Source organism: Cognatiluteimonas profundi (genome assembly GCF_009792795.1).
Classification (GTDB): Bacteria; Pseudomonadota; Gammaproteobacteria; order Xanthomonadales; family Xanthomonadaceae; genus Cognatiluteimonas; species Cognatiluteimonas profundi.
In genome coordinates this window covers 112446-170116 of sequence record NZ_VKHQ01000005.1, presented here as the reverse complement: position 1 = coordinate 170116, position 57671 = coordinate 112446, and the positions used below count along the sequence as shown (strand labels likewise).

48 protein-coding genes and 1 tRNA gene (2 of these 49 cut by a window edge) are annotated in these 57671 nt (G+C 65.6%); 38 read left to right on the top strand and 11 right to left on the bottom strand.

Annotated features, from left to right (window positions below):
- The 12 genes from ruvB to GST15_RS10620 all read left to right on the top strand — a co-directional run.
- Positions 1–788: the 3' portion of a Holliday junction branch migration DNA helicase RuvB gene (gene ruvB / locus GST15_RS10675; RefSeq protein WP_159017274.1), read on the top strand. Its footprint begins 265 nt before the window's first position; 788 of the gene's 1053 nt are visible here — the last part of the coding sequence; its start codon lies off the left edge, out of view; it ends in the stop codon at positions 786–788.
- 37 nt (positions 789–825) lie between these two features.
- Entirely contained in the window at positions 826–1278 is a 453-nt protein-coding gene (ybgC, locus tag GST15_RS10670) for a tol-pal system-associated acyl-CoA thioesterase (protein WP_233263159.1), read from the top strand.
- Positions 1275–2072, top strand: a complete 798-nt coding sequence (gene tolQ / locus GST15_RS10665; protein WP_159017272.1) for a protein TolQ — start codon at positions 1275–1277, stop codon at positions 2070–2072. Before ybgC ends, tolQ begins: the two co-directional genes overlap by 4 nt.
- 102 nt (positions 2073–2174) lie before the next feature.
- Complete coding sequence (locus GST15_RS10660) at positions 2175–2624, top strand: ExbD/TolR family protein (RefSeq protein WP_159017271.1); 450 nt, start codon at positions 2175–2177, stop codon at positions 2622–2624.
- 77 nt (positions 2625–2701) lie between these two features.
- Positions 2702–3547, top strand: a complete 846-nt coding sequence (locus GST15_RS10655; protein WP_159017525.1) for a TonB C-terminal domain-containing protein — start codon at positions 2702–2704, stop codon at positions 3545–3547.
- 92 nt (positions 3548–3639) lie between these two features.
- Positions 3640–4977, top strand: a complete 1338-nt coding sequence (gene tolB / locus GST15_RS10650) for a Tol-Pal system beta propeller repeat protein TolB (protein WP_159017270.1) — start codon at positions 3640–3642, stop codon at positions 4975–4977.
- Positions 4978–5041: 64 nt separating this feature from the next.
- Entirely contained in the window at positions 5042–5557 is a 516-nt protein-coding gene (gene pal / locus GST15_RS10645; protein ID WP_159017524.1) for a peptidoglycan-associated lipoprotein Pal, read from the top strand.
- A 75-nt stretch (positions 5558–5632) separates the two neighbouring features.
- Positions 5633–6415: a tol-pal system protein YbgF gene (gene ybgF / locus GST15_RS10640; RefSeq protein ID WP_199268758.1), complete on the top strand. Its 783-nt coding sequence runs from the start codon at positions 5633–5635 to the stop codon at positions 6413–6415.
- Between the two features lie 55 nt (positions 6416–6470).
- On the top strand, positions 6471–7163 hold the full coding sequence (queE, locus tag GST15_RS10635; RefSeq protein ID WP_159017269.1) for a 7-carboxy-7-deazaguanine synthase QueE: 693 nt from the start codon (positions 6471–6473) through the stop codon (positions 7161–7163).
- Positions 7144–7854: a 7-cyano-7-deazaguanine synthase QueC gene (gene queC, locus GST15_RS10630; protein WP_159017268.1), complete on the top strand. Its 711-nt coding sequence runs from the start codon at positions 7144–7146 to the stop codon at positions 7852–7854. The genes queE and queC overlap by 20 nt, the downstream gene beginning before the upstream one ends.
- A gap of 72 nt (positions 7855–7926) precedes the next feature.
- Positions 7927–8002, top strand: a tRNA-Lys gene (locus GST15_RS10625).
- Between the two features lie 286 nt (positions 8003–8288).
- Positions 8289–8723, top strand: coding sequence for a hypothetical protein (locus tag GST15_RS10620; protein WP_159017267.1), 435 nt, complete (start codon positions 8289–8291; stop codon positions 8721–8723).
- Between the two features lie 105 nt (positions 8724–8828).
- Here the strand turns inward: GST15_RS10620 and GST15_RS10615 are convergent, their stop codons facing one another.
- Positions 8829–9095, bottom strand: a complete 267-nt coding sequence (locus tag GST15_RS10615) for a hypothetical protein (protein WP_159017266.1) — start codon at positions 9093–9095, stop codon at positions 8829–8831.
- Positions 9085–9519: a hypothetical protein gene (locus GST15_RS10610; protein WP_159017265.1), complete on the bottom strand. Its 435-nt coding sequence runs from the start codon at positions 9517–9519 to the stop codon at positions 9085–9087. The genes GST15_RS10615 and GST15_RS10610 overlap by 11 nt, the downstream gene beginning before the upstream one ends.
- 178 nt (positions 9520–9697) lie before the next feature.
- On the opposite strand from GST15_RS10610, the gene GST15_RS10605 reads away from it, so the two are divergent.
- From GST15_RS10605 to GST15_RS10590, 4 genes are all read left to right on the top strand, one after another.
- Positions 9698–10417 carry a DUF5343 domain-containing protein gene (locus tag GST15_RS10605; protein WP_159017264.1) on the top strand — a complete coding sequence of 240 codons (720 nt, stop codon included), beginning with the start codon at positions 9698–9700 and terminating at the stop codon, positions 10415–10417.
- Positions 10418–10425: 8 nt separating this feature from the next.
- Entirely contained in the window at positions 10426–10935 is a 510-nt protein-coding gene (locus GST15_RS10600; RefSeq protein ID WP_159017263.1) for a DUF4145 domain-containing protein, read from the top strand.
- A gap of 139 nt (positions 10936–11074) precedes the next feature.
- On the top strand, positions 11075–11605 hold the full coding sequence (locus GST15_RS10595; protein ID WP_159017262.1) for a DUF4468 domain-containing protein: 531 nt from the start codon (positions 11075–11077) through the stop codon (positions 11603–11605).
- Between the two features lie 547 nt (positions 11606–12152).
- Complete coding sequence (locus GST15_RS10590) at positions 12153–12443, top strand: I78 family peptidase inhibitor (RefSeq protein ID WP_159017261.1); 291 nt, start codon at positions 12153–12155, stop codon at positions 12441–12443.
- A 190-nt stretch (positions 12444–12633) separates the two neighbouring features.
- Here GST15_RS10590 and GST15_RS10585 read toward each other — a convergent pair whose 3' ends face one another.
- Entirely contained in the window at positions 12634–14766 is a 2133-nt protein-coding gene (locus GST15_RS10585; protein WP_233263157.1) for a PPC domain-containing protein, read from the bottom strand.
- Between the two features lie 1507 nt (positions 14767–16273).
- On the opposite strand from GST15_RS10585, the gene GST15_RS12890 reads away from it, so the two are divergent.
- From GST15_RS12890 to GST15_RS10500, 18 genes are all read left to right on the top strand, one after another.
- Entirely contained in the window at positions 16274–16420 is a 147-nt protein-coding gene (locus tag GST15_RS12890) for a GDCCVxC domain-containing (seleno)protein (RefSeq protein WP_484482023.1), read from the top strand.
- Positions 16381–17490: a DMT family transporter gene (locus tag GST15_RS10580; RefSeq protein WP_325064773.1), complete on the top strand. Its 1110-nt coding sequence runs from the start codon at positions 16381–16383 to the stop codon at positions 17488–17490. The genes GST15_RS12890 and GST15_RS10580 overlap by 40 nt, the downstream gene beginning before the upstream one ends.
- A gap of 399 nt (positions 17491–17889) precedes the next feature.
- On the top strand, positions 17890–19227 hold the full coding sequence (locus GST15_RS10575) for a hypothetical protein (protein ID WP_159017260.1): 1338 nt from the start codon (positions 17890–17892) through the stop codon (positions 19225–19227).
- Between the two features lie 38 nt (positions 19228–19265).
- Entirely contained in the window at positions 19266–19757 is a 492-nt protein-coding gene (locus tag GST15_RS10570; RefSeq protein ID WP_159017259.1) for a hypothetical protein, read from the top strand.
- A 596-nt stretch (positions 19758–20353) separates the two neighbouring features.
- Entirely contained in the window at positions 20354–20566 is a 213-nt protein-coding gene (locus GST15_RS10565; RefSeq protein ID WP_159017258.1) for a dodecin, read from the top strand.
- A gap of 458 nt (positions 20567–21024) precedes the next feature.
- The gene (locus GST15_RS10560) at positions 21025–22689 is read left to right on the top strand and encodes a ShlB/FhaC/HecB family hemolysin secretion/activation protein (RefSeq protein ID WP_233263155.1); all 1665 of its coding nucleotides are present in this window, start codon (positions 21025–21027) and stop codon (positions 22687–22689) included.
- A 47-nt stretch (positions 22690–22736) separates the two neighbouring features.
- Positions 22737–24923 (top strand): two-partner secretion domain-containing protein, encoded by a 2187-nt coding sequence (locus tag GST15_RS10555; protein ID WP_199268757.1) that lies wholly within the window; start codon positions 22737–22739, stop codon positions 24921–24923.
- A gap of 3 nt (positions 24924–24926) precedes the next feature.
- Positions 24927–25700 carry a hypothetical protein gene (locus tag GST15_RS10550; protein ID WP_233263154.1) on the top strand — a complete coding sequence of 258 codons (774 nt, stop codon included), beginning with the start codon at positions 24927–24929 and terminating at the stop codon, positions 25698–25700.
- Between the two features lie 9 nt (positions 25701–25709).
- Positions 25710–26132 (top strand): CopL family metal-binding regulatory protein, encoded by a 423-nt coding sequence (locus GST15_RS12980; protein ID WP_425482237.1) that lies wholly within the window; start codon positions 25710–25712, stop codon positions 26130–26132.
- A gap of 115 nt (positions 26133–26247) precedes the next feature.
- A complete protein-coding gene (locus GST15_RS10540; protein WP_159017256.1) occupies positions 26248–28095 on the top strand; it encodes a copper resistance system multicopper oxidase in 1848 nt (615 codons plus the stop codon).
- Entirely contained in the window at positions 28092–29204 is a 1113-nt protein-coding gene (locus tag GST15_RS10535) for a copper resistance protein B (RefSeq protein WP_159017255.1), read from the top strand. Before GST15_RS10540 ends, GST15_RS10535 begins: the two co-directional genes overlap by 4 nt.
- Before the next feature lie 15 nt (positions 29205–29219).
- A complete protein-coding gene (locus GST15_RS10530; RefSeq protein WP_325064772.1) occupies positions 29220–30305 on the top strand; it encodes a c-type cytochrome in 1086 nt (361 codons plus the stop codon).
- A 174-nt stretch (positions 30306–30479) separates the two neighbouring features.
- Positions 30480–30860: a hypothetical protein gene (locus GST15_RS10525; protein WP_159017254.1), complete on the top strand. Its 381-nt coding sequence runs from the start codon at positions 30480–30482 to the stop codon at positions 30858–30860.
- A 73-nt stretch (positions 30861–30933) separates the two neighbouring features.
- Complete coding sequence (locus tag GST15_RS10520; protein WP_159017253.1) at positions 30934–32217, top strand: TolC family protein; 1284 nt, start codon at positions 30934–30936, stop codon at positions 32215–32217.
- Positions 32214–33494: an efflux RND transporter periplasmic adaptor subunit gene (locus GST15_RS10515; RefSeq protein WP_233263153.1), complete on the top strand. Its 1281-nt coding sequence runs from the start codon at positions 32214–32216 to the stop codon at positions 33492–33494. The genes GST15_RS10520 and GST15_RS10515 overlap by 4 nt, the downstream gene beginning before the upstream one ends.
- Positions 33491–36652 (top strand): efflux RND transporter permease subunit, encoded by a 3162-nt coding sequence (locus GST15_RS10510; protein ID WP_159017252.1) that lies wholly within the window; start codon positions 33491–33493, stop codon positions 36650–36652. The genes GST15_RS10515 and GST15_RS10510 overlap by 4 nt, the downstream gene beginning before the upstream one ends.
- A 100-nt stretch (positions 36653–36752) precedes the next feature.
- The gene (locus tag GST15_RS10505) at positions 36753–39125 is read left to right on the top strand and encodes a heavy metal translocating P-type ATPase (protein ID WP_267902556.1); all 2373 of its coding nucleotides are present in this window, start codon (positions 36753–36755) and stop codon (positions 39123–39125) included.
- 55 nt (positions 39126–39180) lie between these two features.
- Positions 39181–39822 carry a glutathione S-transferase family protein gene (locus GST15_RS10500; protein ID WP_159017251.1) on the top strand — a complete coding sequence of 214 codons (642 nt, stop codon included), beginning with the start codon at positions 39181–39183 and terminating at the stop codon, positions 39820–39822.
- Positions 39823–39987: 165 nt separating this feature from the next.
- Here GST15_RS10500 and GST15_RS10495 read toward each other — a convergent pair whose 3' ends face one another.
- On the bottom strand, positions 39988–40503 hold the full coding sequence (locus tag GST15_RS10495; protein ID WP_159017250.1) for a CDP-archaeol synthase: 516 nt from the start codon (positions 40501–40503) through the stop codon (positions 39988–39990).
- A gap of 18 nt (positions 40504–40521) precedes the next feature.
- Complete coding sequence (locus GST15_RS10490; RefSeq protein WP_159017249.1) at positions 40522–40989, bottom strand: host attachment protein; 468 nt, start codon at positions 40987–40989, stop codon at positions 40522–40524.
- A gap of 256 nt (positions 40990–41245) precedes the next feature.
- On the opposite strand from GST15_RS10490, the gene GST15_RS10485 reads away from it, so the two are divergent.
- Positions 41246–41515, top strand: a complete 270-nt coding sequence (locus tag GST15_RS10485) for a hypothetical protein (protein WP_159017248.1) — start codon at positions 41246–41248, stop codon at positions 41513–41515.
- 73 nt (positions 41516–41588) lie between these two features.
- Here GST15_RS10485 and GST15_RS10480 read toward each other — a convergent pair whose 3' ends face one another.
- The 5 genes from GST15_RS10480 to GST15_RS10460 all read right to left on the bottom strand — a co-directional run bounded on the left by GST15_RS10480 (position 41589) and on the right by GST15_RS10460 (position 50197).
- On the bottom strand, positions 41589–42665 hold the full coding sequence (locus GST15_RS10480; protein ID WP_159017247.1) for a PIG-L deacetylase family protein: 1077 nt from the start codon (positions 42663–42665) through the stop codon (positions 41589–41591).
- 321 nt (positions 42666–42986) lie between these two features.
- Positions 42987–44795: a DNA helicase RecQ gene (recQ, locus tag GST15_RS10475; RefSeq protein WP_159017246.1), complete on the bottom strand. Its 1809-nt coding sequence runs from the start codon at positions 44793–44795 to the stop codon at positions 42987–42989.
- Positions 44796–44946: 151 nt separating this feature from the next.
- A complete protein-coding gene (locus GST15_RS10470; RefSeq protein WP_159017245.1) occupies positions 44947–48144 on the bottom strand; it encodes an nSTAND1 domain-containing NTPase in 3198 nt (1065 codons plus the stop codon).
- Positions 48141–49526, bottom strand: coding sequence for a toll/interleukin-1 receptor domain-containing protein (locus GST15_RS10465; RefSeq protein WP_159017244.1), 1386 nt, complete (start codon positions 49524–49526; stop codon positions 48141–48143). The genes GST15_RS10470 and GST15_RS10465 overlap by 4 nt, the downstream gene beginning before the upstream one ends.
- Positions 49527–49669: 143 nt before the next feature.
- On the bottom strand, positions 49670–50197 hold the full coding sequence (locus tag GST15_RS10460) for a Dps family protein (RefSeq protein WP_159017243.1): 528 nt from the start codon (positions 50195–50197) through the stop codon (positions 49670–49672).
- A 93-nt stretch (positions 50198–50290) separates the two neighbouring features.
- On the opposite strand from GST15_RS10460, the gene hrpA reads away from it, so the two are divergent.
- Positions 50291–54253 carry an ATP-dependent RNA helicase HrpA gene (gene hrpA / locus GST15_RS10455; protein ID WP_233263177.1) on the top strand — a complete coding sequence of 1321 codons (3963 nt, stop codon included), beginning with the start codon at positions 50291–50293 and terminating at the stop codon, positions 54251–54253.
- A gap of 18 nt (positions 54254–54271) precedes the next feature.
- On the opposite strand, the gene GST15_RS10450 is transcribed toward hrpA, so the two are convergent.
- Positions 54272–54763, bottom strand: coding sequence for a hypothetical protein (locus GST15_RS10450; protein ID WP_159017241.1), 492 nt, complete (start codon positions 54761–54763; stop codon positions 54272–54274).
- 52 nt (positions 54764–54815) lie between these two features.
- Between GST15_RS10450 and GST15_RS10445 the strand changes: the two genes are divergently transcribed.
- Together GST15_RS10445 and GST15_RS10440 are read left to right on the top strand one after the other, a co-directional pair.
- Complete coding sequence (locus tag GST15_RS10445) at positions 54816–57005, top strand: RelA/SpoT family protein (protein WP_159017240.1); 2190 nt, start codon at positions 54816–54818, stop codon at positions 57003–57005.
- A gap of 126 nt (positions 57006–57131) precedes the next feature.
- Positions 57132–57671: the start of a hypothetical protein gene (locus GST15_RS10440; RefSeq protein WP_159017239.1), read on the top strand. Its footprint extends 894 nt past the window's final position; the window shows 540 of its 1434 coding nt (coding positions 1–540); it begins with the start codon at positions 57132–57134; its stop codon lies beyond the right edge, outside the window.

Genomic DNA, 57671 nt, shown 5'->3' with positions numbered 1-57671 from the left:
TCATCGAAAAGGCCGGCGACCTTGCGGCGCTGCTGACCAACCTGCAGCCGCATGACGTGCTGTTCGTCGACGAGATCCATCGGCTGTCGCCGGCCATCGAGGAGGTCCTCTATCCGGCGATGGAGGATTACCAGATCGACATCATGATCGGCGAGGGCCCGGCGGCGCGCTCGATCAAGCTCGACCTCCCGCCATTCACGCTGATCGGTGCCACCACGCGCGCCGGCTTGCTGACCGCGCCGCTGCGCGACCGCTTCGGCATCGTGCAACGGCTGGAGTTCTACAGTCCGGAGGAACTGGCCCGCATCGTGCGCCGGTCGGCCGCGATCCTCGGTATCGATTGCGTGCCGCAGGGCGCCGGCGAGATCGCGCGCCGCTCGCGCGGCACCCCGCGCATCGCCAACCGCCTGCTGCGGCGCGTGCGCGACTTCGCGCAGGTCCGCGCCGAGGGCAGGATCGATTCCGATGTCGCCAACGCCGCGATGCAGATGCTCAAGGTCGACCCCGAGGGCTTCGATGAACTCGACCGGCGCCTGCTGCGCACCATCGTCGACTCGTTCGATGGCGGACCGGTGGGCGTGGAGTCGCTGGCCGCCGCACTGAGCGAGGAGCGCGGCACGCTGGAGGATGTCATCGAGCCCTACCTGATCCAGCAGGGATATCTGATCCGCACCGCGCGCGGTCGCATGGCCAGCGCGAAGGCCTATCGCCACCTCGGGCTCAAGCCACGGACACCGGTGGTCGACCTGTTCGACCCCAATGCCGTCGCCGAAAAGGGGTCAGAGTGAAGTTTCGCCTGGAGGACCTAACACAAGGAGCTCAGATGTGAGCGAAATTCACTCTGACCCCTTTTCGGTGTTCAGTTGGCCGACACGGGTGTATTGGGAAGATACCGACGCGGGCGGGGTGGTGTACCACGCGCAATATGTGGCTTTCCTGGAGCGGGCACGCACCGAGTGGTTGCGGGCGCGCGGCAAGGGCCAGCAGCGGTTGCGCGAGGAACTCGACCTGGTATTCGCGGTCCGTGCCATGCGCGTGGACTTTCGCCAGCCCGCGCGCCTGGACGATGCGCTGGATGTGACGGTGTCGCTGCGGCACTGCCGTCGTGCCAGCCTGGTGCTCGCGCAAACCGTGCTTCGCGACGGGCTGCTGCTGCTCGATGCCGAGGTCAGGGTGGCGGCGCTGGGCGCATCGGACTTCCGCCCGCGCGCCATCCCTGACGCGCTGTACGACGAACTCAAATCGCTGGAGACAAGCCTGGTGGAGAACAACGCATGACGCCCTTGCTGGCCGCACTGCAGGCGACCGCGGTCCAACCACTGCCCGAGGACGCACCGGCGCAGGCTGCGCAACTCGGACAAGGCGCGGCGGATGCATTGCCTGCCGCCGGATCCAATGGCCTGGACATGATGCAGCTGGTGCTGCACGCCAGTATTCCCGTGCAGCTCGTGTTGCTGTTGCTGCTGTTCGCATCGGTTGCGTCGTGGGTGATCATCTTCCGCAAGAAGCGCGTGCTCGATCGCGCCGAGCGCGAAGCGACGCGATTCGAGGAGCGTTTCTGGTCCGGCGCCGAGTTGTCCAAGCTGTATGCCGGCGCCACCGAGCGCAACCGCGACATCGGCGGGCTCGAGGCGATCTTCGAAGGCGGCTTCCGCGAGTTCAACCGCATCCGCCAGCGGCGCGGCGTGGAATCGCGCATCCAGCTCGAGGGCGCGCAGCGCGCCATGCGCGCCACCGCATCGCGCGAACTCGACGGCCTCGAGCACAACCTGGAATTCCTCGCCAACGTCGGCTCGATCAGTCCCTACGTCGGGCTGTTCGGCACCGTCTGGGGCATCATGATTTCCTTCCAGGGCCTGGCCAACATGAAGTCCGCCACGATCGCAACGGTCGCGCCGGGCATTTCCGAGGCGCTGATCGCGACCGCGATGGGATTGTTCGCCGCCATCCCCGCGGTGTGGGCCTACAACCGCTTCGCGACCAAGGTCGAGCGATTGAATGTCCGCTACGACGCGTTTTCGGAAGAGTTCTCCTCGATCCTGCAGCGCCAGGCCCACCTCGACGAAGCCTGATGAAAAAGGGGTCAGAGTGAATTCTGCGTTGGAGCAGCACATGCAGCCGATCAAATGGGTCGCAAAACTCCACTCCGACCCCTGTTTTGGAGTTTCCCCATCATGGCCGTGACCGCCACCGGTCGCCGCATCCGCAAGCGCAAGCTCAAGGCGGAGATCAACGTCGTGCCGTATATCGACGTGATGCTGGTGCTGCTGATCATCTTCATGGTGACCACGCCGCTGCTGAACCTGGGCACCGACATCAAGTTGCCGGATTCCAAGGCGATGGCGCTGAGCACGCCGAAGGAGCCCATCGTCGTCAGCATCTATGCCGACGGCGCCTACGCGCTCATGGCGCAAGGTCCCGATTCCAACAAGTCCGTCACCGGCACGCAGTTGCAGGACGAGCTCGGCGCGATCCATCGCAACAATCCCGAGGCGACGGTGCTGGTGCGTGGTGATCGCAGCGCCACCTACCAGGCGCTCATGGCGGGCATCGACCGGATCAATGCGGCCGGCATCAGCAGGATCAGCCTGATCAGCCAGCCGGCGGGGACCGTCCAGCAGTGAGGGAAACCCGCGCCGATACCGCGCAGGCAATCCTGTACGCCGTCGCGCTCCACGTGGCGCTGGTTGTCCTCGTGGTGATGGGCATGTGGTGGACGCGCACGCATACCGTGGTGTCCGCGGCAGGGGAGCCGGTGGAAGCCGACGTCGTCGATGCCAATGCGCTCTCCGCGCCGATGCAACGCGCCCTGCGTCGCCATCCGGTCACGGCGCCGCCGGTGGAAGCGGCCACGCCACCACCGCAGCCACTTCCGGAGCCGCGCCCCGAGGACGCTCCGGTCCAGCGCCAGGTGAAGGCCCAGGAGCCGGTGCCGGTGCCGGACACCATCGACCAGGAGCGCGTGGATCGCGATGCGCTGTCGGCGCAGACGCGCGAGCGCGAGCAGGAGGAAAAGCGCCGGCAGGAGCAGATCGACCTGACCGAACGCGAGCGCCAGGACGAAGCCGAGAAACGCCAGCGCCTCGCCCGGCAGGCCGATCTCCAGCGGCAGCTGGCCGACATCCGCAAGCAACGCGCGCAGGCGTCGAAGGAGGCGCAGTTGGCCGAACAGAAGCTGCAGCAGCTCGCCGACGCGCGCGCGCGCAATCCGGCGCAGTCGGTGGCCAGCGCCAGTCCGCCGGCCGGCAATAACGGTGTCGACAGGGATCTTGCGGCGCGATACGCCGCGGCCCTGCAGGAAGCCATCCTGCGCAACTGGACCCGGCCCGACTCCGTGCCGCAGGGCCAGCGTTGCAAGCTCAACATCCGCCAGTTGCCCGGCGGCGAGGTGATCGACGTGCAGGTTGCCGCCAGCTGCCCCTATGACGACCTGGGGAAGCGATCGGTGGAAGCGGCGGTGCTGAAGGCGCAGCCCTTGCCCTATGCCGGTTTCGAGGCGGTCTTCAACCGCAACCTGACGGTCAATTTCGAGGCACAGGATCGCTAGGTGAGCGGTCCCGGGGTCGGCCGCCATTCATCTTTGAGACAGCCTTAACAGCCAAGCTGGTAAAAATTTCATTCCCCCGACGGATCCCCCGAATGAACCGACTCCTGCGCCGTTGGGCGCCTGCGTTCGCATCCCTGCTGCTGGCCTTGTTGCCGCTGGCGGCCATGGCCCAGCAACAGGGCCTGGAAATCGACATCGTTGGCGGCAACGCGGCCGCATTGCCGATCGCCGTGGTGCCGATGCCCTACCAGGGGTCGGGAGCCGCGCCAGCGACCGACGTGGCGGCCGTCATCAGCGCGGACCTCGCCCGCTCGGGCCAGTTCCGCACGCTGCCGGACCGCGACATGGTCGAGCGACCGACCTCCAGCAGCCAGGTCAACTATCCGACGTGGCGCCTGTTGAAGCAGGACTTCCTGGTGGTCGGCCGCGTGCTCGATGCCGGCAGCGGCAACTACCGGCTCGAATACGAGTTGTTCGATGTCGCCAAGCAGCAGCGTCTGCTGGGTTTCGCGCTGTCCGCGCGCGGCGATGCGATGCGTGATGTCGCCCACCAGGTGTCCGACGCGATCTACGAGAAGATCCTCGGCGTGCGCGGCGCGTTCTGGACGCGCATCGCCTACGTGACCGCGTCGGGGTTGGGCAAATCGAGCCGCTACGCACTGGTCGTGGCCGATTCCGACGGCTTCAACCCGCGCACCGTGTTCCGCGATTCGCAGCCGATCCTGTCGCCGGCATGGAGTCCGGACGGCCACCACCTGGCCTTCGTGAGCTTCCACAGCGGCAATTCGGCGATCTACGTGATCGACGCGACGCGCGACACCAGCCTGCCGGCCCCGGTCGCCAGCTTCCGCGGCATCAATGGCGCGCCCGCGTTTTCCCCGGATGGACGCCGCCTGGCGCTGACCCTGTCCAAGAGCGGCAATCCCGAGATCTATGTCATGGACCTGGGCAGCAAGGCGCTGCGCCAGGTCACCGACCAGTTCGGCATCGACACCGAGGCGGTGTGGTCGCCGGACGGCGGCAGCCTGTATTTCACCTCCGATCGTGGCGGCAAGCCGCAGATCTACCAGGTGTCGGCCAATGGCGGCAGCGCGACCCGCCTGACCTTCCAGGGCAGCTACAACGCCTCGGCGACCGTCTCCTATGACGGCAAGAAGATCGCGGTGGCGCAGGGCAACGGCAACAACTTCCGCATCGCCATGCTCGACCGCAGCCTGGGCTCGCCGCGCTGGAGCACCCTGTCGCCGGGCTCGCTGGATGAATCACCCAGCTTTGCGCCCAATGCCAGCATGATCCTGTATGCGGCCAGGGAAGGCAGTCGCGGAGTCCTCTACGCGGTGTCAGCCGATGGTCGGGTTCGCCAGCGCCTGGTGCTGGCCGACGGTGATGTCAGGGAGCCCGCCTGGGGGCCCTACCGCCAGCAACGCTAGTCTGTAAAGTTCGCGCGACGCATTCAGCATTCCCCCGACCAACGAGGCTCCAATGAACGCCAAGATGACTGTGACCACACGCGTGTTTGTGGCGCTGCTGCTCTGCACGGCTGCTGTCGCCTGCTCCAAGAAGGTGAAGGAAGCGCCGCCCACGGGTGTCGTCACGCCAACGACTCCAGTGCCGGAAACCGGGCCGGCCGTTGCCGGCGCCTACGGCCCTGCGGACCTGGACACCGATGCCTGCCTGCGCACCCGCGTGGTGTACTTCGACTACGACCAGGACGCGCTGAAGCCCGAGTTCCAGGCAGCCATGGCGTGCCACGCCAAGTACCTGCGCGATCGCCCGTCCGCGCGCATGTCGCTGGAGGGCAACACCGATGAGCGCGGCAGCCGCGAGTACAACCTGGGCCTGGGCGAACGCCGCGGCAATTCGGTGTCCTCCGCGCTGCAGGCCAACGGCGGCTCGGGCAGCCAGGTCACCGTCGTCAGCTACGGCGAAGAACGCCCCACCTGCACCCAGTCCAGCGAGGATTGCTGGTCCAAGAACCGCCGCGTCGAGATCGTCTACACGGCCAAGTGACCGCGCTCCTTCCCCGCCGGCGATGCCGGTGGGGAAGGGTTGTCCGCAATACCCCGCTTTCGACAATCAGATCACATGACCCGACTCCCACTTGCTTTGCTGCTGGCAGGCTCCCTGCTGGTCCCCGCGACTGCGCTGGCACAGCGCGCGAGCCTGGCCGAACGCGTGGCGTCGCTGGAACAACAGGCTGCCAGCAACCAGGGCAACGTCGACCTGCTCAACCAGATCACCGCGTTGCGCTCGGACGTGCAGGCGCTGCGCGCCCAGCTCGAGGAGCTGCAGCACCAGAACGAACAGCTGCGCAGCTCCAGCCACGACCAGTACCTGGACCTCGACGGCCGCGTCAGCCGGCTTGAAGGCGGCGCCGCGCCGGCACCCGCCGCCGCGCCAGCTCCGAACCCACCGGCCACGGTGCTCCGCGACACGGCCCCGGCCGTGCACGGCGATGCCGGCACGCTGGCCCAGGGCGCCGACGAGCGCAGCAGCTACGACGCCGCGTTCAACACCTTGAAGTCGGGCAGCTACGCCGAGTCCGCGCGGCAGTTCCAGGATTTCCTGCAGCGCTATCCGGCCGGAGCCTATGCCCCGAATGCCCTCTACTGGCTGGGCGAGAGCTTTTACGCCACCCAGAATTACGCACTGGCGCAGCAGCAGTTCCAGGCGCTGCTCGACCGCTACCCCACCCACGACAAGGCCGCCGGTGCGCTGTTGAAGATCGGCCTGTCGCAATACGGCCTGAAGCAGCTCGACGCCGCGCAGGCCACCCTGGCACAGGTCATCAAGCGCTACCCGGGCACCGACGCCGCGCGTACCGCGGACGACCGGCTCCGTGCGATCCAGCTGCAGCAGGCTCGCTGAACGTCGCCAGCTCGCCCGCACGGGGTCGATCGGGCCGCTTCGCTAAACTGTGCGGATGCCAGCCCCAGTCGCCCATGCTCCAGGTGTCGTTGCTCCCGCCTCGACGGCCGAGCGCCTCAAGCTCACGGAGATCTTCCTGTCGTTGCAGGGAGAGGCGCGCGACAGTGGCTGGCCGACCGTCTTCGTCCGCCTGACCGGCTGCCCGCTGCGTTGCCAGTATTGCGACACCGCCTACGCCTTCCATGGCGGCGACTGGTGGGAGATCGACGCGATCCTGGCCGAAGTCGCCCGCCATGGCGTGCGCCATGTCTGCGTCACCGGCGGCGAACCACTCGCGCAGAAACGCTGCATCGCGCTGCTCGGCAAGCTGTGCGACGCCGGTTACACGGTGTCGCTGGAAACGTCCGGCGCGATCGACATCGGCGAGGTCGACGCGCGTGTCTCGCGGGTGGTCGACATCAAGACGCCTGGATCGATGGAGTCCTCGCGCAACCGCTGGGAGAACCTGGCGTTGCTGACGCCGCACGACCAGCTGAAGTTCGTGATCTGCGATCGCGCGGATTTCGAGTGGGCGCGCGACCTGGTCGCGACGCAGCAATTGCAGCAGCGTTGCGACGTGATCTTCTCGCCAAGCTTTGCCCAGATACAGCCGCGCGAACTCGCGGACTGGATCGTCGCCGAGGCACTGCCGGTGCGCTACCAGCTGCAGCTGCACAAACTCCTTTGGAATGACGAACCTGGACGCTAGGGCCAGCAATCCGGCGGTCGTGCTCCTGTCCGGCGGCATGGACTCCGCGGTGGTGCTCGCCATCGCGCAGGAGCAGGGCTATGCCTGCCACGCCTTGAGCGTGCGTTACGGACAACGGCATACGTCCGAGCTCGACGCCGCCAACAAGGTTGCGCGTGCGTTGGATGCGGCCTCGCACAAGATCGTGACGGTGGACCTGCGCACGCTGGGCGGGTCGGCCCTGACGGACGCGGACATCGACGTGCCGCTGGATTCGGACCAGCACGCCGGCAGTCCCGCGATTCCGGTGACCTACGTACCCGCGCGCAACACCATCATGTTGTCGCTGGCGCTGGGCTGGGCCGAGGTGATCGGGTCGGCGGACCTGTTCTGCGGCGTCAACGCCGTCGACTACTCGGGCTATCCCGATTGCCGCCCGGAGTTCATCGCCGCATTCGAGAAACTGGCCAACCTTGCGACCAAGGCCGGTGTCGAAGGCGCCGGCTTCCGCGTGCATGCGCCGCTGATCCACATGAGCAAGGCCGAGATCGTGCGCGAAGGCCTGCGCCTGGGCGTCGACTTCGCACAGACGGTCTCGTGCTACCAGGCAGACGCGCATGGTCGCGCCTGCCGGCATTGCGACGCCTGCCGGCTGCGCGCCGAAGGCTTCATCGCCGCCGGGGTGCCCGACCCGACCCGCTACGTCGCGTGAGCCAGCCCCGCGCCCGGTTGCGCTAGAATTCGCCTCCCGCGCACCGCGCGGCACCCGCAAGTGTGGCAAGCAGGGCCGTTAGCTCAGTTGGTAGAGCAGAAGACTTTTAATCTTTTGGTCGATGGTTCGAATCCATCACGGCCCACCATACCGATCATGCACTTAGGCCGACTTCGCGTCGGCCTTCGTCGTTTCTGGACAGGTCTAAACACGGTTTAGTCACGAAACGTCGCAAGGGGCGTGTCTACGCAGGCGGTAACACGTCCTTAGGCCGCTGGATATCCTCGTTTCTCAAAACTGCTTGAGGCCGCAGTTCCGACAAATGAGGATATCCGTAATCCGCCATTGCTTGGTTTCATACGCGGGCCGGCACGACTAACTCCGCTCTCCTGCAGGGGGCGGAGTTGCCCACCCTCATAAATGGAACTCAATCAATGAACAGCATCAGCATCACCAGTGGCATCCTCGAGCTCGCCCGCCCGCACGTCACCACCTTGGCCGAGGAGTTGGACGAAGGCAGGGACATCCGCATCACGTCGGTCGCGCGGATCGTGTCGGAGATGCCAAACGGTTTCGTGGGCTGGGATACGACCGACGCCGCGTATGAGGTGCGCGGTGACGTCGCGAATGATGTCGGGGACGAGCTGGCTGACGAAGATGACGTCGAGGGCCTGCACGGCATCCCAGCGATCGAGGCCTGCATCACGTTGTCCCTCGCTTACGGTGATGACTGGCTCCGCTTGGCCTACGCCGACTACCTCACGCACTTCAGTGAGGTTCCCTGCTGCGATCCCTACGCCGTCGCTTCCGCGGTAGTGAAGAAAGCGGAGGCGCGATACCACGCCAACAAACTGATGGTGGCGGCATGAGTGCAGAAGACGGCCTGATCGGCCATCGCCCGGAATCCACCACGGGTTAAAAGGAAAAGGCCCGCATTGCGCGGGCCTTTTCCTTTGAGCTCGATCCGGCATCAGCTAGTAAAGCGATCCGGGCAGTTCCGCTCCGAGGTAGGCGCCCGATGCCGAGTACCAGCCTTCCTCGATCGGCGCGCCGACCAGGTCCTCCAACTGGCTAAGCGGCACCTCCCCATGTGCGACCGACTCGTTGGGAAACCGCAGCAGCGTGAACACCCGTCCCTCGATCGCCTGGTAGTGCAACGTCGGCAGCTGGGATATGTCCACCGGCATGCCGGGGGCGAAGTCCATCTTGCCCAGCCAGTGCTCGTCGTCCTTATGTGGCATCGACATTCTCCTTGGGGGCACGAGGTGGCACCTCGACGCCGTCCTTGCGCATCTTGCTCGCGTACCAGCCGACCGACGCCTTCGTCGCCGTGGCGCCGTAGATCTCCGCGTTGATGCGTGCGGCGATGGCGTCGTAGGGCAGGGCGGTGGTCAGGATCAGCTGCTTGGCACGCTCGCCGACTCCCGAGCCGCGAGGCTTCTTAGGCGCATCTGTCGCTGAGGCGACCTCGGCCTTCCTGGTCGGCTCGGCTTTGGTCTTCTCGGGCATTGACGGCTGCCTGGGCGCAATCTGGGGCGGTTGCAGCTTGCGTATCCGGGCGATCAGGTCGGTCTTGGTTTTGAAGGACTTGGGCCCTGCGGATTTGTCTGCCAGCTCGTTGTGCATCGCGAGCAGGGCCTTGGTGGGCATGTCTTCCAGCTTCATGTTGCTCATCCTCCGGGCTTGGGGATAAGCAATATGTCGCGCATTGCTGGGAAAGGGAGCGCCCTTGGAGCTCGGATCAACCGACCCCGATGTGGTAAATATCGCCTTCCGAGCTGGAAAGCTGGGCGAAGACCTCCGGCGAACTGGAGGTCCACGATGCCTATACAGGGGAAAGGAAATGGCGGACGACAAGAAGAAGGGATACCCGAAGATCCCGCGCAACAACTGGTTTTTGCTGCGGGAAAAGTTCAAGCAAAGGACGCCGGAAAGAGTGTCGCCCAGCTACATTGCAACGGCTTTGGCAATGGGCGAAGCCTCGGCCAGCGCGAACATCATCCCGCCCCTAAGGGCCTTCGGTCTGATAGACGAGGCCGGGAAGCCCAGCGATCTTGCCTACGACTGGCGTGATGACCGGAAGTACGCCGAGGTCTGCAAGACGATTCTTGAGGCGACCTACCCGCAAGAGCTTCGTGACCTTTTCCATAGCGCTGATGTCGATTTCAAGGACGTCTCTACCTGGTTCGCCAGAAGCGCCAAGGTCGGGGAATCTGCTGCCCGCGGATATGCAGCAACCTACATGATGCTGTTGGAGGCAGACCTTGCGAAGGCCAAGGAAGCGGGCTCTGCCAAGCCCAGGACCACTGCGTCCACCACGGTGCGCGCAGCCACTCCTGCAAAGTCCGCAGCGCCCGCTAGGTCCGCGAAACCTTCTGTCGAACAGAAGGGAACAGCCGGCGACCGTGGTCACGGTCAAAATGATGAGGGAGACAATAGCAAGCGCGGCTTCAGTCCCCAGCTCCACGTAGACATTCAAATCCACATTTCGCCCGACAGTAGCCCAGAGCAGATAGACAAGATCTTCGAGAGCATGGCAAAACACCTGCCGCTTAAGGGTTGAGCCGGCCGATGGACATCGAAACTGCGTTGCTCGGGGTTAGGCAGCTCAGGGACAGCATACGTTCCAAGAATCCTCCTCCTGAGGAGGGGGCCCCGAGTCCAGACGAACCCGTCATCTACTTTTCGCTCGTGCGGAACAGCAGAGGCTATCTCGAAAAGATCGTTCACCAGATAAACGGGTCGTACGCCAACGGCTGGTATGACGCGTCGGCCGTCATGATTCGCAGGCTGGTGGAGACACTGATCATTGAGGTATTCGAGAAGCATGGCATTGCATCCAAGATCCAGAATGCCAACGGCGACTTCTTCTATCTGAAGGATCTAATAAACACGCTGGCTGCTGAGAAGTCTTGGAACCTCAGCAAGAACTCCAAGGGCGCACTTCCCCGGCTCAAAGACGTGGGAGACATGTCTGCACACAGCCGTCGATTCATCGCACAGCGTCAGGACATAGACAAACTCATGGTTGATCTTCGGATCATCGTCCAAGAGCTAGTCACGCTGGCTCAGCTGAAGTAGGGCTTAAGGCTTCGGACATTCGATCAGCTGGTCTGCATCGATAAGTTTCGAGGACGGCAATGATTAGACAGGTCGGTGATGCTGAAAATCGTGGCTGTGCGTGTCATATGTGTCGGGGCTCAAAACAGGGGGGACGCGAATGAAGTCGATCAAGGCACTCACCGTCGCGATGCTTTTTTTCGCGACTCCGAGCTACGTAGCAGCGAGGCAACCCGATTTAACCGACGAGGACCGCACTGTCGTCCAGGTCTTCGAGGCGCCAGGTAGCAACAAGGACGAGATCTTTACTGCAAGCCGCATGTGGATCGCCGATCACTTCAAATCAGCGAAGGCCGTCATCGAGTACGAGAGCAAGGACGATGGCGTCATCATCGGCAACGGCAACATGGCGTACCCATGCAGTGGCGGCTTTGCCTGTCATATCAGGGCCGAGGCTTGGCACGTTGGGTTCACGATGAAAGTTGAGGGTAAGGACGGAAGGTTCAGGCTCAGCTTCACGAACGTGCACTTAGAGTTGCCGCCCTACAGCAATGTTGGCCTATCTTTGCCTGCGCGCGACGAGGCGGTGAGCAGGCGCGAAGACATGGACAACATTCGCGCGAAGCTATTGGAGTTCGGGCCACAGTTGGTGGCGAGCATTGGCAAGGCTGAAAGTTCCAACGCCTGGTAGCCGCCCGACATTCAATCTGTTGGTAAGGCCCAGTAATCCATTGAAAGCAAAGGCCCGCATCGCGCGGGCCTTTGCTTTAAACACACTCCAACCACACTTGCCTCAATGCCGCGTCCCTAGCTGCTCAGCGAGGTGATCCTTGCCTGCGTAGTAATCACCGTTGCGAACGTAGTAATAGCCCAGCTTCTCGGCGACCTGGTCAAAGTGCGATTGTGGGACGCAAAAGCTTACGGTTGCCCCGCTGGACGACATGCTGTGCCACGCCCGCAGATCCAGACGCTTCGTCCTTGGCATTTCCTGCGCTCCCTGACCTGGAAGCGAGCTTCAATGCATTGCTGGAGGCCGCCATAGGGAATTGGAGGCCCCCAGCCTCGGAAAACGTACTCTGACCCCTATTTCGTTAGATGTGCCTCGACCAGCGACTTCCGCTCCATAATCAAGACGCGTCATCCAAGCGCCGAGATGCTCCAGCCGGTGGCCGCAAGGATGGCGTTCCCATTTGCCCCAAGGAGCTGTGATGAATTGTTGCCGATGCGCTATTTTTCTGATGGCCCTCGCTCTGTCGGCGTGCGCGGCTGCGCCGCGGGAACCAATAACCCCCGTCGACGGCAGCCATACAAACCATGCTCCGGCGAGCGCGTGCGATGCTCGAACGCTTTCGTGGACAGTGGGGCTCGTAGCCGACGATGCGCTCATCGAACGGGCGCGCATAGAAGCGGGCGCGACCACCGTCCGCGTGCTGCGACCAGGGATGATGATTACCAACGAAGTCAATCCCACGCGCTTGAATCTTCGCATCGACAACGCACGCAAGGTGCTGGCCTACAGTTGCGGCTGATGTTGCCTTCGTAAGCAGGTCGCTGCTGAGATGTTGCCAAGTAGGGCTACGCGATCATAGGAGAGTGTGATCGGAAGGTCACGAGGGCTTGACTTGAGTTCAGGATTTGGCGCGTCGAGTTGCGCGGTTGAAAGGCAAAAAAACCCCGGCCGAAGCCGGGGTTTTCCTGTTTCAGGGATTGCGCTTGCCGTTACGGCGAAATGGTGCCCTTCAGACTCACGCCCGAATAAGCCGCGTAAGCGCGCACATTGACGTAGTAAGTGCCAGCGGTGGGCGAGTTGAACGTGCAGGTTTCGTTGTTGCCCGTCAGGTACGGACGGCAGCTGTAGCTCGACGAGGTCGGTGCACTACCCAGCTTGACGTAGAGGTCCGCATCGCCGGTACCACCGGAGATGTTGAACACCACGCTGGTCTTGCCCGACGGAACGCTCATCGTGTAGGTCGACGACACCCCACCGGTTGCCACCGATGGCAGCGCCACCGCCGTGCCGCTGCACAGCACCGTGCCACCGCAGCTGCCACCGCCGCCGGTGCTGTAGCTGCCCTTCAGGCTGACGCCGGAGAAGGCCGAGTAGGCTTTCAGGTTGATGTAGTACGTCCCCGCGGACGGTGCGGCGAAGGTGCAGGTCTCGGCATTGCCGCTGACGTACGGACGGCAGTCGTAGGACGTGTCGGTCGGCTCGCTGCCGAACTTCACGTACATGTCCGAGTCGCCGGTGCCACCGGATTGCGTGAACACCAGATTCGTCGCACCAGCCGGGACAGACATCGTGAACTTGATGTAGGCACCCGTTGCCGCCGACAAGTTCGACACAGTGACGCCGTTGGACAGTGCAGTCGCACCGCCGCCACCTCCAGAGCCACCGCCGCTCACGTCTGCGTGCGAAATCGCGCACGAATTGGTGTCGTTGGACCAGCTGGCTTGCTGCGCAAAAGTACCCGTGCTGAAGGCGACGTTAGCTGCGCCGCCAGCGGACCCGGGAGCGATCCAGGCACACTCGTCGGAGTTTTCCTGGCCGGCGTAAGTACCGGTGTCATGGTTGGTCCAGCCGCCAGCCGGGAACTGGTCGGACATCATCTCGTGCCATTCGTGGCCGAGCGTCATCGTGTAGCCGTCGAGCGTGCCGGCCGCGCCCGAATTGACGAAGTTCACACCGCAGCCCGCGCCCGAGTCGATGTTGTAGGGCTGGTTGCTGAAGGCAAAGTCGCCGCCCGGGGCGGTGACACCGTAACCGTCGCCGGTGTAATCATGCCAAGCGCAGTACTGGCCCTGGTAGTTATCCGGGTTGGTGCCTTTTGGCGACATAATTACGTAATAGGCGGAGGTGTTGGAGCCGGCTGCCGTATTGCCGAAGTGCGCGGCGGCGCGGATCGCTTCCTGGGCCAACTGCGTGCCGGTGGCCGCGGCCGGTGACGTGACGAGATTGTCGTACCAGACGCCTGCGACGATGTTGCTCTGACGCTGGATGCGCTGCAGGCCGGAGGCGCAGGAGGTTGCGCCGGAAGTCGCACCATTGCACCACTGGGTCAGTTCGTTCTGCCAGGTTTCGCCGTTGGTGCCGATGCCCTTGAACATCTGCTGGGCGGCGCCGGCAGCCCCTGCGGCGTCGTTTGCGAATTTCAGGTTGCCATTGGCATCCGTGCTCGAACCTCCCCATTGGTTGCCATAGAACACCAGGTAGACCTTGTTCTGCCCGCTCATGACGCCGACGCCACCGACACCGCCGCCGTACGACAGCGTTTTCGCGTTTGTGGCGGCTGTGAGGGCATTCTGGGTCGCGTGCGAATGCGCCCACTGCTTCATCAACTCGGCGGTTCCGATGGTCGGCAAGGCGCCGTGGCGGTATTCATGCTTGTAGCGCGGCGAATACGGGTTGGTCACTCGAGGGCTGGGCACGCCGTTGGCTTTTTCAGGGTGGCCCGGGACTGCGGCGTGCGCGTCGAAGCTGATGAAACCAGCCCCGGCGGTAAGACTAGCGAAGGCGAACATCAGTCTCATGCTCGCCATGGTGAGCTTGCTTGATCGGATCACGTTGTAGTTCCCCAAGGAAAATGTGGTCCCGCTTTCAGGCGGTTGGTTACGGATGACGCCCCGGAGGGCGACGCGTGGTCTTCCAACAGACACGCCGAACAGCCTGGCGGCCCTCGACGCCGCACGGATACATGACCTCCACAGGAGGCCCTGCATCGATGCTTTGGTGATTCCCCGTCGCGGAAGGATCCGCTGAGTAGCGGCGGCGCCGGCCCAAAAACTGGACAAGGGCGGTAACAGATGTTCCTGCGCCGCGAATGTGACGGTAAGCGTCACATGAGACTTAGTCACGTTGCAGGCGCAGCATGAAACGGGGACATATGTGTGACGCAAGTCTCATATTTTGCTGGGGCAAGATTACGGTTTTGTAATCTTTGGTTGAATCCCAACATGAAGGGGGTTATGTGGCGACGAAAACCGCCGCGTCGCCGCAATTTGTGCAACGCCGCAAAGATTGGAAAGATTGGTTGGAGGGTCTTCGATCGCAACCTGCCCGCTGGGTCCTGGGGAGGGTGGACCGCTTTTTTAGAACGGTGGTGATCTGCGTTCAGCGCGGGACCTGCAGCTCAATCGGCCCGAGTCCGTTGTCCAGGTCCAATCGGGGCCTATATCCCGAGGCGGTCACAAGCGCACGGCGGTCCGAAGCCCGCGTCGCGAAGCTGCAAGAGTGTTGATGTTTCGGCACGCGGCGCCCATCGCGCGCATCGCGCACTGCCTCAGTGCAGCATCATCCATCCGCGCGAATTGGGCTTGGGTGCCGCCCAGCAATTGCGGGTCGCAAATGCACTGCGTGGCCGCGCGATTCAGGACCGCCGCAGCCCACTCACACGGATCGTCAATCGCGCGTAGGCTTCAAAACGGTTGGATCTTTCAGGCGCTGCGCAACACGTCGTACAGCGGGGCAACGATCGGCACTTTGCTTTGTTGTGAAGCCGATTAACAGTGTTACTGGCAGGCCCTGCACGACGCGTCGCCGAGGTTTCAATTCAGGTACACGCCTACCTGCTGATGACCAACATCAACTGATGACGACGACACAGGCGGGCGAATCGGCAAATTGATACAGGCCCTAGGCCGCCTGCGCAATATTTGAAATTTTGCGCGCAGATTGCGGCCGCGAACATCCTGTTGCCCGCCAAATTTCCCTGATGGTTTTCGCTGCTTCGAAAGATGCGGATAGACACCACCTGGAGTTTGTTTGCGCGAAAATGACCGTTTTCGAAGCCATGTCGCCTGTCCATTTTGAAATTTTCGCTATTTATTACCCTGTAATTGGGAATTTCGGCCAGAGAGAAGTCCGCAAATGACTCCATCCACCACCACCTAGTCTGGCATCCTCGTTTCTCTCCCCTGTTTCGCTAAAAAGTCCTTTAACTATCAAAGGCTTGGCGGGCTCGTTTTGGTCTGAGAGTAACTGGGGGCCGCACATATGCGAAGTCGGCGCCGCCTTTCTCTGGCGTGCGTTCTGCTCGACCTAAAGATCGGTTTTCCACTTGTTTTCAGCTCTCGAGCGTCGATCTGCGTGGGCGCCCAAACACGCAAAACATCAGAGAAAGCTTTTCTCGGCGTTTTTGCTCATTTTTGATCGCGGAATACAACGGTTTGTTTAAATCTCATCAGGCCACTTTGGTAGAAATGTTCGGTCTGCGAGAGGGCGCACTATGCTTGCTTCTAACCTTGACCTATCACGTCGATCAACTCAGTCGAGTCGTTGGCGGTAACGGAGCCGTGCGTGACCGAATTGCAACTTATAAGCACGATCACCTGCCCGCAGTGTCGACACGCGGCAACCGAGACGATGCCGACGACGGCTTGCCAGTTCTTTTATGAGTGCGCGGGTTGTGGTGTGTTGCTGCAACCCAGGCCCGGCGATTGCTGTGTGTTCTGCTCGTATGGATCAGTGCCATGCCCACCAATCCAGCAGGACCGATCATGTTGCGGCTAAAACCACGCCTTGAATGGGCTCCAGGGATCGGCCCCGCCCTGCTGGCCGCGCTACTGTTTGGCGCCAGCACGCCGCTGGCCAAACTCCTGGTAGCAGATATATCTCCGGTGCTGCTCGCTGGCTTGCTCTACGCCGGCTCGGGCTTGGGGCTAGGATTTTGGCTGCTCATTCGACGACTGCGGCCACGCGAGGCCGATGCGGAAGCCGGCCTGCAACGTCGCGACGTTCCCTGGCTGTCGGGCGCCGTCTTGTTCGGCGGCGTGCTTGGACCGGTGTTGCTCATGATCGGACTGGCCACCACCCCGGCATCAGCGGCTTCCCTTTTGTTGAATCTGGAAGGTGTCCTCACCGCCGTCGTGGCGTGGGTTGTCTTTCGCGAAAACGTCGATATCCGGATCTTCCTCGGAATGGTGGCCATCGTGGCCGGCGGCGTCCTGCTGTCATGGACGCAGACCCCGGCGGCCGGGCTGCCATGGGGTGCGCTGGCCATAGCTGGGGCATGCGCATGCTGGGCCATCGACAACAATCTGACGCGCGCGGTATCCGGCGGTGATCCGGTGCAGGTCGCAGCGATCAAAGGCGGATTTGCCGGGGCAATCAATATTGCAGCGGCGCTTGCGCTAGGTCATCGGCTGCCAAACGGGCTTCACCTGATGGCAGCTGGCGCCATCGGGCTGACGGGATATGGGATCAGCCTGGTAGCTTTCGTGCTGGCTCTGCGTCACTTGGGCGCGGCGCGAACCGGTGCGTATTTCTCGACCGCTCCCTTTGTCGGCGCCCGATTATCCCTGTTGCTCCTGCGCGAAGTCCCAACTCTCAGCTTTTGGATCGCCGGGGGTTTGATGGCGTTGGGCGTTTGGCTCCACGTGAGTGAGCGGCACGAACACGAGCACGAACACGAGGCGCTGGAACACGAACATCTCCATACGCACGATGATCATCATCAACATGCGCATGACTTTCCATTTGATGAAACGCAGCCACATTCCCACCCGCATACGCATACGCCGATGCGCCATTCGCATCCCCACTATCCGGACTTACACCACCGGCATGGTCACGGGTCTTGACCACAGTCGGCAACGAAGTGCAGCCATGGGACGACGGAACGGCTGCAACGGAACGTGAAACCCCTGGAAGGATTATTTGCCCTTTTTCGCCGGAAGGTGCTCTGGGGGTGACCCCTGTGTTGGGCGGTGGCAAGGCCGCTTGAAGTCAGGGCAGGTGGCCAGCGACAGGCGTGTGCTGACCTGAAGACGTTACGTCGAAAATTGACCGGGCGTGTTGCAGCCGTCCGGCCACTCGGGCGTCCGGCCCGGCACGACAGGCGCTGAATCAAGAACCTGAGCCCTCTTCCGCGCTCCACTGTCCGGTTCGCGTGTGTCCGCCCGTTACCGCTAGGAGCGCCCGCCCCAAGGCGGACATGCCGTCGCTGTCGAGTCAGCGAGACCGCCAAGAGGGATCACGTGATGAAGTCTTCCGCAAACGGCCGCCCGGCGCCGCGCAGGCCGTGGTCCGGCTACCTGCTTCCATTGCTCGTTGCATTGCTGGTGCTGCCCTTGTCCCCGCCGTCCAGGGCGCAGGCCATGCCGGGAACGATGCTCGCCACCATGGCCAGCGATGCGGCCTCGCAGGCATTTCCGAATCCCGGCGCGTGCACCCGGTTGTTCCGGGCGTGGCGGGCGTTCCATGACGACGACGCCAAGATGGATGTCTGCCTGAATCTCATGGGCATCAACCAGTACTGCGCGGCGCACGACTCGTTCGTTGCTGTCGGTTACGACCGCGACCAGACCTATCGCTATCTTGTCTGCGCGCCTTATTCCCACCCCGATTCCGTTGGGGATCAGTTCGTCCATCTCGCGACGGGCATCGCCCAGGGAGTGGCCGATGCGTTCATCGCCGCGGTGCCGTTCGTCGGCGCGGCCGTCTCGGGCGTTGCCTGTGTCTACGGACAGATCTACGCCTGCGCGGTGCTGGCGCTCGAGATTTCCGATGCCGCCGGGGTGCCGATTGCCGGGGTGGCGGGCGAGGCCATCGGCATCGCGGCCGATGTGCCCAAGTGCAGCGACGGCGATCTGGTGTCCTGCGCCAAGATCGGCGTGCGCGGCGCGCGAGTCGCCGGGCTGACGATCCCGGGCAAGGATCCGGCCCAGGTCGCCGATGACGCAAAGCTGTGCGATGACGGCGACTTCGCAGCCTGCATGCGCCTTGGCAAGTCCGCCGCCGATGCCGGTGGGGTTCCACCGGGGCTGGGCAACGGGAGTTTCGTCGATGCGCAGGACTGCCTGGCCGGCAACAACCAGGCCTGCACCGTGCTGGGCAAGGAGGCGGCGGCTGCACAGGCCCCCATGGGTGGCATTCCGCAGGGCGCACAGGACCTGCAGTCCTGTGCCGGTGGCAACAACGCGGATTGCACGCACCTGGGCAAATCCCTGGCGTCACTGACCACCCCGAGGGCGGTGGCATTGGGCAGGGTGCAATCGACGACGCCACCGCCACCGCTGCATCGGATGGGCAACGAACCAATGATCTGCGCCCGCGCCCGCGACGCTCGAGCGCGAAACTCCCCGGCCGCGCCCAGCCTGACCGCGCAATGCCAGGCCGCTGGCGGCGATTTCACCGAGCGCGCGGTGAAGAGCGACGTCACTGCCCGCAGCGTGCTCGAACGACAGTCCAGCAAAGTGCAGGGCATCCAGTTCGCGGATCCACCGATCTGCGCCCGGGCGCGTGATGCGCGCTCGCGCAACTCGCCTGCGGCGCCAAGCCTGGAGACGCAATGTCGTGCAGCGGGCGGCACGCCCTAGGGCCACGCTGGGGGACTCAACGCAAGGGAGAAGATTCGATGTCCGGATCCACAAGGCATATTGCGTCCGCATTGGCGATCGTTGTCCTGCTCGCGATCGCGGGATGCGCCAAGACCGACGATCGCGCCGACGCGCAGGACGTCGCTGCAGGCATCAGCAGCACCATGCAAGCCAGCACCGCAGGGTCGAACAAGGCCTGCAAGCTGCTGACGCGCGCGGAGATATCCGAAGCCTTGGGGAAACCTGTCGACGAGGGCCACGATTGGAGTGCCGGCGGCTGCGAATGGCGTTCAGGGGGCGATGCTGTCCAAGTCCAGCAGGTTGCCGCGGATGACTGGGAGCCGCTGGCGAAGTCCAGTGGCGGTGAGTCACTGCCAGGCATCGGCCTGGAAGCCTTTGTCGGCCCATGGTTGGGGAGCGCGCGTGCAGGTGCGAAGACGTCCTCGGGCTGTGTCTACGTCATGACGCCGACCCGCGATCTTTCCGTGAAGCTCCTGCGGCAGGCGACCAGCAGGATGGGCGCCCAGTGAAGAGCCATGGCACTGCCATGGTGCGTCGCGGTGCGCGGCTCAGCGCAACGCGCGCCAGGACTGTGACGTCATCGGTGCCGGCAGTCGCTGTGACGATGCAATTGCAGCACGGCTTGCACTGGCTGCGATAACGGTTGCCGCCCCACGCCCGGGCCGATGCGGTACTGGCGCCACTGGGCGGGAGGTTTGTCGCCAGTCGAGCTTGGCCCGGCGTCGTGGCGAACTGCTGTCTATTGCGTTGATTCCACCAAGCGCGGTCAGCACCGGGCTACTGCAAGCTCCGGCAGGGTCGGGACGCTCCTGCTGGCGGGGCATTCGCATGCTCCCCAAAAAAAAGCCCCGCTAACCAGGGGAGGGCTAGCGGGGCGAGGGAACGGACCTTGGGGAAAGGTTCCGTTCCGGGGATCACTCCAGGGGAAGAGAGATCTGCGACGGACCTTGAACCCATCGCGAGTGATATGACCAGCGCTTGTGCATTTGGTTCGGCACAGTTCCGTGGCCATCAAGGGATTCGTTCAGGAATGATTCCTGCTGACCGGTCATGCAGGCTCGCGTCGTTGGCTGAAGCAAGGCGACCTGAAGCCCGGAGGCTCGACATGACCAATCATGTGTACAAATCACTGGAATTGACCGGCTCATCCACGAAGAGCAGCGATGATGCCGTCCGCACGGCGATTGCACGCGCCTCGAAATCCATGCGCCACATCAAGTGGTTCCAGGTGACGGAAACACGCGGCTACGTGGACGGCAGCGAGGTGGCGCATTGGCAGGTCACCGTCAAGGTGGGCTTTACCCTTGAGGACGACTGATACCCGCGTCGCGCGTCACGCCTGACGATGTGTTCCTCATAGGGTGTGCGTCCGGTTCCAATAGCGCAGCGCCGACCTGTCATTTCACGACGGGTTCAGATGAATGCGTGCCTGATGCCCGTGGGATAGGGGGACATCATGCAACTGGCAAGAAAGCGATCGATCGAGGATGACGAGAACGTCGCATGCGCATTGCCTGCGTCTGTCAGGGCAGCGGTTCCCTAAATACTGATCCTGAAATCGCAGGCTCCCGGGTTGTGGCCGACCCACCTGCGTCGCTCGACGCGAGCCACTGATCCACCCGCGATTTTCTACTTTCCAAGTTTCTACTTTCCGGGCTCGTCGCCGCTTCGGTCGACGAGCAGCGCTGCTGCCTGACTGACCAACGACATGACCATCGAGCTGCCCAGGCTCGCTGGCGATGTGTGTTGGCGGACCCGACACACAGAGGATTCATCGTGAAAACCAAACTATTACCGCTGGTGCTGTTGACGCTCAGCCAGGGTGTCCTGGCGCAGCAGATCCCGGGTGCGGGCAGCCAGCTCCAGCAGCTTCCGCAAACTCCGGCGCCGCAAGCATTGCAGCCGGAAATCCGCATCGAGGAAGCGACGACCGCGCCTGCGCCGGGTGCCGATTCGGTCAAGGTCCTGGTCAAGGAATTGCGGATCACGGGCGCGAGCGTCTTTACGCAGGCCGACCTGGTCGCCGTCGCGCAATTCAAGCCCGGATCGGAATTGACCCTGCCCGACCTGCAGGCCATGGCTGCGCGCATCACCGAGTACTACCGCCGCCGCGGTTATTTCGTGGCGCGCGCGTACCTGCCTGCGCAAAGTGTCACCGACAACGTCGTGACCATCGCCGTCGCCGAAGGCCGCTACGGCAAGGTGACCCTGCGCAATCAAAGCCACCTGTCGGACAGCGTGGCGCGCGGTCGCCTCGACGGGCTGGGCAGCGGCGATCCCATCACCATCGCTCCGCTGGAAAGCCGCCTGCTGCTGCTTTCCGATATCCCCGGCGTAAAGGTGAATTCCACGCTGGTTCCCGGCGCCACGCCAGGCAGTTCGGACCTGGTGGTCGACGTCACCCCGGGCCGCCGCGTGACCGGCAGCATCGATGCGGACAACGCCGGCAATCCGTACACCGGCGAGTACCGGCTTGGCGCGACACTCAACCTCAACAATCCCCTGGGGCGCGGTGATCTCGCCAGCCTGCGCCTGCTGACTTCCGGCCCTGGCCTGCGCTATGGCCGCGCGTCATACCAGATGCCCTTCGGCCGTTTCGCGGCAGGCGTGGCATACAGCAAGCTCGACTACGAGCTGGGCAAGCAGTTCAAGGTTCTCGGCGCGCATGGCACCGCTGAGGTTGCCAGCGTGTTCGGCACGGCGACCCTGGTCCGTTCGCGCGACAGCAATCTCTACGCGGGACTGGCATACGAGGACAGGACCTTCCAGGACCGGATCGACCTGTTCGATTCGGTGACCGACAAGAAGGCGCACGTCGCCATTGCCAGCCTGTACGGCAACCACCACGACGGCATCGGTGGCGGCGGGATGAATTCATTCTTCCTGGCCCTGTCTGCGGGATCACTGGATATCCAGACGCCCGCGGCGCTGGCGGTCGATGCAACGAGCGCGCGGACCAACGGGTCGTACAGCAAGCTTTGGTTCAACGCATCGCGCGTGCAGCGCATCACCGACATCGTGTCGGTCCGCGCTGGCGTCAGCGGACAAGTCGCGTCGAAGAACCTGGACCCGTCCGAAAAGATGGTCCTCGGCGGCATGGACGGCGTTCGCGGATATCCGCAAGGCGAGGCATTCGGCGACCAGGGATACCTGGCGAGCGTCGAAGCCAGCCTGCTGCTTGCCGGTCTTTCCGGGCACGTTCCCGGCCAGGTGCACCTGCTCGGATTCGTCGATAACGGCCGCGTCACGATCAACAAGAATCCCTGGTATGTCGGCGACAACGAAAGGACCTTGAGCAGCGCTGGCGTCGGGATGACCTGGGATGACCCGGGCAACTTCGCGGTGAGGACGTACTACGCACGCAAGCTCGGCAACGAGGATGCGATGTCGGCGCCCGACAAGTCGGGTCGCTTCTGGATCCAGGCGATTAAATATTTCTGATCTGCCCAGCCCCTGCGCGGGCCCGAACAGCATTCGAGGATCGACCCATGAACACCCAATACCGTTCCAGCCGTGACACCAACGCCGGCCTTGCCAGACAGCCATCCGGCGCCAGGCGGTTGGCGCTCAGCGCGCTGTCCGGATCGATGATGCTGGCCTTTGCCACTGCCAGCTACGCCGCGGGGCCGGTTGGCGGTGTCGTGACGAATGGTGGCGCCACCATTGCCGGCAATGGCGCCAACACGACGATCACGCAGACCACTGCGAACGTGGTGATCAACTGGGACAGCTTCAGCATTGGTAGCGGCGAGACGGTGCGGTTCGTGCAGCCCAACAGCAACTCGGTCGCATTGAACCGCGTGCTGGGGACCGACCCCTCCGTGATCCTCGGCAACCTCGATGCGAACGGCAAGGTCTTCCTGCTCAATCCCAATGGCATCTTCTTCGGAAGCGGCTCATCGGTGAACGTCGGCAGCCTGGTCGCATCGACCATGGGCATCACCGACGCCGACTTCATGGCCGGCAAGTACGCCTTCACCGGTGCAGGCGCCGGGTCGATCGTCAACAAGGGACACATCCGTGCCGCCGACGGTGGCTATGTCGCGCTGATGGGCCGCAGCGTCAGCAACGAGGGCGTCATTTCGGCCCGGCTTGGAAGCGTGGCGCTGGCGGCGGGCGAGGGCGTGACCCTCGACGTTGCCGGCGACGGCTTGTTGAACGTCGCCGTGTCGCGCGGCGCGGTGAACGCGCTGGCCAGCAATGGCGGCCTGATCCAGGCCGATGGTGGACGCGTGCTGCTCACGGCGCAGGCCGCTGGCGACCTGCTCAACACCGTCGTCAACAACACCGGCGTCATCCAGGCGCAGGCGATCCAGAACCGCAATGGCACGATCCTGCTGCTGGCCGACAAGCAGACCGGTACGGTGAATGCTGGCGGCACGCTGGATGCCAGCGCGCCCAATGGCGGCAACGGCGGGTTCGTCGAAACGTCCGCGGCGCACGTCAACATCGACAAGGGCATCCACGTCAGCACGGCGGCGCCGGGTGGAACCACCGGGCAATGGCTGATCGATCCGCAGGACTTCACGATCGGCAGCGCAGTTGGCGACAACATCGCCGGCTCGACGCTTGCGGCGCAGCTGGTGACCAACAACATCACCATCACCACGACCGGCGCCGGCACCGACAATGGCGATATTTTCGTCAACGATGCGGTGGCGTGGTCCGCAAGCGGCGGACCGACCACGCTGACCTTGAATGCCGATCGCAACGTCGAGATCAACGCGGCCATCACGGCCACCAACGGCAACCTGGCGACATGCTGCAGCCAGGACGTCAACGTCAATGCCGCGATCACCGTGACCAATGGCAGCGTGCTCCTGAGCGCCGGGCGTGACGTCAACCAGAATGCGGCGATCACCGTGACCGATGGCAACCTGATGATGTGCGCGGCCAATGACGTCAACATCGCCGGGGCCATCACCCTCACGCGCGGTACGGCCGATCCGACGCGAAGCCTCGGCCTGCCGCTTGGATTGACGCTGAATGCCGACTCCGATGGCACCGGGCCCGGGGTTGCGGGCGGAACGGTGACGTTCGATTCGCTGGCACCGCGCGCCACCGTGACCGCCGCGCCGGTCAACATCTACTACAACCCGATTTCCTACACGGCGCCGACGGACTACCACAACAAGTTCACCCTGACCGAGGGTGCCGTGCTGCACCAGTACATGCTGGTGTTCGCCGACGGCGGCGACAAGACCTACGACGGCAACACCACCGCGACCCTGTCCGGCTTGAAGGGCAATCCGCTGGGCGTCACCCTGGTCGCGGGTCCGGGTAGCAGCGCCAACTACGATTCGCCCGATATCGGGGCGAACAAGCGCATCGGCTATACCGGCTACACGCTGGCGGGTCCTGCGGCCGGTGCGTATGCGCTTGCATTCAATTGCTGCGGACCTGCGCTGTCGCAGACGACGGGAACCATTACTTCGACGCCGCCGCCGCCGGGAACGACACCGCCGCCACCGCCGATCACCACGCCGCCACCGCCGGGTACGCCGATCTTCGGCGTCCCGCCGCCGGGTGTGGTGTACGTGCCGCCGCCGACCACGCTGGTCGTGGTGACGCCTGATTCGCCGCCGCCCGTCACGATCGCAGTGACGGCGCCGCCGCCGCCCGTGGTGACCCCGTATGTCGCGCCGGTCCGCGTGCCCAAGCCCTACCGCAACTAGGCGATGCACAGCCAGTTGCCCTTCGTGATGCGCCGGCCCGGTGCGCGCCAGCGCCTGGCCGGCGCGATCGCGGCGCAAGGCGTCGTCGTGGCGATTCTTATCGCCCTGCATCCGGGGCGTGCGCTCGCATCCGGGGTGGAAGGCGCCGCATCGACAGCGCATGTGGCCGTTGCGCCGCATGCCGGGATGCAGGATCTGAAGCAGGCATCCGCATCGCAGGAGGTGCAGTACGTCGCGCAATGGGTGGCTGATTCCGGCGACAACGCCGGCATGCCCTACATCATCATCGACAAGGTCAACGCGAAGGTGTTCGTGCTCGATGTCCACGGACGCCTGCAGGGCACTGCGCCTGCATTGCTTGGCATGGTCCCGGGTGACGGAACGGTCGCCGGTATCGGCGACCAGAAGCTGTCGGCCATCCGGCCGGAGGAGCGCACCACTCCCGCAGGCCGTTTCGTCGCGTCACTGGGCCCCGACCTGCACGGCAAGGACATCCTGTGGGTGGACTACGCCAACGCCCTTGCGCTGCATCGCGTCGTCAAGGGCACGCCCGTCGAGCGACGCGCGCAACGACTGGCCAGTGCGACTGCCGATGACAACCGCATCTCCTATGGGTGCATCAACGTCCCGGTGAAGTTCTACGACACCGTGGTCAATCCCGCGTTCACGCATAACAGCGGCGTGGTCTACATCCTTCCGGAAATGAGCCCGGCACGCGATATGTTCGGGCCGCACGAAGCCGCCACGCGGGTGCGCGAGTCGCCCCAAGTGAGGTAAGGTAACGGCATGTCTCTACGGACTGCCATTTGGCGCGTGTTGTTGTGCATCAGCCTGATCCTCAACGGATCAGTCTATGCAGCGACGTCCGCGACGATGTCGCTGCAGCAGCCGGGCCAACCCAATGCTGCGCAATCGGACGCACGTGCGGACCATCCACCGTGCCATGGGCATCAATTGACCGGCGTTGCCAAGCCCATGGCCGATCAGTCCGTGCTGCCAGGTTCATTGCCGGGAAAGACCGGGCAGCCGACCCCGGATTGCTGCCATGCGGGGACCTGCAGTTCCATGTGCATGCACCAGGCGCAGGTTCAAATGGCGTCGAACGTTTTCCATGCCGCTCTCGGGCAAGTGATGGCAGCGGTTGGCCACGTGAAGTCCAGGCACGCTGAACCTGCACTGCCAAGTCTCATCCGACCTCCGATCAATTAGGCGTGCAACGCGCCTTCGGGCGCCCATCGCCTGCGCCGGGCGTTTCCAGCTCGCGCGCCGCAAGGCCTGGCAACGTTCACCGTTGCCGCCTTTCACGTTTGGTACGGAGACAAACATGTCATCTGATTCTTTCGACTCGGGAGCCGACGGGCTGCCGAAGCCATCCCGACGGCGTTTCGTGCAGGGCTTGGCGGTGGGGGGGGCCATTGCCGGCCTGGGCCTGTGGCCAAGATCGAGCTGGGCGACAAAGGGCGGCACCCCGAACGTGATGTCGGGCACGGAGTTCGACCTGACGATCGGACAGACGTTGATGGATTTCACCGGCCGCACGCGACCGGCGGTGACGGTCAATGGATCGCTGCCGGCACCGTTGCTGCGCTGGCGAGAAGGCACGACCGTGAATCTTCGCGTCACGAATGCATTGCCGATGGGTTCCGTCCACGGCCATGAGACGTCGATCCACTGGCACGGCATCCTGCTGCCAGCCAACATGGACGGCGTGCCGGGCATCAGCTTTGACGGCATCGGCCGCGGCGAGACCTACCACTACCGGTTTACCGTCCGCCAAGGCGGCACCTACTGGTACCACAGCCATTCCGCATTCCAGGAACAGATGGGACTCTACGGGCCGATCGTGATCGATCCGATCGATCCGGAGCCCTTCGCCTACGACCGCGACTACGTCGTGATGCTCACTGACTGGACCGACCTGGATGGCGCCGCGCTGTTCTCGCGGCTGAAAAAAATGTCGGGCTACGACAACCATTACAGACGCACCGTTGGTGATTTCATCCACGACGTGGATCGCAACGGCCTCGAGCCCACGCTTGCGGACCGCAGGATGTGGGGCCGGATGCGGATGACGCCGACCGACCTGTCGGACGTCAACGCCAATACCTATACCTACCTGATGAACGGCACGACGGCGCTGGGAAACTGGACCGGGTTGTTCCGCTCCGGCGAAAAAGTCCGCCTACGCTTCATCAATGGTTCGTCGATGACGCATTTCGACGTGCGCATCCCTGGATTGAAGATGACGGTCGTCGCCGCCGACGGGCAGTACGTGCATCCGGTGACGATCGATGAGTTCCGCATCGCCACCGCCGAGGTGTACGACGTGATCGTCGAACCTTCCGGCCAGGATGCCTTCACGATCTTTGCCCAGGACCTGGGCCGCACCGGCTACGTCAGTGGCACGCTGGCAGTCCGCGAAGGGTTGCGCGCTCCGGTTCCGGCGGTCGATCCGCGACCGATCCTGACGATGGCTGACATGGGCATGGGTGACATGGCGCACGCCAGCCGCGCTTCTGTCGAGCGAGGCCATGCGACGGCGGCAACCGGCCACGACGGAATGGCCGGAATGGACATGCCGCAAGCCGCCGTGTCCGCGCCTCCGGGGTCTACAGCGCAGTCGCAGGACATGTCCACCATGGACATGGGCGAAATGGACATGCGGCCTGCCAGCGGCAATCCGCTGGTCGACATGCGCAGCCCCTCGCCAACACCAAGACTCGACGATCCCGGAATCGGCCTGCGCGACAACGGTCGCATGGTGCTGAGCTACGCGATGCTCAGGAGCGCATTCGAGGATCCTGATGGCCGCGATCCCGGCCGCGACATCGAGTTGCACCTGACCGGACACATGGACAAGTTCGCATGGTCGTTCAACGGCCAGAAATTCTCCAGCGCGGAGCCGCTCCGCTTCAATTACGGCGAGCGCCTTCGCATCGTGCTGGTCAACGATTCGATGATGACCCACCCGATCCACCTCCACGGCATGTGGAGCGACCTGGAAGACGAGCAGGGCAACTTCCAGGTGCGCAAGCACACGATCGACATGCCGCCGGGCACCAGGCGCAGCTATCGCGTGCGTGCCGATGCGCTGGGCCACTGGGCCTACCACTGCCACCTGCTGTATCACATGGAAGCGGGAATGATGCGGGAAGTGGAGGTGGCGGAATGACTGCCATGAAGCCCACATTCGTGTCCATCGCGCTGGTCGCAGCGGTAGCGACGGGATGGCTGTCCGGCCCGGCTGCCGCGCAGCAGATGGATCCGAACATGCGCATGCCGATGTCCACGCCGATGCCGGCGCAGAAGCCCAAGGCAACGAGGAAGCAGGTGGGGTCGGAGAAAGCGATCAAGCCGCCTGCGGCGACACCGCGGAGACCCGTGCAAGCACGGAAGGCCGCCGCAACGCCGGGGGGATCCGCGCATTCGCATGACATGGTCGTGCCCGCCGGCAATTCCGGGGGCGCGGACGACGCGACCATGGGCGAGATGGACATGGGTGCGATGCCGGGCATGGAGCCGATGGACCACGACGCGATGCATCACGCGACCCAGGCGCCGTCAGCGCAAGCGCATACCGCGATCCCTCCGCTCACGGACGCTGATCGCGCGGCCGCACGGCCGCCGGCCCACGATCATCCCGTGCACGACGACAGCATCCAGAGCTTCACGTTATTCGATCGACTGGAAGCCTGGAACGCAGACAAGGGGGTCGGACTGCAATGGGATGGCAGGGCCTGGATCGGCACTGACATGAATCGCGTTTGGCTGCGCAGCGAAGGCGCGCGCATCGCTGGCCGCACCGAATCAGCCGATCTCGAAATCCTGTTCGGTCACAGCGTCGCGCCATGGTGGGACGTCGTCGCCGGCGTCCGCCATGACTTCAAGCCAGGTGCATCGCAGGATTTCGCCGCAATTGGCATCCAAGGCATGGCGCCGTACAAGTTCGAGGTCGACGCCACGGCCTACATGGGACAGGGCGGTCAGACCGCCGCACGTGTGGACGTCGAGTACGAAACATTGCTGACCAATCGCCTGGTGCTGCAGCCGCGTATCGAGGTCAATCTGTTTGGACAGGATGATCCCCGCCGCGGGAATGGTTCGGGTCTGAGCACCGCCGAGGTGGGCTTGCGGCTGCGCTACGAATTCACGCGCCGCCTCGCGCCCTACATCGGCCTCACGCGCGAGCGTGCGTTTGGGCCCACAGCCGGCTTTCGCAGGGCCTCGGGGGAAGACAGCAATGACACCCGCTTCGTGGCGGGCCTGCGGCTCTGGTTCTGACAAAGGGATTCGACATTGGCTTTCTTGACTCGCAAATCAATCGTTCGTGGGGCGCTGCTGCTGGTAGCGGCGATGGCCTTGTTCGCTGGCTATGTCTGGTTTGGCATCTACAACGTCGGCGCCGACGACCCTCACACCCGCCCGATGCTGATGTTGATGCAAACGTTGCGGGCGCGTTCCATCCACGTCCGCGCGCAGGATCTGAAGATGCCCAACCTGGAGGATCCACAACTCGTCCTCAAGGGAGCTGGTCAATATGCGGCCATGTGCACCGGCTGCCATCTCGCACCCGGCGTGGAGGATTCCGAAATCAGGCCTGGCCTGTATCCGCAGCCACCGAACCTGTCCACGTTTCGGATTGATCCGCGGGACGCATTTTGGGTGATCAAGCACGGCGTCAAGATGAGCGCGATGCCGGCATGGGGACTGACCCACGACGATGCGACCATCTGGAGCATGGTCGCTTTCCTGCAGAAACTGCCGAACCTGACGCCCGCGCAATACGCGGACATCGTTGCAAGGGCTCCGCCAGATGAAGACATGGAAGGTGGTCACCACCAGGGTAAGGCGGAAGAAGGTCATGGGGCCGGAATGCGGGGCATGTCCATGGCCGGTGCGGCCTCCGCCGCAGTTCACGACAGCACCGGTGAAGCCGGGCATAGTCATGGAGAGGCTGTCGGCAAGGCTGAAGCAACACCATCGCTGCCAGGCTTCGAGCCGAAAGCCGAACCAGCAGCGGAAGCGGCAGCCGACACGTTCCGTGCCGCATTGCAGAAGGGCGATCGCACTGCCGCGCTGGCCTTGCTTGCGCCGGGAGCCACCATCAGTGAGGGCAATGAGACACAGTCGCGGGAGCAATACGCGGCCCTGCACCTTGGCGAGGACATCGCATTCCTGAAGGATGCTCGGGTCCAGTTGTTGTCGCGGGGTTCGATGCCGATGGGCGAGACCGCGATGGTCGCCAGCCGCAGCGACATCCACACGAGTCGTGACGGAAAGCCGATCTCACTGCAGAACACTGAAATGCTGACATTGAAAAAGACGGCGACGGGGTGGCTGATCACCAAGGTCGAGTGGGCGTCGCAAGAGCTGCCGCAATGATGGCAGCGGGAATCGGCGAACTGGTTCCGGCAATGCGAGCGACTCCCCCGCTCTGCGAGGAGGTTCCGCAACGAGGTCCGCAGGCCGGCGATGCGATCCCGATTGACCTGGATCAACGCGGCGGAAGGCAGATCGGCAGACTCTGCCGGACGAGCCCGGAGTAGTATCGCCGTAATGTCCCGATACGTCCGCAAGCGCATGAGGGTGGCCTTGATGGCCATCTTCTGCCTGCTGTTGCAGCAAGCCGCGTTGGCCGCTTACCTGTGCCCCACGGACACTGGCCGCGTCGCCATGTCGGCGATGGCCGGCGATTGCGCCGGAATGGATATCGCGCACGTGCAGCCCGACCTGGGACTTTGTACGAAGCACTGCCATCCCGACCAGACGGCGGCAACCGATGCAGCCAAGCTGTCGGTTCCCCCGCTGGCGTTGCCATCGCCAGGCTATTCCGCATCGGGTCTGCAACCGCTATCCCGCATCGCGGTGTGTACCGACATCCCGATCGCCCGTTCGGATCCACCACCGCGCCTGCAGTACTGCAGCCTCCTGATCTAGGCCTCCAAATGACCTCATAAGTCGGCGGCGACTGCATGTCGCCCGTTCGTACTGCTGTCGTTTCGGAGGCTTCATGTTGACCATCGAATCCCATCGTGGCGTTGCCCGCCGCACGGCCTGCACGCTGTGCCTGTGCTTGTCGTTCACGGTGTCGTTGCCGGTATCGGCCACCACTCGCGAGATCTCCCTGCAGGACGCCGTGCGCCTGGCCGTCGACCAGGCGCCGATGCTCGATGCGCGCCGTGCCGGCGTAACGGCCGCGCAGCAGGACGCCGCACGCGCAGGCGCCTTGCCCGATCCCATGTTGACCGTAGGCATCGACAACCTGCCGGTGACCGGATCGGATGCGTTCAACACCGGCGCCGACTTCATGACGATGAAGAAGATCGGCCTGCGCCAGGAGATCCCGGCGCGCGCCAAGCGCGATGCGCGCCAGCGCCTCGCGACACGGCAGGTGGACGAAGCGGTGGCGCAATCGGAAGCCGAGCGACTCGACGTGCGGCGCAGTGCCGCCGATGCATGGACGCAATTGTGGACGGCGCAGCAGCAGCTGCTGGGCCTGCAGCGGTTGCGCCAGCAAGCCGCGCTGGTGGTGTCGCTCGCCAAGGCCAGGCTGGCTGGTGGCGATGGATCGGCCGGCGATGCGCTGGCCAGCAAGGCCGCGTTGCTGGAACTGGACAGCCGGATCGAAGCCGCCCGCGCCGACAGCCAAAGCGCGCAGGCGGGACTGGCGCGCTGGATCGGGGATGCGGACGTCGACGCCACGACGGACGCTGTCGGTTTCAACGAACTGCCGGTTTCGGAAGCGGGACTGCTGGCGCGCATCGATCGGCTTGCTCCACTGCTGACGGCATCCGCGCAACTCGAGACAGCCGCGGCTGCCGTCGACGTTGCACGCGCGGAAAGGCATCCGGACTGGAGCGTCGGTGCGTCATACGGTCAGCGCGAGCATGGTCGCGACGACATGCTGACGTTCGAGATTGGCGTCGGCCTGCCACTGTTCACGCGCGACCGCCAGGATCGGGGCGTGGCCGCGCGCGAAGCGGATTACCAGGCTGCGCTTGCGAGCCGGGAGGATCGTCACAGGCAGGAGGTCGCCCGTGTCCGCGCTGACATCGCGCGATGGCAAGGACTCAAGCGCCAGATCGCGCTCTACCGGGATTCGCTGCTGCCCCTCGCGCACGACCGCAGCCAGGCGACGCTGGCGGCTTATCGGGCGGGCGGGGCCTTGCAGCCCTGGCTCGACTCCCGGCGCGATGACCTCGATGCACAGTTGGTGTATGCGCAACAACTGGGGGCACTGGCGCAGGCGTGGATTGCGCTGGCGTATCTGCTCCCGATGGAGAAGCAGCCATGAGGAGCATCCATCTCGTCGCCGCAGCGGCGTTGTTCCTACTGGGCGGCGTCGGACTTGGCTACTGGATGGGCCACTCGCGTGGCACCACCCAAGCCGCGTCAGTCGCGCCGGCTCAGCGCAAAGTGCTGTACTGGTACGACCCGATGATGCCGCAAGAGCGCTACGCGAAGCCCGGCAAGTCGTCCATGAACGTGAAGCTGATTCCCAAATATGCGGGCGATGCGAATGACGGAGGTGTTGCCGTCGCGCCGGGACTCCGCCAGAGCCTCGGCATGCGCACGGTCGTGGTGGCGCGAGGCAGCCTTGAAAGCACGATCCATGTGCCCGGCAGCATTGGCTGGGATCTGCGCCAGGAACGCGTGGTGAGCGCGCGCGTGGATTCAATCGTCGAACGGCTTTACGTCAGGACGCCGTTTGAATCAGTACACGCTGGCCAACCGTTGGCCAGCGTGCTGGCGCCTGCATGGAGCTCGGCGCTGGCCGAAGCGCACGCCTTGGGCCACGCGCAGTCCGCATCAGCGCGTGACCTGCAATCGGCCGCACGCACACGCCTGCGGGTGCTGGGTTTGCCAGTGGGAACCGGCGGTGGCCATGGCGGCAGCATCACGTTGACGTCGCCAATCACCGGGGTCGTCAGCGAGATCGGTGTCCGCGAAGGCCAGTCCGCTCCGGTGGGCACGCTGCTGTTCCGCATCAATGGCAGCACGACGGTCTGGCTCGAAGCCGCGGTGCCGCAGGCCGGCCTGGGTGGCATCGCGACCGGCACGGCGGTCGAAGCCTCCGTCGATGCCGTGCCAGGCCACGTATTCCGCGGGCGCGTGGAGGCGTTGCTTCCCCAGGTCGATGTGGGCAGCCGCACGCAACGTGCGCGCATCGTCATCGACAATCCCGATGGCTTGCTGGCGCCCGGCATGTTCGCGCAGGTCACGTTGAAGCCGGCTGCGGGTACTGACCATCCCTTGGTGCCTTCGGACGCACTGATCGGTGCCGGCGCACAGTCGCATGTCATCGTGCTCGGCGATGACGGCAGGTTTCATCCCGTGGCAGTGGTTCCAGGCCGCAGCGGCGCCGGCATGACCGAAGTCCTGTCGGGATTGAAGGGCGGTGAACGCGTCGTGGCGTCGGGCGAATTCCTGCTGGATTCCGAAGCGAATTTGTCCGGTGGACTGGATCGACTTGGCAGTCCGACAGTGACATCCGACGCCGAAGCGGGCGCGCCTGCGCGTGGCGACGCGCCAGCGCCGCGCAACAGTCCCGACCGGCAACGACAGCCATGATCGCCGGCATCATCCGTGCATCGATTGCCAACCGCGCACTCGTGCTGATCGGCGCATTGGTCGTTGCGATCTGGGGCATCTGGTCGGTGGCCGGCACGTCGCTGGACGCATTGCCCGACCTGTCCGACACCCAGGTCATCATCCGCACCGAGTGGCCGGGTCAGCCGCCGCGCATCGTCGAGGACCAGGTCACCTACCCGTTGACCACGACGATGCTCTCCGTGCCGGGCGTGACCGCGGTGCGCGGTTACTCGTTCTTCGGCGATTCCTTCGTATACGTATTGTTCGACGACAAGACCGATCTGTACTGGGCGCGATCGCGGGTGCTTGAATACCTCAGCCAGGCGCGCGACAAGCTGCCTGCGCAGGTCAGTCCGACGCTGGGCCCCGATGCGACGGGCCTGGGCTGGATCTACGAGTACGCGCTGGTCGATCGCACCGGTCGCCATGACCTGGGCGAGTTGCGGGCGCTGCAGGACTGGTTCCTGCGTTACGAACTCAAGACCGTTCCCGATGTTGCCGAAGTCGCCAGCATCGGCGGCATGGTGCGGGCGTGGCAGATCGTTCCCGATCCACAGGCGCTGGCAGCGCGCGGAATCACCATCGATCAGTTGGTCGAAGCGATCCGCGACGCCAACGGCGCCACCGGCGGCTCGGTCATCGAACAGGCCGAAGCGGAGGTCATGGTGCGCAGCGAAGGCTACCTGCGCAATCGACAGGATTTCGAGCGCGTTCCGATTGCCATGGGCGCCGACGGCGTGCCGGTGCTGTTGCAGGACGTGGCCACGGTGCGGCGCGGACCCGCCCTGCGTCGCGGCGTCGCCGAACTGGACGGCGAAGGCGAAGTCGCCGGTGGCGTGGTCATCCTGCGCAACGGCAAGAATGCTCTGGCCGCGATCAAGGCGGTCAAGCAGCGCATCGAGGGCCTACGTGCAAGCCTGCCGGCCGGCGTCGAGATCGTGCCGGTGTACGACCGATCCGAACTGATCATGGCGTCGGTCCACAACCTCACCCGCAAGCTCGGGGAGGAATTCCTCATCGTGACGCTGGTGTGCGCGCTGTTCCTCTGGCATCTGCGATCGGCACTGGTGGCAGTCATCACCCTGCCGCTCGGCGTGCTGGCGGCCTTCATCGTGATGCGCTACCAGGGCATCAGCGCCAACCTGCTGTCATTGAGCGGGATTGCGATTGCCGTCGGCGCCATGGTCGATGCGGCGGTGGTCATGATCGAGAACGCGCACAAGCACCTGGAGCATTTCCGAGAACGCACCGGACGTGATCCCGAAGGGCAGGAGCGGTGGCTGCTGATGGGTGAGGCCGCAACCGAGGTCGGCCCTGCCCTGTTCGTGAGCCTGCTGGTCATCGCGCTGTCGTTCGTGCCGGTGTTCGCGCTGCAGGCACAGGAAGGCCGGCTGTTCTCCCCGCTGGCATTCACCAAGACCTATTCGATGGCGGCCGCCGCCGTGTTGGCGATCACCCTGGCGCCGGTGTTGATGGGCTATTTGATCCGCGGCCGCATTCGCGCGGAGAAGGACAATCCCGTCAGTCGCACGCTGGTCGCGATCTACCGGCCCGCACTGGACGTCGTGCTGCGCAACCCCCGCGTGACATTGCTGCTGGCCGGGCTCGCGCTGCTGCTGAGTGCATTACCGCTGCTGCGGCTGGGTAGCGAGTTCATGCCGGCACTCGACGAGGGCACGCTGCTGTACATGCCGACCGCGCTGCCCGGGCTGTCGGCAGGCAAGGCGGCGCAATTGCTGCAGCAGACCGACCGCATGATCAAGACCGTCCCCGAGGTCGCGCATGTGTTCGGCAAGGCCGGACGCGCCGACAGTGCGACCGATCCGGCGCCGCTGGAGATGTTCGAAACCACGGTGACGTTCAAGCCGCGCAGCCAATGGCGGCCCGGCATGACACCGGCGAAACTGCGCGGTGAACTCGATCGCGCCGTGCACGTACCGGGCCTGACCAACCTGTGGGTTCCGCCGATCCGCAATCGCATCGACATGCTCGCCACCGGCGTCAAGAGTCCGATCGGCATCAAGGTGATGGGCCCGGATATCGCCGTGCTGGCACGACTTGGTGATCGCATCGAGCAGATCGCGCGCACGGTCCCTGGCGTGAATTCGGCGATTGCCGAGCGCGTGACCGGTGGACGTTACCTCGATGTGGCGATACGCACCGACGCGGCGGCACGCTATGGGCTGAGCCAGGCGCAGGTGCAACGGCTCATCGGTACCGTCGTGGGTGGCGAGCCGATCGCCGAAACCATCGAGGGGCGCGAACGCTATCCCATCGTCGTGCGCTACCCGCGCAATTTGCGTGATACGCCGCAGGCTCTGGCGCAGCTGCCGCTGGTCGCGCCGGGCGGTGTGCAGCTGACGCTGGGGCAGGTCGCCGTGTTGTCGGCCACCACCGGCCCGCCGATGCTCAAGAGCGAGAACGGTCGCCTCGCCAGTTATGTCTACGTCGACGTCGCCGGCCGCGACCTCGGATCCGTCGTCAAGGACCTGCAACACGCCGTTACGACGCAGATGCAGATGCCAGCCGGCTACTCGGTGAGCTGGTCTGGCCAGTACGAATACCTGCAGCGGGCGACGGCCCGGCTGAAGGTCGTTGCGCCGATCACGCTGGTGATCGTCTTTGCCCTGATCTTCCTGGTCTTTCGCCGTGCAGCCGAAGCCGCGATCGTCATGCTCAGCGTGCCGTTCGCCCTGGTCGGCGGGCTGTGGCTGATCTGGCTACTCGGACACGCCGTGTCGGTCGCGACGCTGATCGGCTTCATTGCCATGGCGGGCGTGGCTGCGGAATTCGGCATCATCATGCTGCTGTACCTGCGCCATGCCTGGGAAAAGCAGCTCGCGGCGAATCCGCAGTCAGGTGAGGCGGAACTCGACGCCGCAATCCGCGAAGGCGCCGTCCAGCGGGTTCGACCCAAGGCCATGACCGTGGCCGTCATCCTCGCGGGTCTGTTCCCGATCCTCGTCGGTGGTGGCGCCGGTTCGGAAATCATGCAGCGCATCGCTGCACCGATGGTCGGCGGCATGATCACCGCGCCATTGCTCTCGATGCTCGTGATCCCCGCCGCGTATCGACTGTTGCAACGCCGGGGCATGACACGCAATAAACCGTCGCCGCCGGGAAATCACCAGCCATGACGGCGGCGGCGAATACGGCTTCCAGGAACGGCGGCGCCCCGTCTCGCCGCCTTCCCGATCGATATCCTATTCTTGGTGCAGTCCTTCGATCGGACGACACATGAACAGTCCTTCGCCACCCGGGCCCTCGTCGCCAACGCAGGCCGCCACCGCACTCGACCCCGTCTGTGGCATGCAGGTCGATCCCGCGCGCAGCACGCACCACGCCGACCATGCCGGCACGAGATACCACTTCTGTTCGGCTGGTTGCCGCGCGAAGTTTGTCGCCGATCCTGCGAAATACCTGGCGCCGGCGCCGGCGCAAGCGACGCCAGAAGCACCGGCCGGCACCATCTACACCTGTCCGATGCATCCGCAGATCCGGCAGCTAGGGCCCGGGAATTGTCCGATCTGCGGCATGGCGCTGGAGCCGGAGACCCCGGACCTCGACGCGGACGACAACCCGGAGCTGCGCGATTTCAGCCGACGTTTCTGGTGGACGCTGCCGCTCAGCGCGCTCGTGCTGGCATTGGCCATGTTCGGACATGGCATCCACGTCCTCTCCATCCAGGCGCGGACGTGGATCGAGTTCGCCCTGAGTGCGCCGGTGGTGCTGTGGGCGGGCTGGCCATTCCTGGTGCGCTGCATCGCCTCGATCCGCACGCGCAATCCGAACATGTTCACCCTGATCGGCATCGGCGTCGCGGCGGCGTTCGCCTACAGCGCCGTGGCGACCATCGCGCCGGGCATCTTCCCGGCATCGTTCATGGAACACGGACGCGTTGGCGTCTACTTCGAGGCCGCAGCGGTGATCGTCTCGCTCACCCTGCTCGGTCAGTTGCTGGAGCTGCGTGCGCGCTCGAAGACGTCTGCGGCCATCAAGTCGCTGCTCGGACTGGCGCCGAAGACGGCGCGGCGCATCGACGACGATGGCAGCGAGCAGGACATCCCGCTGGAGCACGTGCACGTCGGCAACCGCCTGCGCGTGCGGCCCGGCGAGAAGGTGCCGGTGGACGGCACCGTGCTCGACGGCCACTCCAGCGTCGACGAGTCGATGCTGACCGGCGAATCGCTACCCGTGGAGAAGGCTCCGGGCGCGACCGTCATCGGCGCCACGCTCAACGGCACCGGCAGCCTGGTGATCCGCGCCGACCAGGTCGGGGCGGGGACGGTGCTGGCGCAGATCGTGCAGCTGGTCGCGCAGGCGCAGCGCACGCGGGCGCCGATGCAGCGCATGGCCGACCACGTCGCCCACTGGTTCGTGTTGTCGGTCATCGCGGCGTCGGTGCTGACGTTCTTCGCGTGGGGGCTGTTCGGTCCCGAACCGTCCTGGACCTACGCCGTGCTCAACGCCGTTTCCGTCCTCATCATCGCCTGCCCCTGCGCGCTGGGGCTGGCGACGCCGATGTCGATCATGGTCGCCACCGGCCGCGCCGCGCAGGCCGGCGTGCTGTTCCGCGATGCCGAAGCGATCGAGACATTGCGCGCGATCGACACGCTGGTCGTCGACAAGACCGGCACGCTGACCGAAGGCCGGCCGACGTTTCGCGATGTCGTCGCCACCGACGGTTTCACCGCGGACCAGGTGCTGCAGCTGGCCGCGAGCCTGGAGCAGGGCAGCGAGCATCCACTGGCCGAGGCCATCCTCGCAGAAGCCAGGCGTCGCGAGTTGCCGCTCTCGCATGTGGATGCATTCGACGCGGTGACCGGCAGTGGCGTGCGCGGGACCATCGATGGTCGCACCTTGGCCCTGGGCAACACGGCCTTGATGGCGGACGTCGGTGCCGACGCGGCATCGGTGCGCGATGCGACCGACGCATGGCGGCAGCAGGCCGCCAGTGTGATGTTGCTTGCCGTCGATGGACGGCTGGCGGGCGCGGTCGCAGTCGCCGATGCCATCAAACCGACAACGCCGGCTGCGTTGGATGGGTTGCGCGACGCCGGCCTGCGGATCGTGATGGCGACCGGCGACGCGCAGGCCACGGCCGATGCGGTGGCGCGCAGTCTCGGGATCACCGAAGCCCATGGCGGAGTGCGGCCACAGGACAAGCTGGTGCTGGTGCAAAGGCTCAAGGCGCAAGGGCGCCGCGTGGCGATGGCGGGCGACGGCGTCAACGACGCGCCCGCACTGGCCGCGGCCGACGTCGGCATCGCCATGGGCACCGGCACCGACGTCGCCATGTCCAGCGCGCAGGTGACGCTGGTCAAGGGCGACCTGCACGCCATCCTGCGGGCGCGTGCGATCTCCCAGGCCACGGTCCGCAACATGAAGCAGAACCTGGTCTTCGCACTGCTGTACAACGCGCTCGGCGTCCCACTCGCGGCGGGCGTGCTGTATCCGGTATTCGGTTGGCTGCTCAGCCCGATGATCGCGGCGCTGGCGATGAGCCTGAGTTCGGTCTCGGTGGTGAGCAACGCGTTGCGCCTGGGCCGGGTCGCACTGCCTGCATCGACCACGGATCATCGGGGCGGGGCCTCGGCAGGAATCGGATAGAAGCAGCGGTCACGGTCGCGGATAGTCGGCATCCCTTGCCCCGTGGATGTTCGCCATGCTGACCTTGTTCGACTACCTGCCTTCGCAGAACGCCTGGAAAGTGCGGCAGCTGCTGAACCACCTGGGCCGGCCATACCGCACCGTCATCGTCGGGATTTTCGAAGGCGAGGGCCGTAAGGCTGCATACAGGCAGGTCAACCCGACGGGAAAGGTTCCTGCGATCCAGTTGGACGACGGTCGCACGCTGGCCGAATCCAACGCGATCCTGGCTTACCTTGCGGACAGGACCGCGTACCTGCCATCCGATGCGTTCGCGCGTGCGAAGGTGCACCAGTGGCTGTCGTTCGAGCAGGAACACGTCGAGATGAACATCGGCTCGCTGCGCTACTGGACGATGGCCGGCAAGCTCCCGACGCGTCCCCAGGCAATCGTCGACGGCAAACGCGTCGCATCGCAGCGCACGCTGCAGATCCTCGACGGACAATTAGCGCTGCGCCCGTTCATCGCCGGCGACGATTACACCATCGCCGACATGAGCGTCTTCGCCTATGCCAGCCGCGCCGAGGAGGCCGGCCTGTCGCTGGATCCATTTCCGCACTTCAGGGTTTGGATTGCACGGATCCAGGCGCAGGACGGCTTCCTGGCGACGGTGCATCCCTATTCACTCGACCCGCATTCCACCGCCGAGTTGCCGTGATGGCCGCTGGCTGCCGCCAGGCAGCGCGGACGCTGCAGCCGACACGCAGCCGCACTCTCAGCCAGCACCTCGGCGTCGTGGCCGACCCAGGCATGCCCGCCGGATGCGCGACGAACCGTGCGCCTGGTATCCGTGATCGCGACAAGCCTTCGCCACGCGGCGACGTCACCAAGGCGTGCGCTTGATGCCCATGCGAAACGACAACCGGTTGATGGCAAGGTCGCCGATGAAGGTCATCAGCAGGATGATGCCGACGTCCAGCAATGGGACGCGCACCAGCGGAGCCACGCAGAGCAGCGCCCCGATGGCGAAATCGACCTGGTCGAATGGAATCCACGGTGAGCCCGGAGTGATCCGCAGGCGGCGCTTGGCGAGGCTTTTCAATGCATCCGCGCCCATGGAGCCGATGCCGAAGCCCAGGCCCAACCAAGGCCAGTTGGCGTCGTCGACAACGGTGCCGGGCAGGGCAAGCCAAGCCTGCAGCGCCGTCACGACGGTTGCGGCAAGGACACCGAGCCCGAAACCGACCACCGTCTTGTGGCTGCCCAGAAGGCGCGCGTTGATCGGCGGATTGCGGCCACGCCAGTAACGCGCGAATGGCGCACTCATGTTCGCGGCATACGCCGGCAGCATGAAGTACAGCAAGCCCAGGACGTGGCCGACCGCCGCGCTGCTGTCCACTCGCAATGCCGGTGCGGGCTATCGCGCTGGCGGCGACCAGGAATGTCTCGTCGATGCCGACCCGGACGGGAGATGTTCGAGGATCACCCGCGTATCGGCGCTGGTGAGGTCCTTGGGCAACGCCAGCGAGACACAGTCGCGCACCTGGGCGTCGAGCTCGGCATTGAGCGTCCCGAGGAAATGCGGCGGCGCGACCAGGATGAGATCGTCGTAACGATGGTCGGCGTGCCCGCGCTGCAATACGGCGGTGAGCTCGCGCGCAAACGCCTTGAGCACCTTCTCGCGCTCGCTTGTATGCGCCTCGATCGCGTGCCGGCTGTCGCCGAGCCGATCATGCGTGCGTGGAGGGCGATCGCGTGCCGGTTCACGCCCGCGTGCGTCGGGGTTTGCGAAATCCTCGATCTCGGCGACTGCATGCGTGGCCTTGTCCAGGGCGAGCAAGCGCGCCCTGGCACCGTCAGCGACCAGAACCCACGTCGGAACCATGGCAACCTCCCGTCAATGCGATGGAGGAACCGTAGTGCCAGGGCTTCGTGCCGATGTTGATCCGCATCAATATCGCAGGCGTGCTCGTCAACCAATCCGGGTGGCGAATACCAGTGGATTGCAGCCGCCGGGCTGTTCATGTTCAGCCACGCCAGGTGTGACGGAGCGCAGGGAGTTTTCCGCGGACGTCGTTGACACCCTTTGTCGACATGATTCGGTAGAGTGCGCCGAAGCGACTTCTCTCCCGGCGTGCAACATGAATTTCAACGTGTACTCGGGCAAGGACGACGTGTTCCTGATCTTCCCGGAAAACGGGACGGCGTCCGACGACCATGTGCTGAGCCACGGCCCGCTGCTCGGCTGGGGCACCGTCTACTCGGACCAGCAGGCGATCCCCGGGCTGTGGGAACGAATCATCGACGAGATCGCGAAACAGGGCTTTGCGACGGTGCCCAAGGCATTGGGTCGAAAGCTGGTCGGCCTGGACACCAAGACCCAGCGCGTCAGGCACTTCCGCGTCGAGTGATCGTTGCGGCGGCGCGTGGCGCGATGATGACGCAACAGTTGTCCGTGCTGCCGCGGCGACCGGCTTCTTCTGCTTACGGCTCGATTGTTTCCGTGCCATGGATCACGCCGTTCCCGGCGCCGACCGTGTGTGGTTGCGCCGGCGCTTCGCAGGCCAGTTGCGACATGTCGCGCGGCGGCGGATGGCGGTCGAGCCAGCCAAAGGCGTCGTAGACGTTGATCCGGTGATCGGTGTCGAGCTTGGCGGTGATCCAGCCCGGCTCGGTCCACAAAGGCTGAAGCTCCACCTGCAAACTGCGCGGCCCGCGCCGCGTGATGCGAAGGCCGGCGTCGGTCGATGTGCGCAGTTCGAGGCTTTCGGCCCGCAGCGCCCCGCCCGCGGAGATACCCACGACACGCAGGCGGCGTGCGGACGCCAGCGCGAGCGGAACAGCGGCATTGAATTGCCAGCACCACGGTTGTCCGGTCGCCTGCATCGCCATCGACGGGTGCAGGAAGCGTTCGGTTGCATTCACGAAATTCAACAGGCGCGACTTGCCGAAGTGCGTCTGGCTGTCGTGGCAGAGTGCCGCAGCGCGCTTTGTCGCCAATTCATCGGCCGTCAGGGTCACGCACATGGGCGCATCGGCTGTCCTGCTTCCGCGACCGTGCAGCCAGTACGACAACAGCCGTGCCGGGCTGGACTCGGCCCGGAGTGCGGCATTGAGCAGGATCGCGAGCGCGCTGTGGTCGGGATGCGAGTCGTGGATGCTCGGCATCGCCACCAGCGTCGGACGATGCAGGCGGATGATCCGTGCCAGTTCCGCGACACTCGCCTCGCCGTCGTGCACCAGGCGTGTCGTCAGGCCCTGGTCGGCCCACTGCAGGAAGTGCGCATGGTCGGCATGCACGCCCATGGCATGCAGGGCGGCGCGCGCTTCGCTGGTCCGCAACGCGGCCCATCGGTCGACGGCGTCGCGATCCAGTCGCCAGCGCCGCTCGGTCAGTCGCTGCGGCCAGGGATTGGTGTCGCCGTTGGTGGCGACCACGACCCGCACATCCGCGCCGGCATTGCGGGCCCGCCGGATCAGGCCCCCGCACGCAAGGCTTTCATCATCCGGGTGCGGCGCGAACACGAGCAGCCTGTCATCTGGTTGGCAGGTGATCTCCATGCCCCGGCTTACTCCCTGCGTGGACGATGCCGTCGTCCACCATCGGTGGGAAGCAGCCAGTCCATGATGTCGCATCCCGGCCAGGCGGGCACCGGCGCGCAGCACCAGGCCAGCGCCTCCGCCCGCGGCTGCCTTGCCGGACCGACCTGCCATCGCTCGCCTCCTATGACGTCTGCGTTGTGGTCGCCGGTGCATTGCTGACCGTGCACGACTGTCCCGATGTTGGGGAAATCAGCCTAGGCAGGGCCGCGTGAACTGGCTGGGACGAGCCCCTATCGCCGAGCGCGCTGACAGCGGCAGCGTCCGGCGCCGGTCGGCCACTCAGCCGACATCCGCCAGCGCGTCCATCACCGCCGATCCGTAGCGCTCCAGCTTGCCGGCGCCGACGCCGGTGACCGTGGCCAGGTCGTCCAGGTGTCGCGGTTTGCGCAGGGCGATCTCGCGCAGCGTGCTGTCGTGGAAGATCACGTAGGCCGGGACGCCCTGCACGCGCGCGGTCTCGCCGCGCCAGGCGCGTAGCGACGCGAAGCGGTTGGCGGCGTCGGCAGGCAGCGTGGGCACGCTGGCATCGGGTCGCCGCGTACTGTCGCGTCGACGCGGCGTGGCGCCGGGCTCCGCACGCAGCTGGAGCGTGCGTCCGCCCTTGAGCACGGAGGCGCTGTCATTGGTCAGCCGCAAGGCGCCATGGCCTTCGACGTCGACGTCCAGCAAGCCGCAGGCGACGAGTTGCCGGAACACGCTGCGCCACTGCCGCGCATCCAGGTCGGTGCCGATGCCATAGGTGGTCAGCGATTGGTGTCCGTGCTGGCGGATCTTCACCGTGTCGGCGCCGCGCAGCACGTCGATCATGTGCGCCGCGCCGAATCGCTGGCCGCTGCGGTACACGCAGGACAGCGCCTTCTGCGCGGCGACGGTGGCATCCCAGCTGCGTGGTGGCTGCATGCAGTTGTCGCAACTGCCGCATGCGCCCGGGTGCGATTCGCCAAAGTAGCCGAGCAGCGTCTGCCGACGGCAGCCGGTGGATTCGCAATAGCCGATCAGCGTGTCGAGCTTGCTGCGCTCCAGGCGCTTGCGCTCCTCGCCCGACTCGGACTGCTCGATCATGCGTTGCAGCAGCACGGCATCGCCAAGGCCGTAGGCGAGCCATGCTTCGGATGGCTCGCCATCGCGGCCGGCGCGTCCGGTTTCCTGGTAATAGCCTTCCAGCGACTTGGGCAGGTCCATGTGCGCGACGAAGCGCACGTCCGGTTTGTCGATGCCCATGCCGAAGGCGATGGTCGCCACCATGACGATGCCGTCCTCGCGCAGGAAGCGCCGCTGGTTGGCGGCGCGCACGCCTGCATCCAGGCCCGCATGGTAGGGAAGGGCGGTGATGCCGCGTGCAGCCAGCGCGGCCGCGGTCGCGTCGACCTTGCGGCGCGACAGGCAATAGATGATGCCGGAGGCGCCCGCGTGGCCCTCGAGGAAATCCTCCAGCTGGCGGCGGCTGTCGTGCTTCTGCACGACCGTGTAGCGGATGTTGGGCCGGTCGAAGGAGCTGATGAACTGCTGCGCATCCTCCAGCGCCAGCCGCTCGATGATCTCGCGACGTGTCGGCGCATCGGCGGTGGCGGTGAGCGCGATGCGCGGCACCTGCGGCCAGCGCTCGTGCAGCATCGTCAGCTGCCGGTACTCGGGACGGAAGTCATGCCCCCATTGCGACACGCAGTGGGCTTCGTCGATGGCGAACAAGGCAATCGGCGCGCGGTCCAGCAGCGACAGGAACCGCGGCGTCAGCAGTCGCTCCGGAGCGACATAGACAAGGTCCAGCGCGCCATCGAGCAGCTGGCGCTCGGTTGCCGCCGACTCGGCGGCGTCCTGGCTGGAATTGAGGAAGGCCGCGCGCACGCCCAGCTGGCGCAGGGCCTCGACCTGGTCCTGCATCAGCGCGATCAACGGGGAGATGACGATCGCCGTGCCGTCGCGCAGCAGGGCCGGGAGCTGGTAGCACAGGGATTTGCCGCCGCCGGTCGGCATCAGCACCAGCGCGTCACCGCCCCCGGTGACGTGGTCGACGATGCGTGCCTGCTCCCCGCGGAAACTGTCGTAGCCGAAAACGTGGCGGAGCTGGGCAAGTGCGGCGTCGGACATGCGACTAGGTTAGCAGCCGGCGCGCGAAGGGCCTTGGGAAAAACGCCTGCATCAATGTAGGGCTGGCGCGGAGGCGCCACTTCCTGCAACTTGAGCGGGGCGCAGGCGGGGTATCGCTGCAGCGGGCCGGGCAGGCTCGGCGATCCGGGACCTACATTGCCGGATTCGAACGCGTTGTCGCGACCAGGCCAGACACCTCGCGCATGTCCAGTAGCGCCTTGGCTTCCGCCGATGCGCCGGCAATGAGGGTCGCTGCCTTGTCCAGCGCGGACTGGCGCTTCGTGCGATCAGACGGGTAACCCAAGGCGCTGACGTACAGGGCGTAGGCATAGTCACGCCGGAACGAGGTTCCTTTGGCGCCGGCCTGCTGCTCGTGCTCGTAGTAGGCCAGTGCGGGTTGCAGGATGTTCCGCACCTCCCCAGCACGACCCTGCCTGGCAACTGCATGCGCAAGAGCCACCCTGGCCTGGGAGGCCCCGATCTGCGGATCATCCCCCGACCGGGGATCCAACGGCAGGGCCAGCCAGCGGCGCGCCAGCGATTCACCCTGGTGATACTGGCCAAGCCGAATGGCGGCTGCCGCTGCGGTGCGTAGGTTGCCGGTCAGGATGTTGTGCTTCGTGGTGTTCCCGATCGAATCGTCCGCTGGCACGACGATGGCGCCGACGCGATTGGCGTTTGCCACTGCAGTGTCGAAAGCGGCTTGCGATGAACCGCCAAGCAATTGCATGGAACTGGCAAGTTGTCTTGCCACCTCGCCCATCAGCAGGCGCCGTGGATTTCCTGGTGCCGATTGGGCGGCGACCTCGGCGGCATCGCGTGCATAAGCCCGCAACGACTGTGCTGCCCCTCCGGCATTGCCCACGTTTGCCTGCAGTCTCGCAAGTGGAATCCACTGGTACCACAGCGTGGGGCCAAGGCTGGACGGACGGCGCTTGTCCTGTTCCAGTGCTACCAGCGAGCCGAGCGTGCCGATGGCGCGCCTCACCTCGCCACGTTCGAATTGCAGGTCGGCCGTTTGCCGCAGGCCTGTCGACCAGCGTTGCCAGGCACTCAGGTCCGACGGGTTGAATCGGACTTCGTCTTCGCCCGCCTGTACCGTCTTGTTCGCGAAATCGGCGGCGGTCACGTCATCGTGCTGGCGCTGGGCGAGCTCTCCGAGCAATTGCGCCGCCCAGGATCGGTCGGCCAGTGAATGCAGGTCGCCAGGACGACGCGCCAGGATCTTGTCGGCCAGGTCATAGACCTGCTCTTCCAGCGCGCGTGCCTCGGTGAGGCGACCAAGCGACGTCAGGTGACGCGCCTGGGAGTCGGCGGTATCCGCATAGGACGAGGCGGCCGCCAGATCCGACAGATCGAGCGCGCCCAGGCCCACCAGGATCTTCCGGGCTTCGTCGCACGTCGCCACCGCCGTTTCCAGCGGCTGGGCGTGGCTCAGGACGTTCAGCGTGTCCGCGTACAGCTGCCGGACTCTTCGCGACGCGCCGGGTGCACGTGCCAACGGACGCAGCAGGTCCGTCGCCGCGCGTAACTGGCCAGCCGTACCGCGACCATTTCCGCCCGCCACGACACCAAGGTATCCCTGGTTGTAGTCGGTCAGTGCCAGGCCGTAGAGCACCGCTTCGCTGGCGTGACCGCCCCCGCGCAGTTGCTCGAATACCGCCTGGGCCTTGCCGAAATTACGGTAGGCGGCATCGGTCCCGCCGCTTGAGTTGAGCGCCGCGCCTTCGCGGACCAGCGCCATCGCGCGGTTGATCTGCGTTTGCGGGGTGACGAGTTTCGGCGGGAGACTGTCGTAGTAAACGACGGCCATGTGCGCAAGCTTGCCCAGCGTATCGAGCCGGCCGGTCGGCTCCAGTTCGTTGTAGAAATCCTCGATCAGGAAGCTGACCAGCTTTTCGGCATTGGTGCGGGATTTCTGCGCCTCGACCTCGGCGGCGCGCGCGCGGCCGAGGTTGATCCAGCCGAAGGCCGCGCTGCTGATCGCCAGCACCATCAGGACCGCGCAGATGCCCGCGACCATGCGTGCGCGCACCAGCGCGCGATGGGTCGCTGCCTCGCGCGACTGTTGCGCGGCCAGTTGGCCTTGCGCCGCGTCGCGGGCCTCACGCTCCTGTCGCAGCGTTCGACTGGCGAGCACCACGCTGCACAGCACGTCGTGGGTGAGCTCGACGCGGCGCATGTCGAGGCGCTCCTCGATACGCAGCAGGCGTCGGTCGACCAGCTTGGCAAGCGAATCAGGCGCGGCACCGGCGGCGGCGAGCGCCTTGATCAAGCGCTCTTCGGCCAGGCTTTCGCGGTAGCCCGACTCGGTCAGCAGCTCGTCCTCGATCACCCGGCGCACGCCGGCCGGCTGGTCGGCGAGCGCGCGCTCATAGAATTCCGACAGGATCGTGTCGCGCGAACCTGCCAGCAGGTCTGCGGAAATCTCATCGCGTCCCTGCGAAAGCCGCACCGTGTTCAACTCCCGGCACACCAGGCTCAGCAGCGACGGCTCGATCTCGGCGTTCGCAAGCTCGGAGCCGCCGGCAACGAAGCGAACGATCGCCTCGGCGACCTCCCGCGACACCAGTTGGCCGCCGGGCTCGACCACGGCATTCAAGGCCTGTGGGCCGGTCATGCGCGCCAGCCGCATGCGGTTCTGCGTGATCGACGGCATGCTGCCTTTCACGCCTTCCAGGTGCGCGAGGTAATCCTCGCGCAACGCGATCAGCACGCGGTAATCGGCGCGCGCGAAGTCGAAGTCCTCGGCAGCACTGTCGTCGTGCTCGATGCGCGCCTCGAGCGCCGCGGGCGGGCGGTTTTCGACCAGGTCCGCGAGGTCGTCGAGGAACTGCTTCGCGCGCATTCGCCCGGTGTCATCCGCCTGCGCGAGGGTGAAAACCTCCTCGAACTGGTCGAAGATCAGCAGCGGGATCAGCGGCCGGCCATCGGCATCGCGCAGCAGGTCGCCACGATGGTGCAGGAACTCCCACAACGACTCGCCTTCGATCGCCGCACCGGGCCGCGTCCAGACGCCAGCCGCATCGGTTGCCCGCAGGATCGCCTGCTTGATCTGTTCCGACGGTGACGGCGACTCCGGGGCGTAATCGACGCGTACATAGATCGGGCAGTAGCCTTCGACGCGCAGTCGCGGGACGATGCCGGCACGCAGCAGCGACGTCTTGCCAAGGCCCGACTGGCCGAACAGGATCGTGAGCAGCTTGCGCTGCACGCGACGCGCGAGTTCCCCGGTTTCCTCGTCCCGGCCATGGAAATAAGCGCGCGTCTCCTCCGAGTAGGAGAACAGGCCCAGCCAGGGGTTTTGCGGATCGATGGTGACGTCGGTGTCGCCGGTCGTCGCGCTCATTGGCGGGTTCCGCTGAAGAGATTCTGCAGTCCACGAAGGAATTCGGGCGTCGGCTCGCCACCCGGCACGCGCATGATGTGCAACGCCTTGAACTGCTCCGGCACCAGTGCCTCGGATTCGGGTGTGTCGTCGATGCAGGCCGGCAGGATGAATTTCGCGCCGTCGGCCAGGTTGCGCATGCGATCGACCGCATAACTCCATTCGCGGCGGAAGTAGGCTTCATGCCGGCGCTGTGTGTTTGCCGAGATCACCGGCAGGAAGAAGCTGCAACGCGTGATGTTCGCGCGGATCTTGCGATCGTAGTCGTCGCCGCCTTCGAGCCGGTCGAGGTCGAACCATGTCGTCAGTCCGGTGGCGTCCATCGCGGCCTTGAGGCGCTGCACGGCGGGCAGGTCTTCGCGCGCATAGCTGATGAAGATGGCGTTCTCGGGCATCTCGCGCGATGGCGGCAGGAATCGCCGTGGTGCGCTGCCGCCGTCGGCAGCCTGCGCTGGACGCTGGCGCGCTGACCATCGCGCGTGCAACTCGGCAACGAAGGCCTCCGCGCCGCCGTACACGCGCGTGCGCACGCTGACCTGCTGCAGGAATGCGACCAGTCGTCCATCCTGCATCGTGTGGTCGTCGGCGAAGACTTCGCTGACGTCACGCGGGTCGGACAGGCGCTTGCGTTTGGCCATTCGCAGGAACAGGCGCGCCAGCCAGTTGGAGAAATCGCTGCCGATCAACAACAGGTGGTTGTGCTCGAGTTCGTGGAAGAGTTTTTCCGGCGTCAGGTGTTCGGACTGCAATGCGCAGATGAACTCCAGCATGTCCTCATCGGACACCACGTACGTCGGCGATGCGGACAGCCGGCCAAGCAGGTGGTACAGCACGGTGCGCTGCAGCTGGCTGCGCTCGGCCGGCAGGTCGGCGACGCGGTTCGGCGCATAGGCGATGACTTCCGTCGACGGCTGGCCACCATGGCGCTCCAGGTTGATCGCCTGTTCGAGCAGGGGGTCGAACGTGGTGGTGACAAAGAGGTCGAAATCCGTGATCTGGGCCAGCTGCCGCAGTGCCAGCGGCGGCTCGAACTGCACTTCACGCAGGATCGAGCGTAGGCGCGTATAGGCTTCCTCGCGTCGACCGTGCTGGCCCAGGAAGCAGCACATGACATCGTTGAGCGTCAGCGGCTGCGGCAGGCCGACCACATCCACCGACAGGCGGGCAGCGAGTTTCTCCGCCAGCCATTCATACAGCGGACGCAGGCCACGGTCGGTCTGGACGCGCAGCAGGTCTGGTCCGATGATCGGGATGACGCGGCGTTCTTCGATGTAATTGAGCAGATCGTCCCAGGCATCCTCATCGAATGCCTGCAACGCAGCGGTCGCCGGAGGGGTTGCCATGATGTTCCCCACGCGGGATGCATCCCGTGGCGGCCAGCTCGAGGCTGGCCCAGGGAGCGCCGCGTCGCCCAGGCCGATGCAGGAGCCTTCCAGGCCCCTAAATGCGATTGCGCTGGCGGGCCGCGGCAACCGCCGGGCCGGACCTATTGCAGCAGCGAGCGCAGCATCCAGGCGTATTTCTCATGGACCTGCAGGCGCTGCGTCAGCAGGTCGACCGAGGGGTCGTCGCCGGCGGCATCGGCGACCTTGAGCACCGCGCGGGCGGTCCGGCAGACCGCCTCGTTGCCGACGGTCAGCTGGCGCACCATCTCGCGCCAGTCGGCGGTGTCGCCCAGGCCGGGTTCCTCGGCGATCGACGACAGCCGCGTGAATTCGGCATAGGAGCCCGGCGCATTGAACCCGAGCGCGCGGATGCGCTCGGCGACTTCGTCCAGCGCCGTCCACTGCTCGGTGTACTGCGTCTCGAACATCCCATGCAGCGCGTTGAACATCGGGCCGGTGACGTTCCAGTGGAAGTTGTGTGTCTTCAGGTACAGCGTGTAGGCGTCGGCCAGGAAGCGCGACAGGCCGTCGGCGATCTGCTTGCGATCCCCGGCGCCGATCCCGATATCGATGAGTGGCGCCGTGCTGGCGGCGGCGCCCTTTGCCGACCCGGTGGTTGTTGATGTCATGGCCGCTGCTCCGGATGGGGGTTGCCGCCACAATAGGCGGCGGAATCATGCGATGGAAATGAATTGTCACTAACAGATCCATTGACGCAACCTATTGAGGTCCCGGGCAAGGCCGCGCTGGCGGCCGCGCGGCGCGCCGTCGATGGCGCGCTGACGCGCGACCGCGGCCGGCTGCAGGGGCTGTGGTCGCGCTGGAGCGCGAAAGCCGGCGACACGGCTGCCCGCTCGGCCTTCGAGCAGGCGCTGCAGGCATCGGTTGCAACCAGGGCGGCCCGCGCCGCTGCCTTGCCGCAAGCGACGCTGGACGAGAGCCTGCCGATCGCGACGCAGGCCGATCGCATCGTGGCCTTGCTGGGCAGCCATCAGGTGTTGATCGTCGCGGGTGAGACCGGTTCGGGAAAAACCACCCAGCTGCCGAAGCTGTGCCTGGCGGCCGGTCGCGGCGCCGCCGGCCTGATCGGCTGCACGCAGCCGCGCCGCATCGCCGCGCGCGCGGTGGCCCGCCGCGTGGCCGAGGAGTTGCAGGTGCCGCTGGGCGGCGCGGTTGGTTTCCAGGTGCGCTTCAACGACAGCGTGAGCGAGCAGACCGCGATCAAGTTCATGACCGACGGCATCCTGCTGGCGGAAATCCAGTCCGATCGCTGGCTGTCGCGCTACGACACGCTGATCATCGACGAGGCGCACGAACGCAGCCTCAACATCGATTTCCTGCTGGGATACCTCAAGCAGCTGCTGCCGAGGCGGCCGGACCTGAAGGTCATCGTGACCTCGGCGACGATCGACACCACGCGCTTCTCGCAACACTTCGGCGATGCGCCGGTGGTGGACGTCGAGGGCCGCGGTTATCCGGTCGAGCTGCGCTACCGGCCGCTGGAAGGCGACGCCGACAACGAAGGCGAGCGCTCGGTGCTCGAGGGCATCCTCGCCGCCTGCGATGAGATCGCGCACGAGCGGCCGGGCTCCGGAGGCCCGGGCGACACGCTGATCTTCCTGCCCGGCGAGCGTGAGATCCGCGATGCCCACCAGGCACTGGAGCGGCGCAAATACCGGCATACCGAAGTGCTGCCGCTGTACGCGCGACTGTCGGCGCGCGACCAGGATCGCGTGTTCCATCCGGGCAGCCAGCGCCGGATCGTGCTGGCGACCAACGTCGCGGAAACCTCGCTGACGGTGCCGCGCATCCATTACGTCGTCGACCCCGGATATGCGCGCGTCAAGCGCTACAGCCCACGGCAGAAACTCGATCGGCTGCACGTCGAGGTCATTTCCCAGGCCAGCGCCGACCAGCGCAAGGGGCGCTGCGGGCGCATCGCGCCGGGCATCTGCTACCGGCTGTATGCCGAAACCGACTTCGCATCGCGGCCGCCCTACACCGACCCCGAGATCCGCCGTGCCGCGCTTGCCGGCGTGATCCTGAAGATGCTGTCGCTCGGCCTCGGGCGCGTGGAGGATTTCCCGTTCCTGGAGCCGCCCGATCCGCGCGCCGTTGCCGATGGCTGGCAGACGCTGGTCGAACTCGGTGCGGTGCTGGCAACGGACGCTGACCGGCAGCGGACGCTGACGCCGGTCGGCAAGCTGATGGCGCGCATGCCGGTGGACGTCAAGCTGGCGCGCATGCTGGTCGCCGCCAATACGCACGGGTGCCTGCACGAGATGCTGGCGATCGCCAGCTTCCTGGGCATCCAGGATCCGCGCGAGCGTCCTGCCGACCAGCGTGGCGCGGCCGATGCGGCGCATGCGCTCTTCGCCGATCCGCAGTCGGAGTTCGTCGGCATCCTGAAGTTGTGGGAGGCCTATCGCGTCGCCCACGAGGACATGACGCAATCGCAACTGCGCAAATGGGCGGATCGGCACTTCCTGGGTTTCCTGCGCCTGCGCGAGTGGCGCGAGCTGCACCGCCAGTTGAAGCTGCTGTGCGACGACCTCGGCTGGCCGCATGCGCCCGCGCCCGTGGTCGGTGGCGACGGCCACGCACGGCGCGCGTACGTGAGCCTGCATCGCGCCTTGCTTGCGGGCTTGCCGACGCAACTGGGGCATCGCGTGCAGTCCGCCGACCGCAAGGCGGCAAGCCAGTACGACGGTCCGCGTGGACGCAAGTTCCAGTTGTTCCCGGGCTCCACGCCGGCGAAAAAACCACCACCTTGGGTGTTGTCGGCGACCCTGCTCGACACCGAGCGCGTCTGGGCCCTGACCAATGCCGCGGTCGAGCCGGACTGGGCGATCGCGGAATTGCCGCACCTGCTGGTGCGCCGGCACCATGACCCGCACTGGTCGCGCAGCCAGGGTCGCGTGATCGGCAGCGAGCAGATCAGCCTGTTCGGCCTGGTGCTCGCGCCCAAGCGTCCGGTGCATTACGGCGCGCTGTATCCGGATGAGTCGCGACACATCTTCGTCCGCGATGCGCTCGTCACCGGTGAGATCGACACCCGCAGTGCGTTCCTCGCCCGAAACCTCGCGACCCTGCACAAGGCGCGGGAAGAAGAAGCCAAGCAACGCCGCGCCGGCATCGTGGTCGACGAGGACTGGCAGGCGCGCTGGTACCTCGACCGATTGCCGCCCGACGTCCACAACGTGCAGGCGCTGGATGCGTGGTACGGCAAGCTGCCGGATGCCAAAAAGAAGTCGATCGAATGGTCGCGCGACGAACTGCTGGTCGGCGACGAAACCGACGCGGCGCGATTTCCGCCGTATCTCGCACTCAGCGATTCCCGCCTGGCGCTGCAATACCGCTTCGAGCCGGGTGCGATCGACGACGGCATGACCGTCGCCGTGCCGCTGCACCTGCTCAATGCGCTGGATCCGGCGCGCCTGTCGTGGCTGGCGCCGGGATTCGTCGCCGACAAGGCAGCGGCACTGATCAGGACGCTGCCGAAGAACCTGCGGCGCAATGTCGTGCCGGCACCGGATTTCGCCCGCGCATTCGCCGAAGCCTGGCCGCAGCCGGACGCCGATGCCATCGAGGGCACCCTCGCGCGCTTCCTGTCGAAGGCCACCGGCGTGGTATTGCCCGCCACCGAATTCAATCCCGCCGCGATCGATCCGCACCTGCATGTGAACCTGCGCCTGTTCGATGCCGACGGTCGTACGGTGCTGGCCGAGTCACGCGACCTGGACGCCTTGCGACAGCAATTCGGCGCGCGTGCCGCGGAGGCGTTCGCGGCGCATGCGGCCAAGGGCATGGCGCGCAAGGGGCTGACCCGGTTTCCGGACACGCCCATTCCGGTTTCCGTCGCTGGCGCCGGTGGCATCCCGGCATATCCGGCACTGGATGCCATCGATGGCGTGGTGTCGCTGGACGTGCACGCCGATCGTGCGCAGGCGCTGCGCCGGCATCCGCGCGGCGTGCGCAGGCTGCTCGAGCTGGCGCTGGCCGACCGCATCAAGCAGGCGCGCAAGCAGTTGCCCGTGCAGCCCAGGACCGCACTGCTGTATGCGGCGATCGAGTCGGCCGCGCCGCGGTCGGACGGCGTGGCGGGACATGATCGCCTTCGCGCCGACCTGGTCGATGGTGTCTTCGCCAAACTGGCGGCCGATGCGCTGGAGGACATCCGCGATGTGGGTGCGTTCGGGCAGCGCCGCGAGGCGATCGCGCGCGAATTGTTTCCCGCGGCCGTCGAGCGACTTGCGCAGGCGCAGGTCATCCTCACGCTGGTCGCCGAGGTGCGCGAGAAGCTGGAGTCGCGCCTGGTCGGCTGGGCGAGCGGCAACCTGGACGACATGCGCAGGCAGCTGGCGGGGCTGACGCCGCCGGGATTCCTGCGCGACGTGCCCGCGGACGTGCTTGCGGACTATCCGCGCTACCTGAAGGCGCTGGCGCTGCGTGCCGAGCGCGCGCTGCGCGATCCGGTCCGCGACCAGGCACGCATGCTCGAACTCAAGCCATTCACCGATGCGCTGCAGGCCGCGCGTACGCCAGGGCGCGATGACGACGACTGGCAGGCGTTGCGCTGGGACCTGGAGGAACTGCGGGTGTCGCTGTTCGCGCAGGAACTGGGCGCGCGATCGGGCATATCGGTCAAGAAGCTCGCCACCCGCCTGGCGCGCCTGGGCGGGTGACGGCGATGGCCCGCGGAATTACTTGACGCGCTTGACCTGCGCGCGGGTGTGGTAGCGACCGACCGCCATGTACCAGGTATCGCCGAGCAGCGCCGGCTTGATGCTGACCTCCGGGTTGGTCAGGCGCACGCCCGGCAATTGCGCATCGTCGATCTGTTTCCAGACCTGTCCGCTGTCGAGCGTGTAGATCCGGCCCTTCTTGAAGCCGTCGAACTCGCCGGTGATGCGTCCATTGATCGGCTCGTCCGATCCGAAGCTCAGGAACCCGCGGTTCTCGTGCACGACCTGCTGCTTGGCATCCGCGGCGGCCCTGGCCGTCTGCGTCTCCAGGGTGCGGCCGAGCCAGGTGTTCAGGTTTGCCAGCTCGTCGGCGCTGAGCTTGTCGAGCCCGGCGGCCTTGAACTGCTCCGGCGTCATCTGTTTCTCGATCGCCGGCTGCGCGGTCTGGGCGAACACAGGCGCCATGCAGGCAAGCAACACGGCAACGGCGAGCGAACGTATCGAAAGCATGGTCTGTTCCTTGGGTCGTGGCGCGGCTAGTGTAGACGCTCCCATCCCAACCATGACCGACGTGGCGTCCCCCCGGAGCGAGCTTCCCGATGGCCTGAATGCCGTGCTGGCGATGCCGGCGTGCGCCGCCATCCGGCCGGCGATGCGGGCGGCACTGCAGTCCGCGATCGACTCCGGCGACGGCGACACGCTGCGCGATGCGCCGGACGTGCTGGCCGATACCGTGTCCGCGCTGGCGATGCTCGAGTCCGATGGCGACGTGCTGGCGGCGGCGATCCTGCATGTCGCCTCTGGCGTGCGCGAACGCCTGCAGCCACGGATCGCGCGCGAATTCCCCGCCGTTGCGATGTTGCTGGAAGGGCAGAAGGCGGCCAGCCAGGTCTGGGCCCTGCACGCCGAGCGCCAGGCCGGCGGCAGCAGCGAGGGACTGCGGCGGCTGCTGCTGGCCATCGTCCGCGACCTGCGCGTCGTGCCGATCCTGCTCGCGCGGCAGCTGGCGCGCATGCGCCATGCCGGCCGCCTGCCGCCGGAGCAGCGTCGCGCACTGGCGCAGCTGACGCGCGACATCCACGCGCCGCTCGCCAACCGGCTGGGCATCTGGCAGCTGAAATGGGAACTGGAGGATCTCGCCTTCCGCGACCTGGAACCCGACACCTACCAGCGCATCGCGCGATTGCTCGACGACAAGCGCAGCGGCCGCGAGCGTTACATCGAGCAGGTGAAACGGACGCTGGAAGCCGCCCTCGCCGCGCAGGACCTGCACGCCGAAGTCGCCGGGCGACCGAAACACATCTTCAGCATCTGGAAGAAGATGCAGAAGAAGAACATCCCCTTCGGCGAGCTCTATGACCTGCGCGCGGTGCGCGTGCTGGTCGACGACATTCCCGCCTGCTACGCCGCGCTGGGCACGGTGCACGCGCTGTGGCAGCCGGTGCCGGGGGAGTTCGACGACTACATCGCGCGGCCCAAGCGCAACGATTACCGATCGCTGCACACGGCCGTGATCGGGCCGGAAGGCAAGGCGCTGGAAGTGCAGATCCGCACCTTCGACATGCATGCGCAGGCCGAGCTGGGCGTCGCCGCGCACTGGCGCTACAAGGAAGGACGCGGCGTCGAGCACCGGTCGGCGGCGGCCGATGCCGCGCTGGATCGCAAGATCGAGTGGATGCGACGCCTGCTCGACAGCCATGCCGAGCGCGACGACGGCAACGCCGGGCTGCTGGGCGAGATCGACAGCGAGCTGGTCGAGGATCGCATCTACGTGCTGACGCCGAAGGGCGAGGTCGTGGACCTGCCGCATGGCGCGACGCCGCTCGACTTCGCGTACCACGTGCATACCGAGGTCGGCCATCGTTGCCGCGGCGCGAAGGTGGACGGTCGCATCGTGCCGCTCGACCACAAGCTGCATAGCGGCGACCGGGTCGAGATCATGGTCGCCAAGGCCGGCGAGCCCCGTCGCGACTGGCTGGTCGCTTCCAACGGCTTCCTGGCCAGCACGCGCTCGCGGGAGAAAGTCCGCAACTGGTTCAACAAACTCGATCGCGCGCGCAACGTGCAGGCCGGTCGCGAACTGCTGGAGAAGGAACTCAAGCGCGTCGGCCTGCAACAGGCGGATCCGTCACCGGCGCTGCAGAAATTCAATGCCGCGACCTTGGAGGACCTGCAGGTGCAGGTGGCGCTGGGCGATGTCGGCCCGCACCAGGTGGCGCGTGCCCTGCTCGAGCACGAGCGCGCGCGCAGCGAGCCGCCGCGCGAGGTCGTGCGGCAGCCGGCATATCCACGTTCGCGCGCGACACAGACTTCGTCGTTCACGGTCGTCGGCGTCGGCAACCTGCTGGTGCAGATCGCCCGGTGCTGCCAGCCCTTGCCGGGCGAGGCGATTGCCGGCTACCTCACGCGGGGACGCGGCATCAGCGTGCATCGTGTCGATTGCGCGACGCTGCAGCGCCTGTCCGCGGCCCAGCCGCAGCGGGTGTTGCCGGTGGAGTGGGGACGCCAGGGCAGCGGATCGGAAGCCGATGTGCTGGTCGATGCCGTCGACCGGAAATGGCTGCTCAAGGATGTGACCAACCTCATCGCCCAGGAAGACACGCACGTGCTCGACATCCACAGCGAACCGACGCGCCGCGATGGCCGCGTCCGCCTCAGGCTGCGATTGCGGGTCGCCGATTACGGACAACTGTCGCGCCTGCTTGGCAAGCTTGACGGACTGCCTGGCGTCGAACGGGCGTGCCGTGCCTGACTGGGCGTTGGCCAGCGTGCAGTTGATGCCAGGGGTGTCGTCGCCGTGAGCGGCAAGCCAACCAGCGGGCGGCGCCAGGCAACGGCCATGGCACGTTTGCTTTCGTCGGCATGGATCCGGTGGGTCATGGCTTCCGTGATCCTGCTGGCGCTGCTGCTGGTGGTGTTCCGCCGACCGCTTGCCGATCGCATCTGGCCGGAGGCGAGTGCGCCGGCATTGCGCGATCGCGCGGCGCTGGCGCTGGCGCGCGGACACCTGACCGCTGCCGATGGCTCTGGCGCCCGTGAACTCTACGAGGCCGCGCTGGCCATCGATCCCGATGGCAACGATGCACGCACGGGGCTGATGCGCGTCGCCCAGGCTGCGCTTGGTCAGGCCGCGGATGCCATCAGCGCGGGCCGCTATGCCGAGGCCCATCGTGCCTTGCAGCTCGCGCGATCGCTGTCCGTTCCCGCGGCGCAGGCCGATGCGGTCGCGGCACGACTGCGGCAGGAGGAAGCCCGGCACGCCGGCATCGAACGCCTGCTCGCGCAGGCCGCGAGCGCGCGCGCGGCGCACCGCCTCGACGGAAGCCCCGATGCGGCCTTGCCGCTCTACCAACGCATCCTGGCGATGCAGCCCGATCGCGTCGAAGCGCTCGAAGGCCGCGAGGACGCGTTGTCGGAC

Coding starts and splice junctions, on each gene's coding strand:
- tolQ (WP_159017272.1), top strand. CDS start 1,275: ATGACGCCCTTGCTGGCCGCACTGCAGGCGACCGCGGTCCAACCACTG.
- GST15_RS10660 (WP_159017271.1), top strand. CDS start 2,175: ATGGCCGTGACCGCCACCGGTCGCCGCATCCGCAAGCGCAAGCTCAAG.
- GST15_RS10655 (WP_159017525.1), top strand. CDS start 2,702: ATGGGCATGTGGTGGACGCGCACGCATACCGTGGTGTCCGCGGCAGGG.
- tolB (WP_159017270.1), top strand. CDS start 3,640: ATGAACCGACTCCTGCGCCGTTGGGCGCCTGCGTTCGCATCCCTGCTG.
- pal (WP_159017524.1), top strand. CDS start 5,042: ATGACTGTGACCACACGCGTGTTTGTGGCGCTGCTGCTCTGCACGGCT.
- ybgF (WP_199268758.1), top strand. CDS start 5,633: ATGACCCGACTCCCACTTGCTTTGCTGCTGGCAGGCTCCCTGCTGGTC.
- queE (WP_159017269.1), top strand. CDS start 6,471: ATGCCAGCCCCAGTCGCCCATGCTCCAGGTGTCGTTGCTCCCGCCTCG.
- queC (WP_159017268.1), top strand. CDS start 7,144: ATGACGAACCTGGACGCTAGGGCCAGCAATCCGGCGGTCGTGCTCCTG.
- GST15_RS10620 (WP_159017267.1), top strand. CDS start 8,289: ATGAACAGCATCAGCATCACCAGTGGCATCCTCGAGCTCGCCCGCCCG.
- GST15_RS10615 (WP_159017266.1), bottom strand. CDS start 9,095: ATGCCACATAAGGACGACGAGCACTGGCTGGGCAAGATGGACTTCGCC.
- GST15_RS10610 (WP_159017265.1), bottom strand. CDS start 9,519: ATGAAGCTGGAAGACATGCCCACCAAGGCCCTGCTCGCGATGCACAAC.
- GST15_RS10605 (WP_159017264.1), top strand. CDS start 9,698: ATGGCGGACGACAAGAAGAAGGGATACCCGAAGATCCCGCGCAACAAC.
- GST15_RS10600 (WP_159017263.1), top strand. CDS start 10,426: ATGGACATCGAAACTGCGTTGCTCGGGGTTAGGCAGCTCAGGGACAGC.
- GST15_RS10595 (WP_159017262.1), top strand. CDS start 11,075: ATGAAGTCGATCAAGGCACTCACCGTCGCGATGCTTTTTTTCGCGACT.
- GST15_RS10590 (WP_159017261.1), top strand. CDS start 12,153: ATGGCCCTCGCTCTGTCGGCGTGCGCGGCTGCGCCGCGGGAACCAATA.
- GST15_RS12890 (WP_484482023.1), top strand. CDS start 16,274: ATGCCGACGACGGCTTGCCAGTTCTTTTATGAGTGCGCGGGTTGTGGT.
- GST15_RS10580 (WP_325064773.1), top strand. CDS start 16,381: ATGCCCACCAATCCAGCAGGACCGATCATGTTGCGGCTAAAACCACGC.
- GST15_RS10575 (WP_159017260.1), top strand. CDS start 17,890: ATGAAGTCTTCCGCAAACGGCCGCCCGGCGCCGCGCAGGCCGTGGTCC.
- GST15_RS10570 (WP_159017259.1), top strand. CDS start 19,266: ATGTCCGGATCCACAAGGCATATTGCGTCCGCATTGGCGATCGTTGTC.
- GST15_RS10565 (WP_159017258.1), top strand. CDS start 20,354: ATGACCAATCATGTGTACAAATCACTGGAATTGACCGGCTCATCCACG.
- GST15_RS10555 (WP_199268757.1), top strand. CDS start 22,737: ATGAACACCCAATACCGTTCCAGCCGTGACACCAACGCCGGCCTTGCC.
- GST15_RS10550 (WP_233263154.1), top strand. CDS start 24,927: ATGCACAGCCAGTTGCCCTTCGTGATGCGCCGGCCCGGTGCGCGCCAG.
- GST15_RS12980 (WP_425482237.1), top strand. CDS start 25,710: ATGTCTCTACGGACTGCCATTTGGCGCGTGTTGTTGTGCATCAGCCTG.
- GST15_RS10540 (WP_159017256.1), top strand. CDS start 26,248: ATGTCATCTGATTCTTTCGACTCGGGAGCCGACGGGCTGCCGAAGCCA.
- GST15_RS10535 (WP_159017255.1), top strand. CDS start 28,092: ATGACTGCCATGAAGCCCACATTCGTGTCCATCGCGCTGGTCGCAGCG.
- GST15_RS10525 (WP_159017254.1), top strand. CDS start 30,480: ATGTCCCGATACGTCCGCAAGCGCATGAGGGTGGCCTTGATGGCCATC.
- GST15_RS10520 (WP_159017253.1), top strand. CDS start 30,934: ATGTTGACCATCGAATCCCATCGTGGCGTTGCCCGCCGCACGGCCTGC.
- GST15_RS10515 (WP_233263153.1), top strand. CDS start 32,214: ATGAGGAGCATCCATCTCGTCGCCGCAGCGGCGTTGTTCCTACTGGGC.
- GST15_RS10510 (WP_159017252.1), top strand. CDS start 33,491: ATGATCGCCGGCATCATCCGTGCATCGATTGCCAACCGCGCACTCGTG.
- GST15_RS10505 (WP_267902556.1), top strand. CDS start 36,753: ATGAACAGTCCTTCGCCACCCGGGCCCTCGTCGCCAACGCAGGCCGCC.
- GST15_RS10500 (WP_159017251.1), top strand. CDS start 39,181: ATGCTGACCTTGTTCGACTACCTGCCTTCGCAGAACGCCTGGAAAGTG.
- GST15_RS10490 (WP_159017249.1), bottom strand. CDS start 40,989: ATGGTTCCGACGTGGGTTCTGGTCGCTGACGGTGCCAGGGCGCGCTTG.
- GST15_RS10485 (WP_159017248.1), top strand. CDS start 41,246: ATGAATTTCAACGTGTACTCGGGCAAGGACGACGTGTTCCTGATCTTC.
- GST15_RS10480 (WP_159017247.1), bottom strand. CDS start 42,665: ATGGAGATCACCTGCCAACCAGATGACAGGCTGCTCGTGTTCGCGCCG.
- recQ (WP_159017246.1), bottom strand. CDS start 44,795: ATGTCCGACGCCGCACTTGCCCAGCTCCGCCACGTTTTCGGCTACGAC.
- GST15_RS10470 (WP_159017245.1), bottom strand. CDS start 48,144: ATGAGCGCGACGACCGGCGACACCGACGTCACCATCGATCCGCAAAAC.
- GST15_RS10465 (WP_159017244.1), bottom strand. CDS start 49,526: ATGGCAACCCCTCCGGCGACCGCTGCGTTGCAGGCATTCGATGAGGAT.
- GST15_RS10460 (WP_159017243.1), bottom strand. CDS start 50,197: ATGACATCAACAACCACCGGGTCGGCAAAGGGCGCCGCCGCCAGCACG.
- GST15_RS10450 (WP_159017241.1), bottom strand. CDS start 54,763: ATGCTTTCGATACGTTCGCTCGCCGTTGCCGTGTTGCTTGCCTGCATG.
- GST15_RS10445 (WP_159017240.1), top strand. CDS start 54,816: ATGACCGACGTGGCGTCCCCCCGGAGCGAGCTTCCCGATGGCCTGAAT.